The 56857-nt window shown below is 71.7% G+C and carries 50 protein-coding genes, 1 tRNA gene and 1 pseudogene; 27 read left to right on the top strand and 25 right to left on the bottom strand.

The window, feature by feature from the left end; all coding sequences use genetic code 11:
* Positions 1-166: 166 nt before the first annotated feature.
* Positions 167-1783, bottom strand: coding sequence for a CocE/NonD family hydrolase (locus tag CCN39_RS24975; protein WP_086845853.1), 1617 nt, complete (start codon positions 1781-1783; stop codon positions 167-169).
* Positions 1780-2388 (bottom strand): TetR/AcrR family transcriptional regulator, encoded by a 609-nt coding sequence (locus CCN39_RS24970; protein ID WP_086845851.1) that lies wholly within the window; start codon positions 2386-2388, stop codon positions 1780-1782. The genes CCN39_RS24975 and CCN39_RS24970 overlap by 4 nt, the downstream gene beginning before the upstream one ends.
* A gap of 81 nt (positions 2389-2469) precedes the next feature.
* Between CCN39_RS24970 and CCN39_RS24965 the strand changes: the two genes are divergently transcribed.
* Positions 2470-3483 (top strand): zinc-dependent alcohol dehydrogenase, encoded by a 1014-nt coding sequence (locus CCN39_RS24965; RefSeq protein ID WP_086845849.1) that lies wholly within the window; start codon positions 2470-2472, stop codon positions 3481-3483.
* A 4-nt stretch (positions 3484-3487) separates the two neighbouring features.
* On the opposite strand, the gene CCN39_RS24960 is transcribed toward CCN39_RS24965, so the two are convergent.
* Both CCN39_RS24960 and CCN39_RS24955 read right to left on the bottom strand, forming a co-directional pair.
* Complete coding sequence (locus CCN39_RS24960; RefSeq protein ID WP_086845847.1) at positions 3488-4408, bottom strand: alpha/beta fold hydrolase; 921 nt, start codon at positions 4406-4408, stop codon at positions 3488-3490.
* 43 nt (positions 4409-4451) lie between these two features.
* Positions 4452-6008 (bottom strand): adenylate/guanylate cyclase domain-containing protein, encoded by a 1557-nt coding sequence (locus tag CCN39_RS24955; RefSeq protein WP_086845863.1) that lies wholly within the window; start codon positions 6006-6008, stop codon positions 4452-4454.
* Between the two features lie 107 nt (positions 6009-6115).
* Here CCN39_RS24955 and CCN39_RS24950 point away from each other — a divergent pair, with 107 nt between their 5' ends.
* Both CCN39_RS24950 and CCN39_RS24945 read left to right on the top strand, forming a co-directional pair.
* The gene (locus CCN39_RS24950; RefSeq protein WP_086845846.1) at positions 6116-7018 is read left to right on the top strand and encodes an AurF N-oxygenase family protein; all 903 of its coding nucleotides are present in this window, start codon (positions 6116-6118) and stop codon (positions 7016-7018) included.
* A 1-nt stretch (position 7019) separates the two neighbouring features.
* Positions 7020-8486, top strand: coding sequence for an FAD-dependent oxidoreductase (locus CCN39_RS24945; RefSeq protein WP_086845844.1), 1467 nt, complete (start codon positions 7020-7022; stop codon positions 8484-8486).
* Between the two features lie 91 nt (positions 8487-8577).
* Here CCN39_RS24945 and CCN39_RS24940 read toward each other — a convergent pair whose 3' ends face one another.
* Both CCN39_RS24940 and CCN39_RS24935 read right to left on the bottom strand, forming a co-directional pair.
* Complete coding sequence (locus CCN39_RS24940; protein WP_086845842.1) at positions 8578-10821, bottom strand: hypothetical protein; 2244 nt, start codon at positions 10819-10821, stop codon at positions 8578-8580.
* A 24-nt stretch (positions 10822-10845) separates the two neighbouring features.
* A tRNA-Ser gene (locus CCN39_RS24935) sits at positions 10846-10918 on the bottom strand.
* 158 nt (positions 10919-11076) lie between these two features.
* Between CCN39_RS24935 and CCN39_RS24930 the strand changes: the two genes are divergently transcribed.
* Complete coding sequence (locus CCN39_RS24930; protein WP_086845840.1) at positions 11077-11706, top strand: TetR/AcrR family transcriptional regulator; 630 nt, start codon at positions 11077-11079, stop codon at positions 11704-11706.
* On the opposite strand, the gene CCN39_RS24925 is transcribed toward CCN39_RS24930, so the two are convergent.
* From CCN39_RS24925 to CCN39_RS24915, 3 genes are read right to left on the bottom strand one after another with little or no spacing between them, the layout of a single operon-like run.
* Positions 11660-12535, bottom strand: coding sequence for a class I SAM-dependent methyltransferase (locus tag CCN39_RS24925; protein ID WP_086845838.1), 876 nt, complete (start codon positions 12533-12535; stop codon positions 11660-11662). The genes CCN39_RS24930 and CCN39_RS24925 overlap by 47 nt on opposite strands.
* A 1-nt stretch (position 12536) precedes the next feature.
* The gene (locus CCN39_RS24920; protein WP_086845836.1) at positions 12537-12881 is read right to left on the bottom strand and encodes a VOC family protein; all 345 of its coding nucleotides are present in this window, start codon (positions 12879-12881) and stop codon (positions 12537-12539) included.
* A gap of 1 nt (position 12882) precedes the next feature.
* A complete protein-coding gene (locus CCN39_RS24915) occupies positions 12883-13041 on the bottom strand; it encodes a CopG family transcriptional regulator (protein WP_086845834.1) in 159 nt (52 codons plus the stop codon).
* Positions 13042-13179: 138 nt separating this feature from the next.
* On the opposite strand from CCN39_RS24915, the gene CCN39_RS24910 reads away from it, so the two are divergent.
* Positions 13180-15063 (top strand): alpha-galactosidase, encoded by a 1884-nt coding sequence (locus CCN39_RS24910; protein WP_086845832.1) that lies wholly within the window; start codon positions 13180-13182, stop codon positions 15061-15063.
* A gap of 1 nt (position 15064) precedes the next feature.
* Here CCN39_RS24910 and CCN39_RS24905 read toward each other — a convergent pair whose 3' ends face one another.
* A complete protein-coding gene (locus CCN39_RS24905) occupies positions 15065-16096 on the bottom strand; it encodes a LacI family DNA-binding transcriptional regulator (RefSeq protein ID WP_086845830.1) in 1032 nt (343 codons plus the stop codon).
* Between the two features lie 176 nt (positions 16097-16272).
* On the opposite strand from CCN39_RS24905, the gene CCN39_RS24900 reads away from it, so the two are divergent.
* The 7 genes from CCN39_RS24900 (at position 16273) to CCN39_RS24870 (ending at position 27391) form a co-directional block, all read left to right on the top strand.
* Positions 16273-17580, top strand: coding sequence for an ABC transporter substrate-binding protein (locus CCN39_RS24900; protein ID WP_086845829.1), 1308 nt, complete (start codon positions 16273-16275; stop codon positions 17578-17580).
* A gap of 2 nt (positions 17581-17582) precedes the next feature.
* Positions 17583-18509 carry a carbohydrate ABC transporter permease gene (locus tag CCN39_RS24895; protein ID WP_086845827.1) on the top strand — a complete coding sequence of 309 codons (927 nt, stop codon included), beginning with the start codon at positions 17583-17585 and terminating at the stop codon, positions 18507-18509.
* The gene (locus tag CCN39_RS24890; protein ID WP_086845826.1) at positions 18506-19309 is read left to right on the top strand and encodes a carbohydrate ABC transporter permease; all 804 of its coding nucleotides are present in this window, start codon (positions 18506-18508) and stop codon (positions 19307-19309) included. Before CCN39_RS24895 ends, CCN39_RS24890 begins: the two co-directional genes overlap by 4 nt.
* 13 nt (positions 19310-19322) lie before the next feature.
* On the top strand, positions 19323-21203 hold the full coding sequence (locus tag CCN39_RS24885; RefSeq protein ID WP_086845824.1) for a glycoside hydrolase family 127 protein: 1881 nt from the start codon (positions 19323-19325) through the stop codon (positions 21201-21203).
* A gap of 120 nt (positions 21204-21323) precedes the next feature.
* Positions 21324-22400, top strand: coding sequence for an RICIN domain-containing protein (locus tag CCN39_RS24880; RefSeq protein WP_086845822.1), 1077 nt, complete (start codon positions 21324-21326; stop codon positions 22398-22400).
* A gap of 31 nt (positions 22401-22431) precedes the next feature.
* Positions 22432-25113 carry an RICIN domain-containing protein gene (locus tag CCN39_RS24875; protein WP_244210988.1) on the top strand — a complete coding sequence of 894 codons (2682 nt, stop codon included), beginning with the start codon at positions 22432-22434 and terminating at the stop codon, positions 25111-25113.
* A gap of 58 nt (positions 25114-25171) precedes the next feature.
* Complete coding sequence (locus tag CCN39_RS24870; protein WP_086845818.1) at positions 25172-27391, top strand: beta-L-arabinofuranosidase domain-containing protein; 2220 nt, start codon at positions 25172-25174, stop codon at positions 27389-27391.
* A gap of 44 nt (positions 27392-27435) precedes the next feature.
* Here the strand turns inward: CCN39_RS24870 and CCN39_RS24865 are convergent, their stop codons facing one another.
* The 6 genes from CCN39_RS24865 to CCN39_RS24840 form a co-directional block, all read right to left on the bottom strand.
* Complete coding sequence (locus CCN39_RS24865; RefSeq protein WP_086845816.1) at positions 27436-28887, bottom strand: family 43 glycosylhydrolase; 1452 nt, start codon at positions 28885-28887, stop codon at positions 27436-27438.
* Positions 28888-29017: 130 nt separating this feature from the next.
* Entirely contained in the window at positions 29018-30133 is a 1116-nt protein-coding gene (locus CCN39_RS24860) for an alpha/beta hydrolase (protein WP_244210987.1), read from the bottom strand.
* A 99-nt stretch (positions 30134-30232) separates the two neighbouring features.
* Positions 30233-30787 carry a snapalysin family zinc-dependent metalloprotease gene (locus tag CCN39_RS24855; RefSeq protein ID WP_086845814.1) on the bottom strand — a complete coding sequence of 185 codons (555 nt, stop codon included), beginning with the start codon at positions 30785-30787 and terminating at the stop codon, positions 30233-30235.
* Positions 30788-30934: 147 nt separating this feature from the next.
* Positions 30935-31492, bottom strand: coding sequence for a TetR/AcrR family transcriptional regulator (locus tag CCN39_RS24850; protein ID WP_086845813.1), 558 nt, complete (start codon positions 31490-31492; stop codon positions 30935-30937).
* Between the two features lie 2 nt (positions 31493-31494).
* Positions 31495-32985, bottom strand: coding sequence for an MFS transporter (locus tag CCN39_RS24845; RefSeq protein WP_086845811.1), 1491 nt, complete (start codon positions 32983-32985; stop codon positions 31495-31497).
* A 60-nt stretch (positions 32986-33045) separates the two neighbouring features.
* Positions 33046-33774, bottom strand: a complete 729-nt coding sequence (locus tag CCN39_RS24840) for a class I SAM-dependent methyltransferase (protein ID WP_244210986.1) — start codon at positions 33772-33774, stop codon at positions 33046-33048.
* A 267-nt stretch (positions 33775-34041) separates the two neighbouring features.
* Between CCN39_RS24840 and CCN39_RS24835 the strand changes: the two genes are divergently transcribed.
* From CCN39_RS24835 to CCN39_RS24815, 5 genes are all read left to right on the top strand, one after another.
* The gene (locus tag CCN39_RS24835; RefSeq protein WP_208630365.1) at positions 34042-34272 is read left to right on the top strand and encodes a hypothetical protein; all 231 of its coding nucleotides are present in this window, start codon (positions 34042-34044) and stop codon (positions 34270-34272) included.
* Between the two features lie 112 nt (positions 34273-34384).
* Positions 34385-34567: a hypothetical protein gene (locus CCN39_RS49515; protein WP_143264137.1), complete on the top strand. Its 183-nt coding sequence runs from the start codon at positions 34385-34387 to the stop codon at positions 34565-34567.
* A gap of 85 nt (positions 34568-34652) precedes the next feature.
* A complete protein-coding gene (locus CCN39_RS24825) occupies positions 34653-36077 on the top strand; it encodes an APC family permease (protein ID WP_086845804.1) in 1425 nt (474 codons plus the stop codon).
* The gene (locus tag CCN39_RS24820; RefSeq protein ID WP_086845803.1) at positions 36074-38887 is read left to right on the top strand and encodes a glycosyl hydrolase 2 galactose-binding domain-containing protein; all 2814 of its coding nucleotides are present in this window, start codon (positions 36074-36076) and stop codon (positions 38885-38887) included. Before CCN39_RS24825 ends, CCN39_RS24820 begins: the two co-directional genes overlap by 4 nt.
* Positions 38884-39774, top strand: a complete 891-nt coding sequence (locus tag CCN39_RS24815) for an ROK family protein (protein WP_086845801.1) — start codon at positions 38884-38886, stop codon at positions 39772-39774. The genes CCN39_RS24820 and CCN39_RS24815 overlap by 4 nt, the downstream gene beginning before the upstream one ends.
* A 47-nt stretch (positions 39775-39821) precedes the next feature.
* On the opposite strand, the gene CCN39_RS24810 is transcribed toward CCN39_RS24815, so the two are convergent.
* On the bottom strand, positions 39822-41030 hold the full coding sequence (locus CCN39_RS24810) for an MFS transporter (protein WP_086845857.1): 1209 nt from the start codon (positions 41028-41030) through the stop codon (positions 39822-39824).
* Between the two features lie 161 nt (positions 41031-41191).
* Between CCN39_RS24810 and CCN39_RS24805 the strand changes: the two genes are divergently transcribed.
* A complete protein-coding gene (locus CCN39_RS24805; protein ID WP_143264136.1) occupies positions 41192-41809 on the top strand; it encodes a hypothetical protein in 618 nt (205 codons plus the stop codon).
* 10 nt (positions 41810-41819) lie between these two features.
* On the opposite strand, the gene CCN39_RS24800 is transcribed toward CCN39_RS24805, so the two are convergent.
* Entirely contained in the window at positions 41820-42815 is a 996-nt protein-coding gene (locus CCN39_RS24800) for a LacI family DNA-binding transcriptional regulator (RefSeq protein WP_086845797.1), read from the bottom strand.
* Between the two features lie 130 nt (positions 42816-42945).
* Between CCN39_RS24800 and CCN39_RS24795 the strand changes: the two genes are divergently transcribed.
* The 4 genes from CCN39_RS24795 to CCN39_RS24780 are packed head-to-tail and all read left to right on the top strand — an operon-like array spanning position 42946 to position 47194.
* Positions 42946-44604 (top strand): peptide-N4-asparagine amidase, encoded by a 1659-nt coding sequence (locus CCN39_RS24795; protein ID WP_086845796.1) that lies wholly within the window; start codon positions 42946-42948, stop codon positions 44602-44604.
* 9 nt (positions 44605-44613) lie between these two features.
* Positions 44614-45207, top strand: a complete 594-nt coding sequence (locus CCN39_RS24790) for a hypothetical protein (protein ID WP_086845794.1) — start codon at positions 44614-44616, stop codon at positions 45205-45207.
* Positions 45208-45218: 11 nt separating this feature from the next.
* On the top strand, positions 45219-45863 hold the full coding sequence (locus CCN39_RS24785) for a class I SAM-dependent DNA methyltransferase (RefSeq protein ID WP_167455169.1): 645 nt from the start codon (positions 45219-45221) through the stop codon (positions 45861-45863).
* A gap of 53 nt (positions 45864-45916) precedes the next feature.
* Entirely contained in the window at positions 45917-47194 is a 1278-nt protein-coding gene (locus tag CCN39_RS24780; RefSeq protein ID WP_167455168.1) for a cytochrome P450, read from the top strand.
* Between the two features lie 2 nt (positions 47195-47196).
* Here the strand turns inward: CCN39_RS24780 and CCN39_RS24775 are convergent, their stop codons facing one another.
* Positions 47197-47823 (bottom strand): alpha-ketoglutarate-dependent dioxygenase AlkB, encoded by a 627-nt coding sequence (locus CCN39_RS24775; protein ID WP_086845790.1) that lies wholly within the window; start codon positions 47821-47823, stop codon positions 47197-47199.
* Between the two features lie 75 nt (positions 47824-47898).
* Positions 47899-48474 (bottom strand): dihydrofolate reductase family protein, encoded by a 576-nt coding sequence (locus CCN39_RS24770; protein ID WP_086845788.1) that lies wholly within the window; start codon positions 48472-48474, stop codon positions 47899-47901.
* A gap of 239 nt (positions 48475-48713) precedes the next feature.
* Here CCN39_RS24770 and CCN39_RS24765 point away from each other — a divergent pair, with 239 nt between their 5' ends.
* Positions 48714-49292, top strand: coding sequence for a polysaccharide lyase family 7 protein (locus CCN39_RS24765; protein WP_167455170.1), 579 nt, complete (start codon positions 48714-48716; stop codon positions 49290-49292).
* An 18-nt stretch (positions 49293-49310) separates the two neighbouring features.
* On the opposite strand, the gene CCN39_RS24760 is transcribed toward CCN39_RS24765, so the two are convergent.
* Positions 49311-50246 carry an RluA family pseudouridine synthase gene (locus tag CCN39_RS24760; RefSeq protein WP_086845784.1) on the bottom strand — a complete coding sequence of 312 codons (936 nt, stop codon included), beginning with the start codon at positions 50244-50246 and terminating at the stop codon, positions 49311-49313.
* A 21-nt stretch (positions 50247-50267) separates the two neighbouring features.
* Entirely contained in the window at positions 50268-50645 is a 378-nt protein-coding gene (locus CCN39_RS24755) for a DUF5313 domain-containing protein (RefSeq protein ID WP_086845782.1), read from the bottom strand.
* Between the two features lie 85 nt (positions 50646-50730).
* Between CCN39_RS24755 and CCN39_RS24750 the strand changes: the two genes are divergently transcribed.
* Complete coding sequence (locus CCN39_RS24750) at positions 50731-51168, top strand: MarR family winged helix-turn-helix transcriptional regulator (RefSeq protein ID WP_086845780.1); 438 nt, start codon at positions 50731-50733, stop codon at positions 51166-51168.
* 53 nt (positions 51169-51221) lie between these two features.
* Positions 51222-52103, top strand: coding sequence for a TIGR03854 family LLM class F420-dependent oxidoreductase (locus CCN39_RS24745; protein ID WP_086845778.1), 882 nt, complete (start codon positions 51222-51224; stop codon positions 52101-52103).
* Positions 52104-52105: 2 nt separating this feature from the next.
* Here CCN39_RS24745 and CCN39_RS24740 read toward each other — a convergent pair whose 3' ends face one another.
* Positions 52106-53611, bottom strand: a complete 1506-nt coding sequence (locus tag CCN39_RS24740) for an MDR family MFS transporter (RefSeq protein ID WP_086845776.1) — start codon at positions 53609-53611, stop codon at positions 52106-52108.
* A gap of 121 nt (positions 53612-53732) precedes the next feature.
* Between CCN39_RS24740 and CCN39_RS24735 the strand changes: the two genes are divergently transcribed.
* Both CCN39_RS24735 and CCN39_RS24730 read left to right on the top strand, forming a co-directional pair.
* Positions 53733-54893, top strand: coding sequence for a DUF1015 family protein (locus CCN39_RS24735; RefSeq protein ID WP_086845774.1), 1161 nt, complete (start codon positions 53733-53735; stop codon positions 54891-54893).
* 198 nt (positions 54894-55091) lie between these two features.
* Positions 55092-55290 (top strand): annotated as a pseudogene (locus CCN39_RS24730) (integrase core domain-containing protein); the annotation flags it as partial.
* Here the strand turns inward: CCN39_RS24730 and CCN39_RS24725 are convergent.
* Positions 55288-56211, bottom strand: a complete 924-nt coding sequence (locus CCN39_RS24725) for a squalene cyclase (RefSeq protein WP_086845772.1) — start codon at positions 56209-56211, stop codon at positions 55288-55290. The pseudogene CCN39_RS24730 and the gene CCN39_RS24725 overlap by 3 nt on opposite strands.
* On the bottom strand, positions 56211-56717 hold the full coding sequence (locus tag CCN39_RS24720; protein WP_086845770.1) for a DinB family protein: 507 nt from the start codon (positions 56715-56717) through the stop codon (positions 56211-56213). The genes CCN39_RS24725 and CCN39_RS24720 overlap by 1 nt, the downstream gene beginning before the upstream one ends.
* Positions 56718-56857: the final 140 nt, after the last annotated feature.

Genomic DNA, 56857 nt, shown 5'->3' with positions numbered 1-56857 from the left:
TGCCCGGTGCGGTCGGCGGCCCGCGCGGCCGCGGCCTGATCCTGCTCGGACTGCCGGTCCGTCTTGACGTCCACGATGCCTCCCGCGAGCCGGAAACACCGCGTTAGTCGCGCGGCCGGAGGGCGCGTTACAGATTTCCGGCGCGTCGCCGGGACTTCTTTTTCACTCAGGCGCGCACGGGGAGCACGATCGCCGACGCGTGCGCGCCGTCGTGGTGGACCTCCTGGTCCGCGGCGCGCAGCGTGACGGCGGTGGCGTGGGGTTCGCCGGTGCCGGGATTCCGGGCGTAGCGCGGGAAAGCGCCGCTGGAGACCTGGACCCGGATGCGGTGCCCGCGCCGGAACCGGTGCGCGGTCGGCCACAACCGGACCGTGACGGCGGCCAGTTCGTCCGCATCGCGCAGGCTGGCGAGGCCGTCGCAGACGTTGACCGAGCGGCCGTCGGGGCCGACGTCGCAGAGCCGGACGAAGACGTCGGCGAACCGCAGGCTCGACCGGAACCAGATCTCCGCGTGCACGTCCCCGATCACTTCGACGTCTTCGCCGAGCACCGGCGTGGTGTAGGTGAGGACGTCGGCCCGGGCTTCGAGCGCCGCGTTGTCCACCCGGCCCGCGTCCGGGGCCATGCGCACGCCGCCGGCCGCGGGGGTCGGGTCCGCCGGGTCGTAGCGGTAGCGGTCCGGTGCGGACCCGCCGGGTGCGTCCGGAGTCAGCGTGCCGCCGGACTGCAGGTGGAACCGTTGCGGCACATAGCCTTCCGGTGGCCACGAAGCGAAGTCGCGCCAGGCTTCCTCGCCCATGACGAACAGCCGGACCGGCGCCCGCTCCGGCGGTTGCTCGCCGCGGGCGTGCGCGAGCCCGAACTCGAGGGCCTGCCGGAGCGTCTCGCCGGTGCTCTCGAGCAGCGAGGAGCGGCCGGCGTGGGTCCACGGCCCCACCGTGAGCCGCGGCCGCCGGCCCGCCTCCTGCAGCGTGCGGAAGTCACGCAGCTGGCCGGGCAGGAAGATGTCGTACCAGCCGGCGACCGAGCTGACCGGAACGGTCACGTCCGCGACGCGGTCCCGGTGGTCGACCTCCGCCCAGCGCGGGCTGGTTTCCGGGTGGGCGAGGACGTCCTGGATGTAGTCGGAGCGGTGGCCGATGGCGACGACGTCGGCCTGCGCGAGCGGCAGCGTGTTCAGCGCCTGCACCAGCTTCTTCGCCTGCCTCCGCTGCCGGAGCAGCGCGAAGCGGCGTTCCTGGACCGCGACCTGGACGCCCCACCCGAACGGCGTCTCCAGCGAAAGGCCGTCCTCGCGCAGGAACTCCAGCGTCAGCCCGGATTCGGTGACCTGCGGGACCATCGCCTTCACCTGCGGGGGCAGCCGGTCGGCCACCGCCCACTGCACGTACCCCAGGTAGCTGGCCCCGACGAGGACGACCGTGTCGCCGGACCACGGCTGCCGCAGCACCCAGTCCAGCGTCGCGAGGCCGTCCTCGCGCTCCTGCCGCAGCGGGTCGAAGGCGCCGCCGGAGCCGAAGCCGCCGCGGGTGCTCTGGATCAGCACCTGGAAGCCGCGTTCGGCCAGGGGACGCCCCAGGATCATCCCGAACGGGCCCCGGCGGCCGTACGGCGTGCGCACCAGGGCGATCGGCAGCCCGTCGCCGCCGTCGTGCGGAGCCCAGCGGTCGGCCAGCAGCTCGGCGCCGTCGGGCATCGGGACCCGCAGGTCCCGCTGGACGGTGAGGTGCCGGGTGGCCGGCGCGGACAGCTTCAGCAGGCGTTCGACAAGACGGCTGATCATCGGCCGGCCTCCTTCGTGATCATCGCGGTGACGACCGAGTGCATCCGCAGCAGCCGGCCGGCGAACTCCTCCGGGTCGAGCGGGTCGGGCCCGTCGACGACCCACGTGTTGACGACCGCCCCGGCCCCGCCGGTCAGGAAGGTGGCCAGGTCCTCGAGGCCGTCGGCGTCGAGGCGGCGGCCGAGGGCCCGGGCGAGGTTTTCCCGGTTGAACGGGAGGAACAGGCCGGTCAGCGCCTTGTTGAGGGCGAACGCGGACGCCCCGGTCAGCAGGGCCCGGTAGAAGCGCCGGTACCGGGCGAAGTGCCGGCCGAGGGCCAGCAGTGACCCGTGCTCGTCGGCGGCCGAGGCGAGGCCGCCGAGCTCGCTGAGCAGTTCCCGGCGGACGAGGTCGAGCGCGGCCTCCAGCAGCAGCGTGTCGCGGTCGCCGAACTGCTGGTACAGCACCTGGCGGCTGACGTCCGCCGCCTCGGCGATCTCGGACACCGGGACGGCGGTGGAGTCGCGTTCGGACACGAGCTCGACGGCGGCCCGCATCAGCGCCGCCCGCGACCGGCGCACCCGCCGGTCCTTGGCGGGGGCTTCGGTCGTCCAGTCGCCGGTCACAGCGTCGATAATGGACAGGTGTCAAAAAAATAGCAAGTGTTCGGTAACCGCCGCGCTCCCCGGGGATGCGAGGATGCGGGCATGTCTTCGACCATGCGGGCCTTCGTGCTCACCGGGCCGGGCGAGTGCTCGGTCCAGGAGGTCCCGGTGCCGCGGGCTGTCGCGGGTGAGGTCGTCGTCGACGTCGAACGGGCCGGGGTGTGCGGTACCGACGTCGAGTTCTTCACCGGCGCGATGACCTACCTCCACCAGGGGCACTCGGCGTACCCGATGCGGCTCGGCCACGAGTGGGCGGGCACCGTCAGCGCCGTGGGGGAGGGCGTGGACCCGGCCTGGCTCGGCCGCCGGGTCATGGGCGACACCATGCTCGGCGACCGCACGTGCCGCCGCTGCCGCAAGGGGCACCAGCACACCTGCGAGCGGCGCCAGGAGGTCGGCATCCGCGGCGGCCGGGCCGGCGCGCTGGCCGAACGGCTCGCCGTCCCCGCGTGGTCGCTGCACGCCCTGCCCGACACGGTGGACGCCGTGCTCGGGGCCCTGGTCGAACCGGGCGGCAACGCCCTGCGCGCGGCCCGCGCGGCCGACGTCGGCGCGGGCGACCGGGCGCTGGTGCTGGGCCCGGGAACGATCGGGCTCCTCACGGCGATGTTCCTGCGCGCGGCGGGCGCCGAAGTGCACCTGATGGGGGTCGGTTCTCTCGAGTTCGCCCGCAGCCTCGGCTTCACCGACACCTGGACCCGGGAAACCCTGCCGGACCTGCCGTTCGACGCGGTCGTCGACGCGACCGGCGCGGCTGGCTCACCCGCGCTGGCGGTGGCGCTGGTGGAGCCCGCGGGCCGCGTCGTCTACATCGGACTGTCCGGGCAGCCCAGCCACCTCGACACGCGCGAGCTCGTGCTGAACGACGTCACGGCGGTCGGGGTCCTGTCGGCCTCGCCGGGCCTGGCCGACACGATCGCCGCGTACGCGAGCGGCGCCGTCGACCCGCGCCCGCTCGTCGCGGCGACCGTCGGCCTCGGCGACGCCGGGGCCGTGCTCGCGGGCGAGCGCATCGGCGGCGCCGGGCCGAAAGTCCACATCGACCCGCGCCGCTGAGCGCTCAGAGCTGCTTGAAGAACTCCAGCAGCGCGGTGGTCACCTCGGCCGGGCGTTCCATCTGGACCCAATGCCCGGCGCCCGGGACGTCGACGACGCCGCGCAGGTCGGGCGCGGCCTCGGCGATGCGGCTGCTGTCGGTGAACGCGCGGGTGAGGTCGCCGTCGCCGCAGAGGTAGAACGCCGGGCGGGTGATCGGGGTGTCGCGCCAGGCCGCCAGGAGGTCCCAGTTGCGGTCGATGTTGCGGTACCAGTTGAGCCCGCCGGTGAACCCCGAGCGGCCGAACGACTCGACGGCGGCGTCGACGTCCTCCTCGCTCAGCCAGGCCGGGAGCGTGGCGGGTGCGGAGAAGCGATCGAGGAAGCCCTCGCCGTCCCGGACGACCGGTGCTTCCGCGGCCCCGCCGAGCAGCTTGCGGAACGTCGTGCGCAGGTCGGCGCCGAACTCGGCCTCGGCCACGCCGGGCTGCTGGAAGTAGATCTGGTAGAAGCCGTCGCCGAACCGCTCGCGCAGCAGGCTCAGCGGGGGCGCGGGCGCCCGGAGGGTGGGCGGCACGCTGAGGCCGGCGACGCCGCGGACGACGTCCGGGCGCAGCAGGGCGGTGTGCCACGCGACGGGGGCGCCCCAGTCGTGGCCCACCACGATCGCCTCCCGCTCGCCGAGCGCGTGGATCAGCCCGACGACGTCGCCGACGAGGTGCAGGAGCGTGTACCGGCTCGCGTCGGCGGGGGAGCCGGTGCCGCCGTAGCCGCGCTGGTCGGGCGCCACGACGTGGTAGCCGGCGTCGGCCAGCGGGGCCATCTGGTGCCGCCACGAGCGGGATGTCTCGGGCCAGCCGTGCAGCAGCAGCACGAGCGGGCCGGTGCCCTGCTCGGCGAGGTGCATGCGGAGTCCACCGACCTCGACGGTCCGGTGCGTGAGCATTCGTTTCCCCTGTTCGCCGTGGTCCACCCGGGACCGTACGGCATCAGCAGTCGCCGCCCGGAAGCGGCGAGGCGAGCGTCGTCGGCCGGGTGCGGCCGCGCAGGGTGACGTCTCCGGTCGCCGTCCACCGGGCGGCTTCGTCCGCGGACGCGGCCTCGACGGCGGTCCAGGAGGCGAGCAGGCGGCCGGGCGCGTTCTTGGCCAGCTCGGTCAGCCGCGCGGCTTCGTTGACCGGGTCGCCGATCACCGTGTACTCGAACCGGCGCGGGTCGCCGACGTTCCCGGCGACGGCGTCCCCGGTCGCCACGCCGATCCCGGCCGGGCCGTCCGGTACCTCGGCGGCCAGCCGGCGGGCGATCGCGCGGGCGGCGGCCAGCGCGCAGGTGGCGTGGTCGCCGAGCGGCGCGGGCGCCCCGAACACGGCCAGGGCGGCGTCGCCGACGAACTTGTTGACCAGCCCGTGGTGCCGGTCGACCTCGTCGACCACCACCGCGAAGAACCGGTTGAGCAGGCCGACGACCTCCTCGGGCGGGCGGCTGGCGGCCAGCGCGGTCGACCCGACGAGGTCGACGAACAGCACCGAAACCGTGCGGACCGTGCCGCCGAGCTCGGTCGAGGTCCGCATGGCCTCGACCGCGACCTCGTGGCCGACGTGCCTGCCGAACAGGTCGCGCAGCCGTTCGCGTTCGGCCAGCCCGGCCGTCATGTCGTTGAACCCGGCTTGCAGCAGGCCCAGCTCGGTGCCGTCGTAGACCGGGATTTCGACGGTGAAGTCCCCGGCCCGGACGCGGCCGAGCGCGTCGCGCACCGAGGAGAGGGGGTTGACCACCGAGCGGGCGGTGAACACGGTGACCAGCAGCCCGAAGCACAGCACGACCAGCCCGAGCGCGATCACCGACACGGCGAGCTTCGTGGTCGAGACGTCGCCGCGCACCCAGGCCAGCACCGCGGTGACCACCAGCCCGGCCACCGGCACCCCGGTCCCGAGGCACCAGAACAGCAGCATCCGCCGGTTGACGCCGCCGTTGACCGGGCGCGGCGGCGTGGTGCCCGTCAGCGCCAGTGCCGCGTACGGCCGCAGGGCGAACTCGCCGAAGAGGTAGGCGATCGCGCAGACGACGACCGCGGCGAACGCGACCACGAGGAACTCGGTGAGCGCGACCTCCGGCTGCACGAGCGCCGCCAGCCCGCCGAAGACCAGGGTCGCGATGCCCCAGAGCACCGCCTGCACGGCCGTCAGCCGCGACGGGACGCGCAGGCTCGCGGCGCGTTCGGCGTCGGTCGGACGTCGTCCGTCGGCCGCCCAGCGCAGCGTGCGAAGGGCGCCGCGCGTGCCCCACAGCGTGCCCGCGACGACCGCCGAAACGACGTACACGGGTACTGCGATCGCGGTGAGGCGCACGAGTTCGCCGGACATGCCCGGCGCCGGCATGAGCAGGGCGGCGAGCCCGACCACGACCAGCGCGCCGATCACGTTGGTGGCGATCAAAGCGGCCGTGAGCAGGCCTTGAACGCGTCGGCGCAGCGCGGTGGCGTGCTGGTCCAGCGGCCCGAGCAGGCCGGAGCCGAACGGCTCCGCGGGGGAGCGTCCTGGGGTCACCATCTGAGTGTACGGTTGTTCACTGAATTGGCGGGAGACGGGTGCCGGAAGTATGTGTTACGGTTGGTAACAGTGAACTTCGGTAACACCTGACGAGGAGGTCGGTCGTGACGAGCATCAGCGAATCGGGCGTGTCGGACCGGGAGACCGTGGCGCGGCGGCTGCTCGACTCGTCGGAGCAGCTGTCCTACGACCCGGTCAAGGAGGTCGACTGGGAGACGCCGCTGGACACGGACTACCACGGCGCGAGTCCGGAGTGGAGCACGCTCTACGGCACCTCCTACTGGGCTGACATGACTCCCGAGCAGCAGCGCGAGCTGACCCGCCAGGAGGCGGCGTCGGTGGCCAGCACCGGGATCTGGTTCGAGATGATCCTGCAGCAGATGGTCCTGCGCGACTTCTACGCCAAGGACCCCACCGACCCGGCGTTCCAGTGGGCGCTGACCGAGATCGCCGACGAGTGCCGGCACTCGATCATGTTCGCGCGTGGTGCGGCGAAGCTGCGGGCGCCCGCGTACCGGCCGCGCCGGTTCGTCGTCGAGCTGGGCCGCGTCTTCAAGGCCACCGCGACCGGCGAGGCCGCCTACGCGGCGATCCTCGTGGCCGAAGAGGTCCTCGACGTGATGCAGCGCGATTGGATGCGCGACGAGCGCGTGGTCCCGTTCGTGCGCACCATCAACAACATCCACGTCGTCGAGGAGTCGCGGCACATGAAGTTCGCCCGCGAGGAGACCCGCGAGCGGCTCGAGGGCGCCGGGTGGCTGCGGCGGCAGGTCAACGGCCTGGTCGTCGCGATCGCGTCGTACTTCATCGTGACCAGCATGGTGAACGGCAAGGTCTACGAGAACGCCGGGCTCGACGGCAAGCGGGCGCGGCGCGAGGCGAAGGCCAACGAGCACCACAAGTCGATGCTGCGCTCCAGCTGTTCCGGGCTGATGGAGTTCCTGCACTCGGCGGGGCTGCTCACCAAGCCGTCGCTGTGGTTCTACAAGCGAGCGAACCTGATCTGAGATGGCCTTCGCGATCACCCAGACCTGCTGCGCCGACGCGTCCTGCGTGTCGGTCTGCCCGGTCAACTGCATCCACCCGACGCCGGACGAACCCGACTTCGGGACCACGGACCTGCTCTACATCGACCCGGCCACCTGCATCGACTGCGGCGCCTGCGCGGACGCCTGCCCGGTCGACGCGATCTTCCCGGCCGGCGACCTGACCGGGCCGCTGCGCGCGTACGAGCAGATCAACGCGGAGTACTACGCGGGCCGGGACGTGCTGGCGGACGTTTCGGCGGCGCCGAACTTCCACCGGTGGGCGCCGCCGTCGTTCGGCCGGGTGCTGCCGAGCGACTTCGCGCCCCTGGACGTCGCGGTCGTCGGCACCGGCCCGGCCGGGATGTACGCGGTGGAGGACCTGCTGCTGCACACCAACGCCCGCGTGACGCTCGTCGACCGCCTGCCGGTGGCCGGCGGCCTGATCCGCTTCGGTGTCGCGCCCGACCACCCGTCGACGAAGAAGATCGGCGAGACGTTCGCGCGGTTCCACGACCACCCGCGGCTGCGCCTGCGGCTCGGCGTGCCGGCCGGTCCCGGCCTGGCGGATCGTCACGACGCGGTGATCTACGCGGTCGGGGCCACGGAGGCGCGGCGCCTCGGCGTCCCGGGCGAGGACCTGCCCGGGAGCCTGCCGGCGGCGACGGTGGTCGGCTGGTACAACGGCCACCCGGACGTCGAGCCGGACGCCGTCGACCTGTCGGCGGAACGGGTGGTCGTCGTGGGCACGGGCAACGTGGCCCTGGACATCGCCCGCATCCTCACGGCGGGCCCGGAGCTGCTGGCGGAGACGCCGATCGCGCCGGAAGCGCTGGCGCGGTTGCGGTCGTCGAAGGTCCGCGAGGTGGTGCTGCTGGCCCGCCGCGGCCCGGAGACGGCGGCGTACACGCGACCGGAGCTCCTGGCGTTGGCGGCCCGCGGCGGCTTGGTGGTGGACGAGCACGCGCGGGTGGCGGAGGCGATCGACGGCGCGGCGCCGGGGGACAAGGCGGCGTGGCTGCAGGGGGTGCCGCGGGAGCGGGTGGACTGGACGGTTCCGCCGCCGGAGGGACGGCGGATCGTGCTGCGGTTCCAGTCGGCACCGGTGGCCTTCGGTGGTGACACGGAGGTCCGCGCGGTGCTGGCGTCGGGGCCGGAGGGTGACGTCGAGATCCCGGCGGGCCGCGTGATCCGGGCGGCGGGGTTCCGCGGGGCGCCGGTGCCGGGACTGCCGTTCGACGACGAGGCGGGGATCGTGCCGAACGCGGCGGGCCGGGTTTCCGGGCGGCCGGGGGTGTACGTGGCGGGGTGGATCAAGCGCGGGCCCTCGGGCGGCATCGGTGCGAACAAGGCCTGCGCGAGGGAGACGGTGGGCGCGCTGCTGGAGGACGCGGTGGCCGGGCGGTTGCCGGTGCGGCGCAGGGGAGCGAGGGTGTTCGGCCGCGCCTGAGCCGGATGCGGTGCTGACTCGTTCCTGGCGCCGGCCGCCAGGAACGAGCCGTGCACTGCGCTCGGCGGGGGCGAGGGCGAGGGCGACCGCGCTACCGGCACCAGTGCGGGCCGGTCGTCCAGCCCAGCAACCGCCGTCCCGAACCGCCGGGGAGCGTGCCGTCCGCCGAACCGCCGGGGAGCGTGCCGTCCGGCGAAAACCGCGCGCCCTCCACCACCGCCGCCAAGCCGGTCACCGCCGGGCCGAACCGTCCGTCCAGGCCCGCCTGCGTCACCAGCTCACCCAGCCGCGCCACCGTCGCCCGCTGGTCTTCCTCCGCGCAGAAGCTCAAGAAGAAGATCGCCTGCCGCCACGCGTACGCGACGTTCTTGACCAGCTGCCGGCTCCACCAGCGCTGCCCGGACAGCTGCCGCACCACCCACGTGAACACCTGCTGCGCCCGCTCCGGACCCGCCAGGCGCGAGCCCAGGTCGAGCGTGTCCACCAGCACCGCCAGGTTGTGCGTCGTGAGGATCTGGCTCTGCTCGATCACCATCCCGTTGCCCGCCACCGACCTGCGCCGCCGGCCGGCGCGGGCCTCGCACACCGCCGCGAAGTCGTCCGCCGTGCGGCGCAGCAGCTTGCGTGGCGGTGCCGTCCACTCCTCCGGCAGGTCGTAGTACCTCGCGTACAGCGTGCCCGCCATGATGCGGCTGGTCGCCGCCGCCGCGGTGCGCCACTTGCCGGTGAACGTGCCCACGAAGATGTCCGCCGCGAGCTCCTCCAGCAGTGGCATCGGGAGCCCCGCCTGCTTGGCCAGTGCGCCGAGCTCGCGCAGCAGTGTGTTCGGCAGGATCGCCTGGGGGAACGAGCCGAGCGCCAGCAGCACGGTCTGGGTCAGCGTCTGCCGCGCCGCCCGGGCGACGTCGGGACGCCGGGCCCGGAACGGCTCCAGGGCGCGGATCCACGGCAGCTCTTCGAGCCGGACCTGCTGTTCGAGGTCGAGCAGCAGCAGCCCGCGGCGACGGCGGAAGGCCGCGTACGTCTGCGCGTACAACGCCGCCAGCCGCTCGTCCTCGACGTTCGCCGCCATCAGCTGTGCCGTGATCTGCGGCAGCACCACCGCCAGGACGTCGCCCGAGGTGATCACGCCGCGCGCGACCAGCTCCTCGACCGGTGCCTCCAGCGCGCGGGCCACCTTCGCGACCAGGTGCGGCGGGACGGCGTCGGCGACGACCGGGTCGAGCGCGGGGAGACCGCCGTCGCCGGGGTAGGCGTCGAGCCGGCCGGCCAGGACGGCCGCGAGCTCCGCGTGCGTCGGGCGCGCGGCCACCGCCGCCTGCACCGCCCGCAGCGCGGCCCGCCGCTCCGAGCCCGGCTCGCCGTGCTTGGTGATCGTGTTGGCCAGCGCGCGGCGGATCCAGCCGACGTCGCGGCCGGTGAGTTCCACACACGCGAACCGGCAACGCCGCAACGCCCGGCAGAGCCGCGCGAAGTTGCCCTTCGGGTGCGCGTGGGACGTCGAGGCCGTGTGCCGCGCGCACGCCGTCGCGTAGTCCGCGAGCCACTGCGCCCGGCGCGATCCCCAGCCTTCGGGCCACGTCCGGCACGGCCAGCCGCCGGTGACGCCGTCCTCGCCCAGCCGCGGCAGCTCGCCTTCGACCGTCTCCGCCCAGAGTGCGACCAGCCGGTCGTACAGCGGGTGCCACACCCGCAGCGTCTCCAGCATCGCCGCGATCGCCGGCTTGGTCGTCGCCGACCGCAGCGTTTCGCGGACCTCGCCGACCGTGGCCAGCCGCACCAGCGCGCCGGACGGCCGCGGGGCCGCGCCGGGCAGCGGGGTCAGGCGCAGCCGGTGCAGCACCGGACGCAGCTCGGCGACCAGGTCGAGGGCGGCTTCGGCGTGGCCGTGGCCGAGCAGCCAGGCGACCACGGGCAGCGCGGCGTCCTCCGGGAATTCGACGCGGTAGGCCTCGGTGGCGAGGGCCGCTCGGAGGGCGGCGAGCCCGGCGTCGGTGAGGTACCCGAGGTTGACGCGCTCGCGTTCGGTGCGGCCCGGCGCGCCGGCCGGCACGGCGGCGAGTTCCTCCGGGCGCACCGGAGTTTCCGCGAGGTACCGGCCGGTGGCGAACCCGCCGTGCGCGACCTCGAGGGTCACCCACGCCGGGGTGTCCGCCACCGGGGTCCGCGAGCCGACCGCCAGCGATCCGTCGGCCATGCCGGCGAGCACCGCGTGCCACCGCCCGGCCTTGGCGAGGGCGCGGCGGCGGACCTGTCCGTCCGTTGTGGACGACGCGGTGCGCAGCGCTCGTTCGAGCTGCCCGTAGGCGTAACCGGGTGACGCCTCCTGTGCCATGTGGACTCCCCCTGGTGAAACCGGACTTGGAGGCAGGATTCGAACCTGCGCCTTCCCGGATTCGAGCCGGGTGTTCTGCCTGCTGAACTACTCCAAGCTGCGGGAACCGCCGATCACGCCGGGCGATTTCCCGCGGCGCCAACGGTAACCGCAGCGGGTGGCTCGGCGCGACCGGCTTTTGCGCTCCGGCTGCGGAGAGCCGGCGGCCTGGTTAGAATAAATCCGAATCAAAGTCACGTTCAGGTTGGAGGCCGCATGACCGGCCCGGAGCCGATCGAAACGGGCGTCCGCCTGCGCCGGGTGCCACGCCAGGCGCGCTCGCGGCAGAAGCTGGCCCAGGTGCTGGCGGCCGCCGACCGGCTGCTCGCCGCGGACGGTGTCGAGGCGCTGACCACCACGCGGGTCGCCGCGGAGGCGGGCGTGTCGGTGGGGGCGCTCTACCAGTACCTGCCGGATCGCGACGCCATCGCCGAAGCCCTGGGTGAGGTCTACCTCGCCCGCCTGGAAGACCTCATGACGTCGTTCGCCGAGCGGGCGGCCGAAGAGACCTGGGAAGATCCCGTCGGCCTGCTCGTCGACGCCTTCGCCGGGCTCTACCGCGCGGAACCCGGGTTCCGCGCGCTGTGGTTCGGCCGCGGCCTCACCGACGGAACCCGGGAAGCCGACGTCGCGCACAAGCGCGTGATGGCCACCGGCGTGCACCGCATTCTCGTCGCGCAGGACCTCCTGCGCGACGACTACGAAGCCGCGGTCGCGTGCCGCACCGCGTTCCTCGCCGCCGACGCCGTGATCCAGGAGGCCTTCCGCGGCGACGGCGCCCCCGAACTCCTCGAACCGGTCAAGACGATGCTGCGGGCGTACCTCGGGCAGCAGCCCCGGCCGTAGCGACGAGGAACTCCTCGCCCCGGACGACCCGCAGCCCGTCGGTGCGGCCCGCGAAGTACCGCGCGTCCAGCTCGGTGCCCGACACGTGGACGACGTCGCGGAACCCGGCTTCGCGGGCCATCGCCAGCATTTCCGCGGGGGAGAAGGAACTGGCGAAGGGTGTCCCCGCCGCCTCCGCCCGGCGGGCGGTGGCCTGGTGGCGGGCGCGTTCGCCGTCGTCGAGCAGTTCGGCCGGCAGCATGAACGTCATCGCGAGCGTGGAGCCCGGGGCGAACCCGGCGATCCGGCGCAGCACGGCCGCGTTCGCCTCCTTCGTCAGGTACATGCTGACGCCGGTGGACGCGACGATCGCCGGTTCGCCCGCGGTGAAACCCGCGGCCGTGAGCCGGTCCCACCACGACGTCGTTTCGAAGTCGACCGGGACGAAGCGCAGCCACTCCGGTGCGTCCAGGCCGAGTTCGGCCAGCCGGTCGCGCTTCCAGGCCTGTGGTCCCGGCCGGTCCACTTCGAACACCCGCAACCGGGCCGCGATGTCCGGGCGCCGCTGGGCGAACGTGTCCAGCCCGGCGCCGAGGATCACGTACTGGCCGACACCCCGGCCGGCCTGCTCGGCGACCAGGTCTTCGACGAACCGGGCCCGGGCCACCATGCCCGCCCGGTACCGGCCGGCGGTCGCCGGGTCCATGTCGTCGCGGTGCCGCCAGCCGTCGCCCGGATCGGCCAGCCGCAGGCCCAGGTCGTCGGCGAACACGTGGGGCGGCAGATCGACGGCGACGTGCAGGGCCCGCCACAACGCGGTCCGCACCGCCGTGCTGTCCGGCGCGGCCACGTCAGGACGCGCCCGGCGCCGACAGCGTCCACGTGCGCCCGTCCGGATCGCGGACGGTCATTTCCCTGGTCCCGTAATGGGTTTCTTCGAACGGGGTGACCACCTCGACGATCTCGCCGGCCTCGAACTCGTCCGCGTCCGCGACCTTGAACACGATCTGCGTCCGCGGCGGCCGGCTTTCGGGCACCTCGGCGATGAACAGCCAGGGGCCGTCGCCGTTGCGCAGCTGCCCGGAGTTGTGGTCGGTCGCGAAGTCGATCTCGTACCCCAGCGCCTGGAAGAACTTGGCCGCCTTGCCCCAGTTGTGCGTCTCCAGGTACATCGCCTCGATGCCCTCGGTCGTCATGTCAGTGCTCCTCTGCGGGATCGGTCTCGAGGTAGGCGCGCAGCGCCGCGGCGACCAGCGCCGAGAGTGACTGCTCCGTCTCGACGGCCCGGTGCTTGACCTGCCGGATCAGGCCGATCGGCAGGTACACGTTGAACTGCTTGACGTCGTCATCGCCCACCCCACGAGGCTAGCATGCTAGCAAGCTAACCCCGCAAGTCCCGCCGTCCGGCCCCTTGACGCCGCGTCGTGCGAGGTCAACAATCCAGGCGTCTTTGTTAGCGCTAACAGTTTTCGACGACGAAGTCGGAGCCCTGCCATGAAGCTGCGCCACGGATTGTCCGCGCTCGCGCTGATCGCCGGAATCTTCCCGGGAACCGGAGCCGCCGCGGCGAGCACGACCGCCGCCGAGGTGGCCGTCCCGCCGCCGGCGATGGGCTGGGCGTCGTGGAACACCTTCGCCGCGAAGATCGACTACGCCACCATCAAGGCGCAGGCCGACGCGCTCGTCTCGGCCGGCCTGAAGGACGCCGGGTACAGCTACGTCAACATCGACGAAGGCTGGTGGCAGGGCACCCGCGACAGCGGCGGGAACATCACCGTGGACACCGCCGAGTGGCCGGGCGGGATGAAGGCGATCGCGGACTACCTGCACGGCAAGGGACTCAAGGCCGGGATCTACACCGACGCCGGCCGCGACGGCTGCGGCTACTACTACCCGACCGGGCGGCCCGCCGCGCCCGGGAGCGGCAGTGAAGGCCACTACCTCCAGGACATGCTGCAGTTCCAGCGCTGGGGCTTCGACTTCGTCAAGGTCGACTGGTGCGGCGGCGACGCCGAAGGCCTCGACCCGAAGAGCACCTACCGGGCGATCAGCGACGCCAACAAGGCCGCGACCGCGCAGACCGGGCGCACCCTCACGCTGTCGATCTGCAACTGGGGCAAGAAGAACCCGTGGAACTGGGGCGCCGGGACGGCCCCGATGTGGCGCACCAGCACGGACATCATCTACTACGGCCAGACGGCGAACCTGGGCCAGGTGCTGACCAACTTCGACCAGGCGCAGCACCCGGTGTCGCAGCACACCGGGTACGTCAACGACCCGGACATGCTGACCGTGGGCATGCCCGGCCTCACCGACGCGCAGGCGCGCACTGAGCTGAGCCTGTGGTCGATTTCGGGTGCGCCGCTGCTGGCGGGCAACAACCTGGCGACGATGAGCGCGGCCACGAAAGCGATCCTGACGAACCGGGAAGTCATCGCCGTCGACCAGGACCCGCGCGGCCTGCAGGGCGTCAAGGTCGCCGAGGACGCCGCCGGGCTGCAGGTCTACTCGAAGGTCCTCAGTGGCTCCGGCAAGCGTGCGGTGGTGCTGCTCAACCGGACGTCTTCGGCGGCGACGATGAACGTCCGGTGGGCCGACCTCGGCCTGACGCCGGCTTCGGCCGCCGTGCGCAACCTCTGGGCCGCCGCCGACAAAGGCAGCTTCGCCACCGGGTACAGCGTCACCGTCCCGGCCGACGACTCCGTGCTGCTGACCGTCCAGGGCACCGACGCCGCCGCCACGCACGGCACGACGATCACCGCGGCCGCCACGGGGTTGGCCATCGCCACCTTCACCTACAACGCGACCACCACGCAAACCCCGGCCCTCGCGGTGAACGGCCAGCAGCCGACCGTCGTCGCGTTCCCGGCCACCGGGGGCGTGGCGAAGACCGTCTCCGCGGTGGTGTCGCTGGGCAACGGAACGAACTCCCTGACGTTCTCCGGCACCCCACCGCAGGTCACCGACATCGCCGTCCTCCCCCTCCCGGGCACGGCCGGTGTCGAGGTGGTCGGCGCGCAGTCCGGCCGCTGTGCCGACGTGAACGACAACGGCATCGCCAACGGGATCCAGGCCCAGCTGTGGGACTGCGCCGCGGGCCCGAACCAGACCTGGGTGCCGGTGCGCGGGCAGCTCGTCGTCAACGGCACCAAGTGCCTCGACGCCTACAACAGCGGGACGGCGAACGGTACCGCGGTGGTCGTCTGGGACTGCAACGGCCAGCGCAACCAGCAGTGGACGACGAACGCGAACGGGACCATCACCAACGCGGTGTCCGGGCTGTGCCTGGACGCGAGCGGCGCCGCCACCGCGAACGGCACGAAGATCATCCTCTGGGGCTGCAGCGGTGGCGCCAACCAGCAGTGGACCCGGCGCTGAGTCAGGCCGTCGACTCCCGGATCACCAGCCGGCACGGCCGGGTGTGCCGGCCGGGGGAGGGCTCGCCGTTGATCGCCGCCAGCAGGAGGTCGGCGGCGGTCCGCCCGAGCGCCTCCAGCTCCATGTCGACGCTCGTCAGCGGCGGCTGGCAGCCCAGGGCCATGACGTCCCAGTTGTCGAAGCCGACCAGGGCGACGTCGCCGGGCACGCGGCGGCCGGCCGCCCGCAGCGCGTCCGCGGCCCCGCGGGCGATCTGGTCGCTGCCGCAGAAGACGGCGTCGAAGGCGGTGCCCGAGCCCAGCAGCATCCGGACCGCCTGCCGGCCCCACGCCTCGCTCCACTCGCCGAACATCGGGAGCCCGGCCGGCTCGAGCCCGGCCTCGGCGAGCCGTCCGGCGGCGGCCGCCGCGCGCACGGTGGCCGAGTGGTGCCGCTCGGGACCGGTGATGTGGGCGATGCGGCGCCGTCCGGTGGCCAGCAGGTGCTCGACGGCCTTGCGCGTCCCGCCGGCCTCGTCCGGCACGACCGAACAGTCGTGCGGATCGGTCGAGCTGATGAAGGCGTACACGACCGGGATCGGCAGGTCCGCGCCGATCGGCGGGCGGGCCTGGGTCCGGCGGCCGGTGACGATGATGCCGTCGACCCGGCGGGACAGCAGCGTGCGCAGGTAGTACTGCTCGCGGATCGGGTCGTCGCGGGCGTCGCAGAGGAAGACCGACATCTCGCCGGCGCCGAGGGCGTCCTCGGCCCCCATCATCAGCGGGATGCTGAACCGGCCGATGGTGTCGGTGGTGATCATGCCGACGGTGTAGGTGCGCCCGGAGTTGAGCGTCACGGCCGCCCGGTTGGGTTGGAACCCCAGCTGCTCGGCCGCCGAGAGCACCCGCTGCCGGGTCTCCGCGCGGAGCGACCCGCGGCCGTTGAGCGCCTTCGACGCGGTGCCGACCGAGACGCCGGCCAGGAGCGCGACCTCGCTGATCGTGGCCGGCTTCGCAACGGCGCCGGGAGTTTCCGAAAGTTTCCGCGGGGGCATGGTGGCACAGTACCTCCGTCGCCGTCCGCAACCCAGCGTAACCCGCTTGTCTACGGCAAACGGTCGCTTGACGCGCTGCTCGAACGGCCCTAGCTTGAGTCGGAAACCGGTTTCTGAAATTTTCCCGGTTGCTTCTTCGACACCGCAGGCGGCGGCCTCCCGATAGGAGAGAGTCGATGACTTCGCACATCCGAACCAGGGCGCGGTGGGGGCGTGCCGCGGCCGCCGTCGCCGGCGTACTCGTCCTCGCGGGCTGCCAGAGCGGCCCGTCCGGGGCGGCCGCGGGGGACACCTCGAGCGTGGACGACGGCACCACGATCACCATGTGGACCCGCTCGCCGACGGCGACCTTCAGCCAGACGTTGATCGACGCCTACAACGCGAGCCACAAGAACAAGGTGAAGCTGACCGTCTTCCCGGCCGACTCCTACCAGCAGAAGGTCGGCACGGCCGCGGGCGCGAAACAGCTGCCGGACCTCTTGGCGGCCGACGTCGTCTACGCGCCGAACTACGCGGCCAAAGGCCTGTTCCTCGACCTCACCGCCCGCGTGACGCAGCTGCCGTTCAAGGGCAGCCTGGCGGCGGCCCACATGAAGGCGGCCACCGCCGGCGGCAAGCACTACGCCGTGCCGCACGACATCGACCTGTCCGCGGTGTTCTACAACAAGGTCCTGTTCGCCAAGGCCGGTCTCGACCCGGAGAAGCCACCGTCCACGTTGGACGAAGTCACCGCCGACGCGCGCAAGATCGCCGCGCTCGGCGGGGACACCAAGGGCTACTTCTTCGGCGGTGCCTGCCCGGGCTGCCAGCTGTTCACCAGCTGGCCGATGATCTGGGCCTCCGGCGGCACGGTGCTCGACGAGCAGGGCACCGCGGCCACGCTCGACAGCCCCCAGGCCGCGCAGGTCTACTCCTGGCTCCGGCAGCTCTACACCGAGGGTGTCGTGCCGGCGTCGGCGAAGAACGAGTCCGGGCCCACCTGGACGCAGTCCTTCCTCGACGGCAAGATCGGCATCCAGCCGATGGGCGCCACCGCCCTGCAGGGCATGAAGGAGGGGCCGAACCTGCAGGTCGGCGTCGCCCCGATCCCCGGGTTGAAGGGCGGCAGCTCGTCGTTCGTCGGCGGGGACGTGCTCGGCATCGGCGGCAACAGCACGCACGCCGCGGCCGCGTGGGACTTCATCGCCTGGACGCTGTCGGACCAGGCCCAGGTCGACGTCGTCGCGAAGAGCAAGAACATCACCGTCCGGTCCGACCTCGCGGACAACACCTACGCCAAGCAGGATCCGCGGCTCGGGGTGTTCAACCGGCTCGCGAGCCAGGGCCAGACGCCGATCTCGGTCAACTTCGGCAAGACGTTCAACGACACGAACGGGCCCTGGACGGCGACGGTGATCGACGCGGTCTTCGGCGGCGGTGACGCCGGATCGATCCTGAAGCAGCACAACGCGGCCGTCACCGAGTCCCTCTCCGGCGGCAGCTGATCATGGTGTCGCTGCTTCCCCCGCGGGTGTCGGCGCCGGAGACCCCGGCGCCGGCACCCCGCCGCCGCGGCTCGATCGCCCGGGGCCGCCGCCGGCTGGGGATCGCCTACGCCGCCCCGATGGCCGTGCTGGTCGCCGTCTTCTTCGTCATCCCGCTCGGGCTGATGCTGTGGATGTCGGTCAGCCACTGGCCGCTGGTCGGCGCGTCCCACCCCAACGGCGTCCAGAACTACGACGCGCTCAGCGACCCGCTGTTCCTGCGCGCGGTCTGGTTCACGCTCAAGTACACGCTGGTCACCACCGTCGTGCTCAGCCTCGTGGCCTTCGGGCTGGCGTCGCTGGTCCAGCACGACCGGCGGGGCACCGGCTTCGCCCGCACGGTCTTCTTCCTGCCCAGCGCGGTCGGGCTCGCGTCGACCAGCCTGTTGTTCTACGGCCTGTTCAACACCGACTCGTCGGCGCTGAACCACCTGGTGGACTTCCTCGGTTTGGGCCGGGTGGACTGGCTCGGCTCCGGCGGCAGCGCGCTCGGCTCGGCGGTCGGGATGATCACCTGGCGGTTCGCCGGGTTCTACATGCTCATCCTGATGACCGGCCTGCAGGGCATCGACCCGGCGCTGTACGAGGCCGCGCGCATCGACGGCGCGAACCGGTGGCAGATCCTGTGGCGGGTGACGCTGCCGCTGCTGCGGCCGACTCTGGCGCTGGCGATGGTGCTGTCACTGACCGGCTCGCTGCTGGCGTTCGACCAGTTCTTCATCCTCACCGGCGGCCGCCACGACACGGCCACGGTCGTCATCGACATCTACCGCGAGGCGTTCCTGTCCCAGGACCTGGGGCGCGCGGCCGCGGTTTCGGTGGCCACGCTCGCCGTGCTCATCGTCCTCAACGTCGCCCAGCTGCGCCTGATCCGCCGGGAGGGGAGGTGAACCGGCTGCGGGCCGCGGGCCTGCACGTCACGAGCGCCGCCCTGGTGGTGCTGTTCCTGCTGCCGCTGCTGTGGACGCTGTATTCGTCGCTGACCGGGCGGGAGGCCGGGGACGCCGGGACGGACAACTACCGGCGGCTCGCCGACTACGGCAGCGGCCTCGGCACCTACCTGGTCAACACGACCGTCGTCGCGCTGGTCGCGGTGACCGTCACGGTGGTGGCGACCACGCTCGGCGGCTACGCGATGGCCCGGCTCGCCTTCCCCGGGCGCACCCTGCTGTTCCTGGTCACCCTGGCCATCCTGATGGTGCCCTACACGACGATCCTGGTCCCGCTCTACATCCTGCTCGGCTGGCTCGGCCTGCAGAACTCGCTGCTCGGCCTGGGCCTGGTGATGGCCGTGCTCCAGCTGCCGTTCGGCCTGTTCATGATGCGCAACTCCTTCGAGGCGCTGCCGGTGGAACTGGAGGAGGCGGCGCTGATCGACGGCTGCTCGATCGGTGGCGCGCTCCGGCGGGTGCTGCTGCGTGGCGTCCTGCCCGGCGTCGTCACCGTGGCGCTGTTCTCCTTCCTGGCCGCCTGGAACGAGTTCGTCGCCCCGCTGATCTTCCTCACCGACGGCGAGAAGTTCACCCTGCCGGTCGCGCTGTTCAACCTCCAGTCCGGCAGCCTCGGCTCGGTCGACTTCGGGGCCCTGCAAGCGGGAGTGGTGGTCTCCGCCTTGCCGTGCGTGGCGGTCTTCCTCGTCCTGCAGCGGTACTACGTCCGCGGCTTCACCTCGGGAGCCCTCAAGGGCTGAGAAGGAGCACTCGATGACCGAACGCATCCTCGGGCCCGTCCACCCCACCTCCACCGCGAGGGCGGCGCTGCGGCCGCTGTTCCTCGGCGCGGTCGCCTTCGCACCGGACAGCCTCCTGGGCGGCTGGCAGGCGCGCAACGCGAGCCGGACCCTGCCGCACTGCGTCGAGCAGCTGGACGCGGCGGGCGCGCTGGACAACCTCCGCCGCGTCACCGGCGAGGTCGACGCCGACCGCCGCAACATGTGGTTCTCCGACTCCGACGTCTACAAGACCCTCGAAGCCGCCGCCTGGCAGCTCGGCCGCGACCCGGGCGACGCCGAACTGCGCGCGTTCCTCGACTCCACCGCGGCGCTCGTGGCCAAGGCCCAGGAGGAGGACGGCTACCTGAACTCCTACTTCACCGTCGACAAGCCGGACCTGAAGTGGCGGGAGCTGCACTGGAGCCACGAACTGTACTGCGCGGGCCACCTGATCCAGGCCGCCGTCGCCGCCGCGCGGGCCGGGGTGGGTGCCCAGCTCGTCACGGTCGCCCGGCGGTTCGCGGACCTGATCGTGGAGCGGTTCAGCACGGTCGACGACGTGGACGGGCACCCGGAGATCGAGACCGCACTGGTGGAGCTGTACCGGGTGACCGGCCACCGGCCGTACCTCGACCTGGCGCTGCGGTTCCTCGACCTGCGGGGCCGCGGCCTGCTCGACGGCGAGCGGTTCGGCTCGCGGTACCTGCAGGACCACGTCCCGGTCCGCGAGGCGGACGAAGTCGCCGGCCACGTCGTGCGCCAGCTCTACCTGCTGGCCGGCGTCGTGGACGTCGCCGTCGAGACCCGGGACGACGCGCTGCTGGAGGCGGCCCGCCGGCTGTGGGCCGACGCGTTCGGCGCCAAGACCTACCTGACCGGCGCCCAGGGCTCCCGCCACCGCGACGAAGCGTTCGGCGACCCGTACGAGCTGCCGCCGGACCGGGCGTACGGCGAGACCTGCGCCGCGATCGCGAGCTTCCAGTGGAACTGGCGGCTGCTGCTGGCCACCGGCGAAGGCCAGTACGCCGACGAGATGGAACGCGCGCTGTACAACGCGATCGCCGGGTCGACCGCCCTCGACGGCACGCACTTCTTCTACGCCAACCCGCTGCACCTGCGGACCGGCCACGACGGCTCGCACGAAGACGCGCCGTCGCAGCGCCTGCCGTGGTACTCGTGCGCCTGCTGCCCGCCCAACCTCGCCCGGCTGGTCGCCTCGCTGTCCGGCTACGTGGCCACCACCGACCCCGGCGGGCTGCAGGTGCACCTGTACACCGCCGGGACGATCCAGACCACTGTGGACGGTGTCGACGTCCGCGTCGAAACCCGCACCCGGTACCCGTGGGACGGCCGCGTCGAGCTGACCGTGACCACCGCGACCCCGCTCATGCTGTCCCTGCGCGTCCCCGGCTGGGCCGAGGGCGCCCTGCTCGACGGTGTGCCCGCCGAGGTCCGCGACGGCTACGCGGAGGTGCGGCGGGACTGGACGGGCGGCACCACGGTGACGCTCGACCTGCCGATGCCCGCCCGTGTCGTCCGGCCGCACCCGCGGATCGACGCCGTGCGCGGCTGCGTCGCCGTGACGCGCGGGCCGCTCGTGTACTGCGTGGAGCAAGCCGACCTGCCGGACGGCGTGGTCCTCGAGGACGTGCGGATCGACCCGGCGGCACCGTTCTCCGACGTGTCCTTGCCTGACGTGCCGGTGGCCCTCACCGCCGTCGGCCGGGTCGAGGTCCCGACGTCGGACGAGCTGTACGGCGTCGGGGACACTGCGCCCGGCGAGCCGGTCGAGCTGACCGCCGTGCCGTACTTCCTGTGGGGCAACCGGGCACCCGGCCCGATGCGGGTCTGGCTCCCGGTCGCCGTCGAGTAGGCCCTGCTCACCCTGGTCGGCATTCGGGAGCGCACCCAGCCGTGACCTGTTAACGCTAACAAAACCGAAGATTGCGAGGACCCGATGACGCGTCCTTTGGTATTTCGGCACAACCGTGGCGTGCTCAGGCTGGCTGCTGCCGTGGTGCTGTGCCTGGTGGCCGGTCTGCTCCCGGTGGCCACCGCACAGGCTGCGACCGCGTTCACCAGCACGGTGGTCGACGCCGCGAGCGGCCAGTGCGCCACCGTCCCCGACGGCACCAGTGCGGTGCAGCTGACCCGGGCGGGCTGCAATTCCGGCGCCGGGCAGTCGTTCCGGTTCACCCCGGTGTCCGGTGACGTCTACACCGTCGGCACCTTCACCTCGGGCAGCTGTATGGACATCTACGGCGCGTCCACCGCGGACAACGCCGCGGTGATCCAGTACGCCTGTCATTCCGGGACGAACCAGCAGTTCCGCCTGCAGGCTACGGGAAGCGCTTTCACGCTGGTCGCGGTCGGCTCGGGCAAGTGCGTCACGGCGGTGAACGCCCTGCTCGTCCAGCTGGCCTGCGGCACGGCCGCCGCGTGGCGGCTGCCCGGCTACCAGTCCGGTGGGGATCCGCAGAACCCGCCGGAGAAGACCGTACGGGTGTGGCTCCTGCGGCCGTCCGACGTGCCCTACGACCAGCGCTACCCGGACGGCATCGCGAACGTGGTGCGGGAAGCGCAGCGGTACTACCGGCAGGAGCTGGGCAAGACGTTCCGGCTCACCGAACCGGTCGTCCAGGTCGTCACCGGCGAGCACGTGAAGAGCTGGTACGAGAACACGCCCAACGGCGGCGAGCGCTACTGGTGGGCCGTGTTCAACATGCAGCAGGAGCTGGTGCGCCGGTTCGGTGTCCGGGACGGCGACAGCCGGTGGATCAACGTCGGCGAGGTCATCGCCGAGGGCGAGGGTGCGGGCGGCGGCGGAGGCAACGGCTGGGTGATCCTCTGCCAGCACGACGCCGACGGCGCGGCCGGGATCAACGGTCCGATGAACCGGTGGTACGGCGGCATGGTGCACGAGCTGGGCCACGCCTTCGGCCTGCCGGACTCCACCTCGACCGACGGGACGCCGATGTCGGCGTCGTTCTACGACTACCCGAACACGCACTTCAGCCAGAGCCAGAAGAACGGAATCCTCACCGGCCCGTACGGCTCGTTCCTCTTCTGAGCCCGCTGAACCTTCCGAATCGGAGACCCCGATGAAACGTCCGGTAGTGCTCGCCGCTGCCCTCCTGGCGGCCGGCTTCGCAGTGGTGGTCCCGGCGAACGCCGCGGCCACGTTCACCAGCACGATGGTCAACTCCTCGAGCGGCCAGTGCGCCACCGTGCCCAACGGCGACAGCGCCGTCCAGCTGACCCAGACCGCCTGCACCTCCGGTGCCGGCCAGTCGTACACGTTCACCCCGGCGTCCGGGGACACCTACACCATCGGCACCTTCACCTCGGGCAGCTGCGTCGACATCTACGGCGCGTCCACCGCGGACAACGCCGCGGTGATCCAGTACGCCTGCCACGGGGAGACCAACCAGCAGTTCCGGCTGCAATCCGCCGGGACGAACACGTTGAACGTCGTCGCCGTCAGCTCGGGCAAGTGCATCACCCCGGCGAACGGCGCGCTCGTCCAGCTGCCGTGTTCGAGCGCGAGCGCCTGGCGCGTGCCGGGTTACGTCCCCGGCACGTCCGACGCCTACCAGGGCATCCCGAACCTGGCGCCGAACGCGTGCAAGAACTCCGGGCTGCCGCGGTCGTACGGCACGAACTTCCAGACGCCCAACGACCCGTACGGCCAGGGCTTCCAGAACACCACGGCGATCGGCTGGGACGGCAACTACTGGCCGGTCTTCAGCTACCTGTCCGGGTCGTTCTTCGCCCGCGGCGTGAACACGACGTACAACGGCCTGTGCGGCGGGATGTACTCGTTCAGCGCCTACACCTACGGCGGCAACCCGGGTGCGCAGTCGGTGCAGTGGACCGAGGACAACGGCTACCTGCCGGCGATGACGACGTCCCGGACCTCCGGCAACGTCGGGATCACCATCAAGAACTTCGCCGACAAGGTCACCATCAACGGCTCCGCGGTCATGCTCGTCTACACGCGCGTGTCCATCAAGAACAACGGCTCCGGCTCGGTGACCGTCCCGCCGGGTGGCTCCGGCCCGGGGCTCGTCCGGCTGACTTCGTCCACACTGGACACCGTCGCGGCCGGACAGACCAGCAACCACGACTTCGTGGTGGCGGTCGACAACTTCGGCAGCGGCGTCGCCCTGCCGACCGGTTCCACGCTGTCGTCGAACGCGCCGAACTACGACACCGCGTACGGCCAGATGACGTCGTACTGGAACTCGCGGCTGGCCGAGACGAACACCTTCAGCCTGCCGAACACGACCCTGCCCAACACCGGGAACCTGGCGAACCCGGGCACCGCGATGACGAACGCCTACAAGGCGGGCACCATCTACAACCTGATCATGCAGGTGGGCAAGGCGCAGTTCTCCGGCGCCAACAACTACAACTGGATCCTCAACCACGACGTCCCCGGCGAGCTGACCGCCAAGTTCCAGACCGGCGACTTCCGGGACGCGCGCAACCTGCTGCTCACCGCCCGGATCTCCCAGCAGGACGGCTGGGACGAGGTCGGCGCCAACTGGTACTGGGACGGCGTCTGGAAGACGATGGGCTCCTGGGCGACGTACCTGGCGAAGACGAACGACACCGCGTTCGTCAGCCAGTACTTCAACGACACCGGCGCGTGGGGACCCAGCCTCCGCACCATCGCCCGGGTGAAGTACCCCGCCCAGCTCGCCTCGGACGGGACGCTGCAGGCCAACTTCGACAACGACTCCACCGGGCGGTGGCTGTTCAGCAACTTCTCGGCGTTGCAGATGCTGGCGTCCTACAAGTACATCGCGACCAAGATCGGCCAGACCGCCGAAGCGACGTGGGCGAACACCGCCTACACCGCGCTGCTGAACGCGTTGAACACCGTCGTGGGCCGCAACCAGGCCGCGAACGGTTTCACCTACCTGCCCTGTGAGGTCGACAAGCCCAACAGCGCCAACCGCTGCAACACCTTCAACGACGCCAACTGGGCCTCGCCCGGGTGGGTCGGGCAGAACCAGTGGTCGACGATGCTCTCCGGCGGCACGCTGACCGGCATCATGGGCGACCCGGGCCAGATCGACCGGATGTACCAGTGGGGCTTCAACCGGCTGTCGGCCAACGGCTACCCGTTCCCGACCTTCGGGGCGTTCAACGGGTACTCGACGGCGTACAACACGTCGTACTCGTCCGACGGGCTGTACTCCAACAACTACCGCGACCTGCCGATCACCAGCTACGCCTGGCAGCTGAAGACCACCACCGGCGGCCCGAACGCCTGGTGGGAGGCCAACGGCAGCGGGCCGAGCTCGGCCAACCCGTGGATCGGCAGCCACGCCGGCCCGCAGTTCGGCGCGTGCCCGTACGCGTGGCCGATCGCCGGGCAGCAGCAGGGCCTGCTGGAGTCGCTGGTGGCCGAAGGCCTGGCGTCGAGCGGTTCGGGGCCGTACACCTTCACCCGGCCGCTCTACATCGGCCGCGGTGTGCCCAACTCCTGGATCGCGCCCGGCCAGACCATCTCGGTGGGCAACCTGACCAACACCTACGACGTGGCTTCGGGCAGCCGGTCCACCTACGGGGTCTCCCTCGCGGTGAGCGGCTCGAGCGGAGCACGGGTCGTCACGGTGTCGTTGTCGGGCAGCCTGCCGGGCGGCGCGGTCGCCATCCAGCTGCCGGTGTTCTTCTCCACCGGCGTCACCTCGGTCAGCGGCGGCAGCTACGACGCGGCCACGCACACGGTCACCGCGAGCGCGAACACGGTGACCATCACCCTCGCGAGCTGAACCTCCCCGGGGTGCGCCGCGGCCGCGGCGCACCCCGCCCCCAGCGAAAGGCGCGACGATGCGCGAACCCACCTTCGACCGCCGCCTGCTGCTCAAAGCCGTGGGCGCCCTCTCCGCGAGCGCCGCACTGGCCCCGGCCTTCGCCGGTACCGCCGCGGCGGCCTCCCGTCCCGACATCGGCGTCTCGGTGTTCCCGTTCCCGCTGGGCGCGGTGCGGTTGCAGGCCGGGCCGTTCCTCGACAACATGAACCGGCAGCTGGCGTACTTCCGGTTCGTCGACGCCGACCGCCTGCTGCACACCTTCCGGACCAACGCCGGCCTGGCCAGCTCGGCCCAGCCCTGCGGCGGCTGGGAAAGCCCCGGCACGGAACTGCGCGGTCATTCGACCGGCCACCTGCTGTCCGGGCTGGCCCAGGCGTACGCCAACACCGGCGACACCGCGTACAAGACCAAGGGCGACTACCTGGTCAACGCGCTGGCCGCGTGCCAGGCGGCCGCGCCGGGACGCGGCTTCCACACCGGCTACCTCTCGGCGTTCCCGGAGACCTTCTTCGACCGGCTGGAGAGCGGCCAGTCGGTCTGGGCGCCCTACTACACGCTGCACAAGATCATGGCGGGGCTGCTCGACCAGTACCTCCTGGCCGGCAACCAGCAGGCCCTCGACGTCCTGCTGCGCAAGGCGGCCTGGACGAAGACCCGCACCGATCCGCTGTCGACCTCGCAGATGCAGGCCGCGCTGCGCACGGAGTTCGGCGGGATGCCGGAGGTGCTGACGAACCTGTACCAGGTGACGGGCGACGCGAACCACCTCGCCACGGCCCAGCGGTTCGACCACGCCCAGATCCTCGACCCCCTGGCGGCGAACCAGGACCGGCTTTCCGGGTTCCACGCCAACACCCAGATTCCGAAGATCATCGGCGCGATCCGCGAGTACCACGCCACCGGGACGACCCGCTACCGCGACATCGCGGTCAACTTCTGGCGGATCGTGCTCGACCACCACTCGTACGTGATCGGCGGCAACTCCGACGGCGAGTACTTCCAGACGCCGGACGCGATCGCGAGCCGGCTCTCGGACAGCACGTGCGAAGTCTGCAACACCTACAACATGCTCAAGCTGACCCGGCAGCTGTTCTTCACCGATCCGGCGCCCGAGTACATGGACTACTACGAGCTCGCGCTGTTCAACCAGATCCTCGGCGAGCAGGACCCGAACTCGAGCCACGGGTTCGTCACCTACTACACGCCGTTGCGCGCGGGCGGGATCAAGACCTACGCCAACGACTACGACGACTTCACCTGCGACCACGGCACGGGCATGGAATCGCAGACGAAGTTCGCCGACAGCGTCTACTTCTTCACCGGCGAGACGCTGTACGTCAACCTGTTCATCGCCTCGGTGCTGACCTGGCCGGGCCGCGGGATCACCGTCCGGCAGGACACGACGTTCCCCACCTCGCCGAGCACGAAGCTGACGATCGGCGGGGCGGGGCACATCGCGCTGAAGATCCGCATTCCGAAGTGGACGACGGGTGCGGTGGTGAAGGTCAACGGCGTCGCCCAGGGCAGCCCGGCACCGGGGTCGTACTTCACGATCGACCGGACGTGGGCGGCCGGGGACGTGGTCGACGTGTCGGTCCCGGCGTCGCTGACGTTCCCGCGGGCCAACGACGACGGCGGCGTCGGAGCGGCGAAGTACGGCCCGATCGTCCTCGCGGGCCAGTACGGGTCGACGAACCTCAGTGCGCTGCCGACGTTGCAGACGGGGACGGTGAAGCAGGACCCCGCGAACCCGCTGCGCTTCACCGGGACCGCGAGCACGGGCGCGGTCACCCTGCTGCCGTTCTACGCGACGCACCACCAGCGGTACACGGTGTACTGGCGGCTGACCGGCTCGCCGCCGACCGGGACGTCCTACGAGGCCGAGGCGGGCACCCTGGCCGGGCAGGCCGCGGTGCGGAGTTCGTCCGGTGCTTCGGGCGGTGCCCTGGTGGGTTACGTCGGTGGCGGGTCGGCGAACTACCTGCAGTTCAACGGCGTGAACGCAACCGCGGGTGCGCACCCGGTGACGATCTTCTACGCCTCGGGTGAGGCCCGTTCGCTGACGGTCAGCGTCAACGGTGGTGCCGCGGTCTCGGTCGCCACACCCGGCACGGGTGGCTGGGACACGGTGGGATCGGTGCAGGTGACGCTGACGCTGGCCGCGGGAGCGAACACGATCCGGCTCGGCAACGGCTCGGGCTGGGCGCCGGACATCGACCGGATCGTCGTCGGCTGAAGGCCGGGAGGCCACCCCGGGTGCTCCGGGTTGGCCTCCCGGATTCACTGCGCGGTTTCGCCGGACGGGACCGGGAGCCGGGTGCCCAGCGCCACCGGGGTGCCGAAGTTCGGCGTGCCGTCGGCGTTCCAGGTGAACTTCTGGGCGCGGGTGGTGCGGTTCATGTCGCATCCGCCGTTCACGGAGTTGTTGGCGTGGTAGACGATCCAGTCCTCGGTGCCGTCCGGGGACTTGAAGAACCCGTTGTGGCCGGGCCCGAACACCGAGTTCGCGTTGCTGCGCTGGAAGACCGGCTGCGCGGACTTGACCCACGACGACTGCTGCAGCGGGTCACCGCCGTTGTAGGTCAGGATGCCGAGCTTGTAGTCGGGAGTGGAGCAGTGGCTGGCGGAGAACACGATGAACGTCTTCCCGTTGCGCTGCAGGACTTCGGCGCCTTCGTTGACCGCGCCGCCCACGGTTTCCCAGCTGTAATTCGGGCTGGACAGCAGGTGCCGCGTCCCGCTCGCCGTCCACGGGTTGGCCAGCGGCCGGATGAAGTTGGGCTGGGAGCCGTTGTAGAACGTGCCGAGCAGGTAGAGCTGCCCGTTGAGCTGCAGGATGCTCGGGTCCAGCTCCCAGGTGTTGTCCTGGGTCGGATCGAGCAGGTCGGCCTTGAAGCCGTAGGGCCCCATCGGGTCGGTGCCGGCGCTCTCCAGCACGTGGATGCGCTGGGTCCCGAGGTCGTAGGGTTCGCGACCGGCGACGTAGTAGAGGTACCAGCGCGGCCCGTTCGGCCCGGTGAGCAGGTGGAATTCGGGCGCCCACATCGTCCCGGCGCCGTTGGGCCGGGTGAGCGTGAAGACGACCGTGTCCGGCGCGGCGGCCAGCCCGCCGAGCGTGCGGGACTTCCGCATGGTGATTGTCGAGTTCCACGTCGTGGTGGCGAGGTAGTAGTAGCCGTTGTAGTACTGCAGCCACGGGTCCGGGCCGTGCTGGCTCAGCGGGTTGGTGAAGGTGGCCGCGCTCGTCCCGGCGGCGATCCGCCAGACGCCGCTCGCCGCCGTCGTGCACGGCAGCTGCACGAGCCCGGCCCCGCTCGCCGCCGGGGCGACGCACTTGCCGGAACCGACGGAGACGACGGTGAACGTGTTCGTGCCCACGGCCTGCAGGCGGAATTGCTGGTTCGTGCCGGAATGGCAGGCGTATTGGATGACGGCCGCGTTGTCGGCGGTGGACGCGCCGTAGATGTCGACGCAGCTGCCCGCGGTCATCGTCGCGATCGTGTAGACGTCGGTGCTGTTCTGGTAAGGGGTGAAGGTGAAACTCTGGTTCGCCGCGGCCGAACAACCGCGCTGGACGAGCTGCACCGCGCTCGAACCGTCGGGCACCTCGGCGCAGTTCCCGGTGCCCTGGTTCACCATCGTGCTGCTGAACGTGGTCGCCGCCCGCGCGGGTGCCGCCACGAAGAGGCCGGCCAGCAGAATTGCCGCCGCCGGCCAGGGTGATCGCCGCATCGTGCCCTCACATCGACGAGAAGGAGAGAAACCGGAGTCTGCGACTTTACGCCGGAAATGCGAGCGTGAACAGGGAAGACAGCCGATTCCCGGTTTCGGGAATCGGCTATCCGGTGCTGCTTGGAATGGATTATCCCCGTGCGAGGAATCGGCCGAAGAAAGCGCTCAGTGCCGCCCGTTGGCCGGCGACGCTCCGCTCCGGGTCGACGGTCCCGACGAAGGGCGCGATCGACGCCGGGGCGAGGCCGAGGCGGGGGAGGAGCGCCTGGTAGTCGGTGTAGCTGAAGTGTTCGCCGTCCGGGAGGTGCCGGGTCCGGACCGGGCCGCGCTGGTGGGCGAGGAACTCCTGCCACGAAGGGTCGGAGGCCGCGCTGTGGTTGCCCGCGCTCAGCAGCAGGAAGGGCTGGTCGAGGCCTTCGTCGGCGACGCGGCCGTACTCGCGGTTCGACTGGGAGTACGCCATGCTGCCGTCGAGGTCGGCCCCGGCGTCGAGCCGGGTGTCCGACACCATCGTCTCGCCGGTGGTGAAGCCGCCCGCGGAGTGGCCGAACATGCCGGCGCGGGAGACGTCCGGTGCCAGCCCGGCCGGGAGTGCGCGGTGCTCGGCGTCCGGATTCCCGCCCCGCGCCAGGGTTTCCAGCGCGTCGAGGACGAATCGGGTGTCCGCCACGCGCGTGGCGATGAGCTGCCGCCCGGCGTCGGGGCCGGAGGGCAGCACCCGCCGTTCGACGCGGCCGCCGGGGAACTCCACCGCCGCGGGCTCGTGGGTGTGGTCGATCGCCACCGTCACGTAGCCCTCGCTCGCGAGCTGTTCCAGCTGCGCCGTGCCGACCGACCGCGGGTACTTGGCACTGGGGGAGTAGAGGATGACCGGCCGCCGCCCACCGGCCGCGGGCACGCCGGTGCGGGCGTGCGTGGCGAAGGTGTAGTCGAGCCGGTCGGCGGCGATGCCGAGCGTCCGCGCGTCTTCCTCGGCGAGCAGATTGGCGGCTTCCGGTGCCTGGTAGGGAGTTTCCGCGCCGCCGCCCGCCCGGGCGGGGTACCGGACGGTCACCATGAGTTCGCGGGTCGTCCCGGCGACCCAGGGATCGGCTCGTGCGGGGTCGACGAGGTGCAGATCGACGCTGCCGACGGCATACGGCCCGGTGGGAGCGGGCAACGCGAGGCGGGTGGCCGCGGCCGCGGAGGCGGGGAGCGCGGTCAGGAGCAGGACACCGGCGAGCCCGGCGACGAGTGGTTTTCGCATGGTTTGACCGTATTGACGGTCTGGGTGCGGCACATCGGGATGATCACCGAGAACGACCCGGTCAGGGTGGTGGCCCGGGCGGGCCACCACCCTGGGGGCTCAGAAGCCGTAGACGGTCTCGTAGACCCGCTGCTCGGCGTTGGTCGCGGCGAGCCCGTTGGCCCACAGCTGGTTCACCCGGCTGCGCTCGGCGCTGTTCGGCACCGCGTTGGTGCAGGACGGGCCGGGGCCGCCACCCGACATCAGCTCGGAGCACGGGCCCGAGTAGTGGTCGGGCAGCCCGAGGGCGTGCCCGGTCTCGTGCGCCGCGATGCGGGTCGGGTTGTACTGGCGGGCCTGGGTGTAGTCGATGAAGATGGTGCCGCTGCCGTGCCCGTTGGTCGAGGCGTAGGACCCGCGGGGGTCGTTGCCCTCGGTGTAGCGCAGGCTCGCGCCGGAGTTGCGCTCGACGAGCCGGACGTTGGTGACGCTGCGGTTCCAGTTGGCGGCACCGGCGTTGATCACCGACCGGAACGTCGGTGCGCTGGCGGTGCTGTAGTAGACCGTGGTGACGGCGGCTTCCTGCGCGGTGGCGGCCGAAGCGGTCCCCGCGGCGAGCGGGGTCACGGTCAGGGCAAGCGCAACGGCGCCGGCCAGGGCGAACTTCCTCGACATCGGAAGACTCCTCGTGGGGGACGGGGATTTGCCGGAATTGCGCGCGCTGTCGAGAATTTACCGCCAAGACACCTTCGCCGGAGCCGACTAACGTAGGGGGCGGAAAGTGGTGATTTCCCAATACCGAAGTCTGTTGACAGCGGCCGGTCAGGGCGTCCGGGTCAGGGCGAGCAGCTGCTGTTCCAGCCTCCGCGCGGCCGCCACGTCGATGCCCACGCCCCACAGCGGCGCCGTGCTCGCGCCGTCGGCGGCCGCGACCACCAGGGTGACCACGTCGGGCGGGAGGCCGTCATCCCGGAGTTCGCGCTCCCACCTCTGCGCGTCCGCGCGGGCCAGCTCCGCGATCTCCGGAATCGAGATCAGCAGCGCGATCAGGGCGATGGTCTCGCGGACCGCGACCTCGTCGTGGGAGGTGTCCAGCGACGCCCGGACGTACGCGCGCGTCAGCCGGCCGGGCGCGGTGTCGGCCGGGTCGAGCGCGGCCTGGACCTCGCTGCGGAACTCGTCCAGCAGGTCCTGGGCCAGCGTGCGCACCAGGGCGTCCTTGGCGGGGAAGTGGTACAGCAGCCCGCCTTTGGACACGCCGGCCGCCCGGGCGATGTCGTCCAGCGAGGCCGACACGCCGCGGGTGCGAATGACCGTCGCGGCGGCGTCGAGCAGGGCGCGGCGCGTCTCCTCCGGGCTGCGCCCGGCTTTGCGAGGCATGGTCAGTCCTTTCCGGACGGAATGGTACGCCAGGCGATCACCGCGGCCACGGCGGTGACAGCGGCCGCCGCGAGCGACGTCACCTGCATGGCGCCGGTGAACGCTTCGCGGGCGGCGTGGGCGAGTTCCGAGCCCGGGGCCAGCACGCTCGCGGCGCCGGCGAGGGAGTCGCGGGCTTCGGCCGGGACCGGGCCCGCGGGCAGGAACGCGCGGTAGACCAGGTTCACCACCGAGCCGAGGATCGCGATGCCCAGCGCCGCCCCGAGTTCGTAGGCGGTCTCGGAGATCGCCGACGCCGAGCCGGCCTTGTCCCGGGGGACGGCGGACAGCACCGAATCGACGGTCAGCGTCAGCGCCAGCCCGACGCCGAGCCCGACCGGGACGAGTGTCAGGCCCAGCCACCAGTACTGCGGTGCCCGCTCGGCGACCGACACCAGCGCGAGGCCGAGCGCGGCCACGGCGAGCCCCGCCGCGACGGCCCGGCCCCGCCCGAGCCGGCCGGCGACCACGCCGACCGCGGCCACGACGGCGATCGAAGCGAGCGTCGCCGGCATCTCCGCGAACCCCGCCTGCAGCGGGGAGAACCCGCGGACGAGCTGCAGGTACTGCGAGAAGAAGAACAGCAGGCCCATCAGCGCGAAGACGGCGATGAAGTTCGCCAGGACCGCGCCGCTGAAGGCGCCGTTGCGGAACAGCGTGACGTCGATCAGGGGCGCCTCGGCCCGCCGCTGGCGGCGGAGGAACAGCATCCCGGACACCAGCCCCAGCGCGGCCGCGACCCCCACCTGGACGTCGGGGCCCGAACCGACGGCGTGCTTGACCGCGTAGACCAGCGGGACGATCGCGGCCAGCGACAGCCCGGCCGACAGCAGGTCGAACCGCCCCGGGTTCGGGTCGCGCGATTCCGGCAGCAGCCACGCGCCCGCGATCAGGAAGACGACGACGATCGGCACGTTGATCAGGAACACCGAGCCCCACCAGTAGTGCTCCAGCAGCACCCCGCCGACCAGCGGGCCCAGCGCGATGCCGCCGCCGGACCCGGCCGACCAGACGGCGATGGCGCGGGTGCGCTCGCGCGGGTCGGTGAACAGGGTCCGGATCAGCGACAACGTCGACGGCATGATCGTCGCGCCGGCGATCCCGAGCAGCAGCCGCGCGACGACGAGCACGCCGGCGGTGGGGGAGAAGGCGGCCAGCGCCGAGGCGAGCCCGAACGCCGCCGTACCGATGAGCAGCACCTTCTTGCGCCCGAAGCGGTCGGCGAGGTTCCCGGCCGTGACCAGCAGCCCGGCCAGGGCGAGGGAGTAGACGTCGCCGATCCACAGGATCTCGGTGGCGGTCGGCGCGAGTTCGCGGGTGAGCGACGGCACGGCCAGGTACAGCACGGTGCCGTCGACGGCGAGCAGGAGCACGGCGCCGACGAGGACGCCCAGCGCGGCCCAGCGACGCCGGGGGCTCAACGGCCGGACGGAGGACGGCAGGGTGCTGGTCATGAAGGTTACTATACCGTCTGGACGGTACAGTAACCCTCGTGAGACCGGCCACTCCCCGCTTCAGTCCTTCGTCAGGAAGAAGTAGGCGTAGTGCTTGTCGAGTTCGTTGCGGGGCACGAGCTGGACGGCGGCGGGCGTCAGGCCGCAGCGCGACGCGAGCTCCCAGAACGCCGCGATCGGGTAGGTCGTCATCTCGGCGAGCCCGGACCGGTAGCCGCGGCGGCGCGGCCGGGTCCACCAGCTGCCCGTGTCGTACTTGATCTGGATCAGGGCCAGCCCGCCCGGGGCGAGCAGCCGCGAGGCGATCCGGAGCAGGCGCTCGCCGTACTCGGGGGTCGGGATCAGCTCGAAGACGTAGAAGCTGAGGAAGACGTCGCAGGGCTCACCGATCTGCGTCAATGCCGCTTCCGGTGCCTCGACGTCGATCGGGACCGGCGTGAAGGCCGCGTCGCACACGGCGGCCACCTCCCGCTCGCACTCGCGCAAGGTGGCGGGGGAGATGTCGACGCCGAAGTACTCCCGCGCGTGCGGGGCGAACTCCACGGCGTTCGCGCCGCCGCCGCAGCCCCAGTCGACGATCCGGTCCCACGGCCGGGTGAAGCCGGCCATCCGGGCGCCGCGTTCGAACAGCTCGAGGTGCTCCCGGCCGATGCGGGACCACAGGTCGTTGTCCCGGAACACCGACGCGTCCCGCCAGTGGGAGTTCGCGAGCCACCGGTCGCCGGCGGGTTCGCGCCAGTACGCCTGGGCATCGGTCGAGATCCGGCGTTCGGACTGCCGGGCACCCACACCGGTCAACGTCCGCTGAACGAGCTCCTCGGCTCGCCGGGCGAGCCGTTTCGCCTGCCGGGTCGCGGTTGACGTACTCGGCGCCAAGCTGAACATTCCAGTCACCGTCCGGGGGTGGGAGGGGATTGCCGACATCGGGAATTGTCGTCCTCGCCGCGGTTGTTGTGTCGGGGCGAAGGTCCTCACCGGTCCCGGGGAAGTCGGGACCGGAACCGGGCCGGACGGCCCTGTTCGCCGGTAGGCTGGGGGAAGCGGAAGGAGGCGGACGTGACGGCCGAAGAACTGATCATCGAGTTCGCCCTGACGCGCATGGACCACCCGGAGCTCGACTTCGAGGAGATCGCGGAGCTCGTCGTCCGGCGGGGCGGGCCGGAGCGGGAGCTGGAGTTCGCCGCCCGCAACCTGGCCGATCGGGGCGAGCTGCGCGGTGCCGCGTTCCCGACGGCGGTGGAGTACGTGCTGCGGGTGGTGCTCACCCTGCGGGGGCCGTCCGACTAAGTCCACTGTGGACGCCGGGCTGCGGCGGCGCCCGGAGTGGGAAAGGGTCGGGGACCTCGGGCGCGCCGACCGCCGTCGACAGACCTCGTCCGGGTCCGGTCCGGCCGAGGACATGGCACGTTCGACGGATTCGCTCACCGTGCGCGCCGGCGCACTCGCCGACCGGCGCCGGATCGGCGACGGCGATCCGGGCCGCGTCGCTTCGCCGTGCTCGCGCAGCCGGTCCGGGACCAGGCGCTGGTTCAACGCCCGTGCGCCGGCGTCCCGGCCCGTTTCGTCCCAGGCGTCCTCCTGAGTTGCCGCAAGTTTATCCGCGAACCCTTCCGGCCCGGGGCGTTCTATGTTAAGAAACTTTACTAACTACTAGTCGGAGGCACGCCGTGAGTTCACCCACTCGGTCCGGGGAACCGCCCGCCCTGGAGCGCCGGATCGGGCCGCTGCAGGCCACCGCGATCAACATGACCCAGATGTGCGGGATCGGCCCGTTCGTCACGATCCCCGCCATGGTCGCCACCATGGGCGGCCCGCAGGCGATGTTCGGCTGGATCATCGGGGCGATCGTCGCGCTGGCCGACGGGCTGATCTGGGCCGAACTCGGCGCCGCCATGCCCGGCGCCGGAGGCACCTACCTGTACCTGCGCGAAGCCTTCCAGTACCGCACCGGACGGCTGATGCCGTTCCTGTTCGTGTGGAGCGCGGTGCTGTTCATCCCGCTGATCATGTCGACCGGCATCATCGGGCTCGTCCAGTACCTCGGCTACCTGATCCCCGGCGTCACCGACGACGCGGGCACGACCCCGCTGGGCAAGATCATCGGCATCGGCATCACCCTGGTGATCGTCCTGGCGCTGTTCCGCAAGATCGGCCAGATCTCCCAGCTCACCACGGTCCTGTTCGTGATCATGCTCGTCGCGGTGCTGGCGACGATCGTCGCAGCGTTCTCGCACTTCAGCGCGGCGCAGGCGTTCGCCTTCACCCCGGGCGCGTTCAGCTCCTTCGGCGGCGGCACGTTCTGGGGCGGCCTCGGTGCCGGCCTGATCATCGCCATCTACGACTACCTCGGCTACAACACCTCCGCCTACCTCGGCGGCGAGGTGCGGACGCCGGGCCGCACGCTGCCCCGCTCGATCATCTTCTCGATCCTCGGCATCATGGGCCTGTACTTCCTGCTGCAGGTCGGCGTGCTCGGCTCGATCCCGCTGGACCAGCTGAAGGAGGCGAAGTCGGTCGCGTCGTCGGTGCTGGAACAGGTGTGGGGCACCGGGACCGCGAAGGCCATCACCGTGCTGATCGTGATCGCCGCCATCGGGTCGGTGTTCGCCGGGCTGCTCGGCGGGTCCCGGGTGCCGTTCGAGGCCGCGCGCGACAAGGTGTTCCTGCCGGTGTTCGGCAAGCTGCACCCGAAGCTCAACCTGCCGACCGCCGGAGTGCTCACCATGGGCGCGATCACGATCATCGGCTCGCTGTTCACTCTGACCACGGTGATCAACGCGGCGGTCGCGACGCTCGTCATCATCCAGTCGCTGGCCCAGGTCGCCGCGATCGTCGTGCTCCGCCGCCGGCAGCCGAACCTGAGGCGGCCCTACCGGCAGTGGCTCTACCCGGTGCCGACGATCATCGCGCTCATCGGCTGGGTGTACATCTACAAGTCGGCCGAATGGCTGTCCATCGGGCTGTCCCTGGGCTGGATCGCCATCGGCGCGGTCGCCTACCTCGTTTACGCCAAGGCCGAGAACACGTGGCCGTTCGGGCCCAAGGAAATCAAGGAAGCCTTCGCCACCGAACCGGAAGGGGCTCAGGCATGACCCGGAAGCTCGCGGTCCTCGCCGCGCTGCTCCTCGTGCCCGGCGTGCTGAGCGTGGCCGCGCCGGCGTCCGCGCAGCAGGACTTCGCGAAGCCGCACGGCCTCACGACGATCGGCCTGCAGGGCTGGCAGGTCCTGACCACGGCGAGCGTCGAGGACGGCGGCGACAAGGTCTCCACCCCCGGGTACGCCACCCGCGGCTGGCTGCCCGTCAAGCCGGACGACGCGGGCGCGCCGGGCACCGAGATCAACGCCTTGGTGCAGAACGGCAAGTGCCCGGACGTCTTCTACTCCGACACCATGCGCAAGTGCTTCGGGTACGTCGACAAGCTCGGCCCCGTGGTCACGAAGCCGTTCTCCGACCCGTGGTGGTACCGCACCGACTTCACCCCCGGCATCCGGCCGGGGCAGCACGCGAAGCTGACCGTCCCGGGCATCGTCGGCGAGGGCGACGTCTGGGTGAACGGCACGCTCGTCGCCACGAAGGACGTCGTGAGCGGCGCGTTCGCCGGCCACACCTTCGACGTCACGAAACTGGTGAAGCCGGGCCGCAACACGCTGGCGATCAAGGTCTACCCGAACGACCCGCTGAAGATGTACACCCTCGACCAGGTCGACTGGGGCCAGATCCCGCCCGACAACAACACGGGCATCCAGTTCCCGCCGACGCTGCAGGTCTCCGACGCGCTGACCGGCGACAACGCCCACGTCGTGCAGGACAACGCGCCCGACCTGTCCAGCTCGAAGCTGACGGTGAAGCTGGACGTCACCAACAACGCGGCCACCCCGCAGACCGGCGACGTCGCCGCGACGGTCACCCCGCCCGCGGGCGCGCCGATCGTCGTCGAGCAGCGTGTCACGATCCCGGCGAACACCAAGCGGACCGTGGCCTTCGCACCGGTGAAGATCGCGCACCCGCGGATCTGGTGGCCGTATTCGATGGGCGACCAGCCGCTGTACACGCTGACCACCGCGGTCTCGCAGGACGGCGTGCTGTCGACGTCGTCGAAGAGCACCTTCGGCATCCGCACGGTGACCTCGCGGCTGGTCGGCAAGTCCGCGCCGCTGCCCGAAGGCGCGCGGCAGTTCACCATCAACGGCAAGGACTTCGTGTTCCGCGGCGGCGGGTTCGCGCCGGACCTGTTCCTGCGCTACGACAAGGCCGACACCGCGCACCAGATCGCGCTGATCAAGAACCTGGGCCTGTCCGGCGTCCGGCTCGAAGGCCACGACATGCCGCCGGACTTCTACGACCAGGCCGACCGCGCCGGGCTGCTGGTGATCGGGGGGTTCCTGTGCTGTGACGCCTGGCAGCCCGAGGACGCCTCGACGCTGACCGAGCGCGACTACCGGATCATGCACGACTCGGCGTACACGATCGCGCAGCTGGAGCGGAACCACCCGAGCGTCTTCAACTACGGCTGGAGCGACAACGAGCCGGTGCCGCGCCAGGAGTCCGAGACGCTCAAGGCGTTCGCCGAAGCCGACTTCCAGGTACCGGTGATCGCCTCCGCGGAGTACAAGAGCACGCCGACGCTCGGCCAGTCCGGGGAGAAGGAAGGCCCGTACGACTGGGTCCCGCCGTCCTACTGGTACGACAGCTCGCACTTCGACGCCGAGGACTCCTCCCGCACGAACGCGGGTGGCGCCTGGGGCTTCGCGAGCGAGCAGAGCGCCGGGCACACCGTGCCGACGCTCGATTCGATCAAGCGGTTCCTCTCGCCGGCCGAGCAGGCGAAGCTGTGGCAGGACCCGGCGTACAACCAGTACCACGCGAACTTCGAGCCGGGCCACGGCGGCTACGCGTTCGGCACGCTGTACACGCTCGACCAGTCGATCGCGCGGCGGTACGGGAAGTGGACCTCGCTCAAGTCCTATGTGGACCTGGCGAACATCGCGAACTACGAGAACACGCGCTCGCAGTTCGAGGCGTTCCTGCACCACTCGACGGACAAGGCCAACCCCTCGACCGGCGTCGTCTACTGGCAGCTCAACAAGGGCTGGCCGACGCTGCTGTGGTCGCTCTACAACGACGACGGCGACCAGGCCGGCGCGTACTTCGGCGCCCAGAAGGCCAACAAGCCGCTGCACGCGATCTACGGCTACGACAACGGGTCCGTCACCCTCGACAACCTCGGTGCGGCCACGCAGTCCGGGCTTTCGGTGCAGGCCCGCGTGCTCGACACCGCTGGCAAGGTTCTCGACGACCAGACCGCTTCCGGCCTTTCGCTGGGTAGCCAGGGGGTCAAGACCGGCGTGCTGAAGCCGAAGGTGCCCGCCGAGACGAAGGCACCGGCGCCCGCGCAGGTCTACTTCGTCGAGCTGCAGGTGAAGCAGGGCGGGAAGGTCGTCGACCGGAACGTCTACTGGCTCTCGACGCAGAAGGACGTCGTCGACTGGGCCAAGACCCTGGGCAACCCGCAGGCGACGCTCTCGCAGTACGGCAACCTGCAGGCCTTGCAGAACCAGCCGAAGTCGCAGGTCAGTGCGGTGGCGGCGACGCGCCCGAGCGGTTCGGGCCTCGTCACCACGGTGACGGTCACCAACACCTCGACGACGCCGGGCGCGGCGTTCTTCCTGCGGGCCGACGTCCGCCGCGGCACGCCGGACGGCCGGGAAGCGCCGGGGGACAACCAGCTCGCGAACGCGACCTGGGACGACAACGACATCACGCTGTGGCCGGGCCAGTCGCAGACGCTGACCGTCACCTACCGGGCCGCGGACCTGCGCGGCGCGGCGCCGGTGATCAGCGTCGACGGGTTCAACACCGGCCGGATCGTGGTGCGGGGGACGGGAGGGGCGCACGCGTGAGCGAGGATCGGATTCTCGGGATCGACTTCGGCGGCACGAAGGTGGCGCTGGGGCTCGCCGATCGCGACGGCACCCTGCTGGCGACGCGCCGGCTGGACACCGACGCGCATGCGGGAGCCGAGCAGGTGGTGGTGCGCGCGCTCGCCGCGGCCAGGGCGCTCCTGGCCGACGAGGGGGCGGTGCCCGCCTGCATCGGCGTCGTCAGCCCGGGGATCGTGCTGCCGGATCGCATCCTGCTCGCGCCGAACGTGCCGGGGTGGGAACAGCTGCGGCTGGCGGAGCAGGTGGCCGCCGAGTTCCCCGCCGTGCCGATCTCGGTGGGCACGGACGCGAAGGCGGCGGCGCTGGCCGAGTGGCGCTGGGGCGCGCTGGCCGGGGCCGATCCCGCCGTGTTCCTGTCCCTGGGCACCGGCATCGCGGCGGCGGTGCTGATCGGCGGCCGGCTGCTGACCGGCGCCAACGGAGCTGCCGGCGAGATCGGGTACAACCTGCTCTCGCCGCAGGACACCGAGGGTTTCGCGAGCGGAGCGGCGCCGCTCGAGGAAGCCGTCGGTGGGCGTGGACTGGGCGGCCGGGCGAGCGAACTGCTCGGCCGCCCGGTCACCGCCGGGGAACTGTTCGCGCTGGCCAAGGAGAACGTCGAGGCCAAGGAGCTGGTGACGGCCGCGCTCGACGAGCTGTCGATGCACGTGGCGAACCTGGCGATCGTCCTGGACCCGCAACGCATCGCGGTCGGCGGCGGGCTCGTCCGCTCGGCGGACGTGCTGCTGCCGGCGCTGGCGGACCGGCTGGCGCACGCGGTGCCGTTCCCGCCCCAGCTGGTGGCCGCCCGCTTCGACCAGGACGCCGCGCTGCTGGGCGCGGTGGCGCTGGCCCTGGGCGGTTAGGCGTCCGGGTGGTGTGCCGGTGCCCCGACCCGGCGCACCACCCGGTTTCAGGCTTGGGCGGCGGCCAGCTCTTCGGTCCGCCGGAACGCGGCGGGGGAGAGCTGGAACCACACGAGAACCGCGCTGACGGCCTGGACGCCGGCGCCCATCACCCAGACGGCGCGCAGGCCCCAGTGCGCCGCGACCAGACCGCCGGCCAGTGCGCCCAGTGGCGTCAGGCCCCAGGCCAGCGCCCGATGGCTGGTGAGCACCCGGCCCAGCAGCGGCGCGGGCGTGAAGCGCTGGCGGCTGGACTGCGAGCAGACGTTCCAGATCAGCACGGACGCCGTCAGGGACACCAGCACGACGCCCACCAAGGGCGGCCACGGCGGGACGAGGGCGATCAGCAGCGTCACCACGGCGCCCGAGCTCTGCGAGAGTCGCATCGACCACGAGTAGCCGAGCCGGTCCACCACCTTCTGCACCACGAACGACGACGCGACCCAGCCGACGGCGAGGCAGGCGAGCAGCAGGCCGTAGCCGACCGGCCCGACGTGCAGCACCTGCGTCGCGTAGAGCACGAACATGGAGTTGCCGGCGCTCGCGGCGAACGAGCCGAGGGCGACGTTGATCGTGATCGACCGCAGCAGCGGCGTCCGCACCAGGTGCCGCAGCCCGCCGGAGAGGTCCCGCAGCGGGTGCGTCGTCGCGGCCACCACGGACTGGGACGGGATCCGGCGGGCCAGCACCAGCGCGAGCAACGCACAGGCCGCAGCCAGCCACGCGGGCGCACCGGCGCCGACCGCGATCAGGAAGCCGGTCAACGGCGGCACGACGAACTGCACGACACCCCGGTCGATCACCGTGAGCCGGGCGTTGGCGTGGGCGAGCCGGTCGGGGCCGACGAGTTCCGGTACCAGCGCGCCGCTGGCGCCGTCCCCGAGCACCTGCGCCGAGGTGACGAAGAAGGCGACCACCAGCAGCACCGGCAGGCTGAGCAGGCCGAGGGAGACGACCGCGGCGAGCACGACCGCGGCCGCGATCTGCACGGCGTAGGCCCACGCCAGGACGGTCGTCCGGCGCACCCGGTCGATGAGCACCCCGGCGAACAGGGAGAGCAGCAGCCACGGCGCCTGCCCGGCGATGTTGACCAGCGACACCTCGCGCGGATCGGTGGTGACGGAGACGGCGAGCAACGGGATGGCGGCCAGCATCAGGCCTTCGGCGGACGAACCGGACACCGCGACGGCCTGCAGCCGCACCCACCTGGACGCCATGACCCCGAGCTTGCCGAACCGCTCGGTGAATCCCAACCGATTTAGCGGCCGGTGCCGGGAGAAAGGTTCCTCAACCGCTTCGTCGTAACGATATGGCGCGAATCCGAGATTCCTCTCCCGTGGCGCGTGCCGGTGCGCGTCCGCACCCGAAGGGGACCGAGTTGGCCAGGCGAAGTGAACGCGAGCAGGTCGACCCGGCGGTCCAGGCGGCGCGCATCAACCGCCGCGGCACGCTGGTCACCGCCATGGCCACGGTCATCGCCGCGCTGATCGGCGGCCTGTTCGCGGCCTACAAGGTCGGCAGCGACCAGGGCGCGGCCGCGGTCCCGCCCCGGACGGTCACGGTCACCACCACGGCGCCCGGCCACGGGGCCCCGCCCGCCTCGACCGGCGCGGCGCAGGCGAGCGACGTGTCCACCCAGGTGCGGCTCGCCTCCGGGACCGGCGTCGACCTCGACGCGGCCGACCCCCGCGCCGTCGAAACCAGCGGCCCGAACGGGGACGTCGACCTGTCCTTCGGCGACTCGGGGCTGATGGTCGGCCGGTCGGCGATGTACTACTACAACGGCGGCGAGAACGCGGCGAGCACCGCTTGTCCCAAAGCGGTGGCCAACGACAAGCCGGCCCCGGGCGGACCGGCCGTGTTGTTCCCCGGGAGCCAGTTCTGCATGCGGACCTCCGAAGGCAAGGTCGGCTGGGTCGGTTGCAACGACGTGAAGGTGTCCAGTGACCACACCGGGTACATCGTCCTGAACTACCGGCTGTTCGCCGCGACCTGAGCCGCGGGGTTCAGCGGCGCACCCGGGTCGATTCGCGGACGACCAGCTCCGGGGTGAAGACCACGGCCTGCCGTTCCGGTTTCGTGTCCGACGTCTCCGCCAGCAGCAGTTCCGCGGCCGTGCGGCCGAGCCGGCGGGCGGGCTGGCGGACCGACGTCAGCGGGACCGCCGCCGCGCCCGCGAACTCGATGTCGTCGTAGCCGACGATCGCCATCTCGTCCGGGACGCGGACGCCCGCGCCGACCATCGCCTGCAGCACGCCCAGGGCGAGCAGGTCGTTCGCGCAGAACACCGCCGTCGGCCGCGGGCTCGTCCCGAGCAGGCGCGCGCCGGCGTCGCGGCCGGAAGAGACGTCGAGGCCGATCGCCTCCAGCACGGTCAGCTCGGCGCCGGAGCCGCTCAGCGCGGTGCGGAGGCCCTGCTCGCGGTCGCGGCACTGGGTGAGGATGGCGGGGCCGTTGACGAAGGCGATCCGCCGGTGCCCGGTCTCCAGCAGGTGCCGTCCGCCGAGGGCGCCGCCGGCGACGTCGTCGACCGAGACGGAACTCGCCTCCGAAGCCGGGGCCTTGCGGTCGACGAAGACGTACGGCGTGCCGGTGCGCCGGAAGGTCCGCAGGGCCTCGCCGGAGGTTGCGACCGGGCTCAGCAGCACCCCGCGCACCCGCTGCTCGGCGAACATCGCCAGGTAGGACGCTTCCAGTTCGGACCGCTGCCCGCTGTTGCAGGTGATGATGTTGAGGCCCTCGGCGTGCGCGGCCTGCTCGGCCCCGCGCGCGACGTCGACGAAGAAGGGGTTCCCGAGATCGAGCACGAGCAGCCCCATGACGCGGCTGCGCCCGGCCCGCAGCTGCCGCGCGGACTCGTCCCGCACGTAGCCGAGCTCCTCGATCACCGAAAGCACCCGGCTCCGCGTCGCGGCCGCGACCACGTGCGGCCGGTTGACCACATTGGACACCGTGCCGATCGAGACGCCCGCCCGCTTCGCGACGTCCTTGATGCCGACCACCGGACCCCCTCGCTGAAGAAGGGTGAGCCTAGCACGATCTGAAACGTTTCAGAAGCCGATTACCGACCTTGGTCGGATGATCGCGCCGCTAGGCTCCAGCCGGGTGTGCCTGCCACTGGGAGGAGTCCGGGTGCGGATCTTCACGATCGTCCTGTCGCTGGTGCTGATGGGGGTGTTCTCCGGGGCGGTCGCCGCGGCTTCGCCCATTGTGGAAGGTGATACCGACAATCCCGTCACCGCCGCGCCGGCGGTCACCCGGCCCGGTACCCCGCACTGCACCGTCACGCTCGCCGACGCCTTCCGCTCCAACGCCGCCGACGGCAGCCCGCAGTACTACGAAGGCACCCTCGCGCCGCCGAAGGCGTGCCCCGGGCCGTGGGCGAAGGTCGTCATGGATCAGACCGTCACCGTGAGCGGGCGGCAGTACGACCGGATCGGCGACCTGCGGATCGGCGGCACCGAAGTCTGGTGGGGGACGACCGAGGAGCCCAGCGGCGAGGGCCGCCGCGCGATCACCTACCACTTCGACAAGGACCTGACCCCCTACAGCGCGCTCCTGCGGACGCCGCAGCCCTTCCACGGCGGCGTCGAGAACTACACCTCGCCGATCTACACCGGCGTCTACGCCCAGACCGTGACGCTCACCTACTACCAGGCCGACGGCAAGCACCCCGCGCCCGAGACACCCGGCCACGTCGCCGGGTTCGGGCACGCCGACGCGACGCCCGCCGCGCCCACCGTGCACTTCACCGCCCAGGGCCTGCCGCGCAACATCACCCGCGCCTACCTCGAGGTCACACTCGAAGGCCACGCCTGCGACGAGCAGTGGTTCGACGACGTCCCCGACACCGTCGCCGCGAAGTACCCGGCGGCCGGCCTCTGCGGGAAGGGGCCGTACCGCGAGGCGAACTTCGCGATCGACGGGATCGCCGCGGGGAGCGCGTTCACCTTCCCGCACATCTACTCCGGCGGGATCGTGCCGCAGCTGTGGCGGCCGATCGTCGCGATCGACACCTTCAGCCTGCACGCCGAGACCTACGACGTCACGCCGTTCGCGGGACGTCTCGTCGACGGCGGCACCCACGACCTCTCGTTCTCCTTCCCGGACATCGGCGGCGAATTCACCGTCGTCCCGACGCTCCTGCTCTACACCGACCAGAACGCCGCGCGGACGTCCGGTGCCCTCACGCAGCACGACGTCGCCGCCGCGCCGGTGCGGCAGACCACGGTCAAGGACATCTCCGGCGGCGTGAACGTCACGGTCACCGCCCAGCGCCACGACGTCACGGCCGGCTACGTCGACACCTCCGCCGGCCGCGTGTACACCCGGGTCGAGCGGACTCGCGACTACCGCAACAGCGACGACGTCACCGGCGGCGGCTTCGCCCAGCACGTCGTGCAAGGCGATTCGGGACAGCAGACGTCGGTGTCCACGGTGGCCGGGCGAGTGCGGTCGGCGGCCCGGCACACGTGGTCGTACCCGCTGACGACCGACGCGACCGCGAACATCACCGACGACCAGAACCTGCGGATCTCGGGTTCGGTGGACATGACGAAGATCCTCGGCGACTTCACCGGTGACGGCCGGAACTGGCGCCCGGCGCGCGCGTCGCGGGAGTGGCTGGCCTCCTCCGGCGTGCTGGCCCGGACGAACGGCGTGAACACCGAGGCCGACGGCCGCTCGAAGACGCTCTTCACCGGCGCGGACGACCTTGGCCGGCCGTACTTCCACTACGTGGCCAGTGAGCACGGGCTGATCACCGAGAACCGGGAGCTGCCGCCGCACTAGTCTTCCGGCATGCCTTCCGGTCAGGTTTCGGTCTGGGTACCGATCGTCGTGGGGATCATCGGCTTGCTCGGGGTCGTGACCGGCCAGCTGATCAACAGCCGCCGGGAAGACCGGCGGTGGGAGCGCGAAGCGGCGCGGGAGGAGCTGCGGCACCGGCGGGAGAATGAACGGCTGGCCGCCGAGCGGGCTCACGCGATCACGCTGCACTGGTCGCAGGAGCGCAAGGACGCTTATGCGGGTCTGCTCAAGGAAGCCGACGATTACCTTAGAACTCTGCTGAAGTATGTGGAGGCGCTGGAGCACAAGGGACCGACTGGCGAGTTTCTGACCCTCATGAGCAAGCACGCGCAGGCCGCCGGGTCCTTCCACGCGGTCGTCGACATCCTCGCTTCACCCCTTATCCGGGCGGCGGCCGACGAGTTGGCGCGGGCGACAGTCGGCGCGCGGATCACCGTCACCTCCGACGGTGTTGACGGCCACTCCCGAGGAGTTGCCTTGCGCGAGGCCGAGCGCGCCAGGGACGCGTTCCTCGGCGAAGTCCGCGCGGAACTGGGCGTGGACACTCCGGCGGAACGTCCGGGGCCGGCCGATGCGGACCGATAGGGTCCCGGCTCGTGACCGAACCCGCCTTCGTGACCGAGACCCGGATCGCCTACGACACCGTCGCCGACTCGTACGCCGAGCAGTTGCGGGACCTGCTGGACGAAAGCCCGTGGGACCGGGCGATGCTGGGGACCTTCGCCGAACTCGTCAAGGGAAGCGGCCCGGTCGGTGATCTCGGCTGCGGCCCGGGCCGGCTGACCGGGTACCTGGCCTCGCTCGGGCTGGACGTGTTCGGCGTGGACCTCTCGCCCGGCATGGTCGACGCGGCCCGGCGGGCGCACCCCGGCCTGCGCTTCGAGGTCGGGTCGATGGCCGCCCTCGACCTCGGCGACGGCGACCTGGCCGGGGCGGTGGCGTGGTATTCGCTGATCCACACCCCGCCGGAGGAGCTGCCGGCGGTGGTGGCGGAGCTGGCGCGGGTGCTCGCGCCGGGCGGCCGGCTGCTGACCGGCTTCCAGGTCGGCGACGAGCGCCGGCACATCACGCACGGCTACGGCCACGACGTCTCCTTCGACGCGTACCGGTTGCAGCCGGACTTCGTGGCCGACCTGTGCGTCGCCGCGGGGCTGACCGTCGAAGCGCGGCTGGTCCGTGCGCCGCAGGGGCCGTACGAGAAGACGCCGCAGGCTTGCCTGCTGGCCCGCAAGCCGGGGTGAACCCCGTCTCGCTTCCCGTCACCCGATCGGGCTAGTACGGTACTGTCGGTCCCATGGGGAGTCTCCGCTCACGGGTCCTGGGCTGGGTCGGCCGGCGCTACCTCGCCCGGCAGTCGAAAAAGGGCTTCGACCTCGAAAAGATGTCGTCCCTGCTGCCTGATTCGGCGCTGCTGCCGCTGAAGCGGGACGGCCTCGACCCGGTCCCCGCGATGGCCGCGCAGCGGAGCGAGGCGCCGATCGGCAAGCTCGACCTGCCGTTCGGGATGAACGCCTGGCTCGTCACCGGCTACGACGAAGCGAAGGCCGTTCTCGGGAAGGCCACCGGCTTCTCCAGCGACTTCGCCAACCTCGTCGGCAACGCCGGGGTGACCGCCGACCAGAACCCGGGCGGGCTCGGCTTCGCGGACCCGCCGGTGCACACGCGGCTGCGGAAGCTGCTGACGCCGGAGTTCACCATGCGCCGCTTGAACCGGCTGGCGCCCCGCATCGACGAGATCGTCGCCGAGCAGCTCGACGCGATGGCCGCCACCGACGGCCCGGTCGACCTGTGGCAGGCGTTCGCGCTGCCGATCCCGTCGCTGACCATCTGCGAGCTGCTCGGCGTGTCCTATGAGGACCGCGAAGACTTCCAGCGGCTGAGCACCGCGCGCTTCGACCTCTTCGGCGGCGCGGGCGCCTCGCTGGGCGCGATGTCGGAGTCGCTGACCTACCTGCTCGACATCGTCAAGAAGCAGCGCGAACAGCCCGGTGACGGCCTGCTCGGCATGCTGATCAAGGAGCACGGCGACGAGATCGACGACCGCGAGCTGGCCGGCCTGGCCGACGGCGTGCTCACCGGCGGCCTGGAGACCACGGCGAGCATGCTGGCGCTCGGCGCGTTGGTGCTGCTGCGCGACGAGAAGGCGATGGACGCCGTCCGCGGCGACGACGAGTCCGTCCACCGCTTCGTCGAGGAGCTCCTGCGCTACCTGACCGTGGTGCAGATGGCGTTCCCCCGGTTCGCCAAGGAGGACATGGAGATCGGCGGCGTGCACATCGCCGAGGGCGACATCGTGCTGGTGTCGCTGTCGGCGGCCGACCGCGATCCGAAGCTGGGCCAGGACATGGAGACGTTCGACGCGACCCGCGACCCGACGTCGCACCTGGCGTTCAGCTACGGCATCCACCGCTGCATCGGCGCGGAGCTGGCCCGGATGGAGCTGCGCACGGCGTACCCGGCGCTCGTCCGCCGCTTCCCGAACCTGCGGCTGGCGGTGCCGGAGGAGCAGCTGTCGTTCCGCAAGGTGTCCATTGTGTACGGTCTGGACGAGCTTCCGGTCCTGGTGGACTGAGCTCAGCGGACCCCGCGGGGCCGGAACTGGATGCTGATCCGCGGCCCGGCCGCCCGGGTCGTCTTCGGGACGGCGTGTTCCCACGTGCGCTGGCACGAGCCGCCCATCACGATCAGGTCGCCGTGGCCGAGGGCGTACCGGTGGGACTCGCCGCCACCGCGGGGGCGCAGGGCCAGCTGGCGTGCGGTGCCGACCGAGAGGATCGCGACCATCGTGTCCTCGGTGCTGCCGCGGCCGATCGTGTCGCCGTGCCACGCGACGCTGTCACGGCCGTCGCGGTAGTAGCACAGGCCCGCCGTGCGGAACGGCTCGCCGAGTTCGCTCGCGTAGTGCTCGCTCAGCGCGGCGCGGGCCTCCGCCAGCACCGGGTGGGGGAGCGGCTCCGATTCGCCGTAGAAGCACAGCAGCCGGGGGACGTCGACGACGCGGTCGTACATCTTCCGCCGCTCCGCCTGCCACGGGACGCCGGTGGCGAGGTCGGCGAACACCTCGTCGGCGCCGGCGAGCCAGCCCGGCTGCACGTCGACCCACGCGCCGGAGCCGAGTCCGGTCCGGCGGGGCGCCAGGGCGTGCAGCGTGACGGGGCCGGACTCGCCGAACAGCGATGCCTGCAGGGCCGGGGTCGTCATGGGTCCGACCGTACACGATGTTCGAACAGGTGTTCTACGTGAATCATCGCGAAACCGGCCGGACCCCGGCCGCGATCAGTGCGTGACGTCGTAGACCAGCTTCTGGATCCCGTTGCCGTAGGTCTCGCTCTCGACGAGCTTCAGGCTCTGCTTGTCCTTGTCGGTCTCGCTGAACAGCCGCTTGCCCGCGCCGAGCAGGACCGGGAAGACCAGCAGGTGGTAGCGGTCGATCAGGCCCGCGTCGGCCAGGGCGCGGTTCAGGGTGGCGCTGCCGTTGACGATGATCGGGCCGCCCTCGGTCTCCTTCAGGGCCGCGACCTCGTCCAGGGATCGCAGGATCGTCGTCTCGCCCCAGTTGTCCACCAGGTCCGCCTCGGTGAGGGTGGTCGACACGACGTACTTCGGCATCGCGTTGTACCCGGCGAACTCCACGGTCACGCCCGGCCAGACCGGCGCGAACGCCTGGTAGCTGACCCGGCCGAGCAGCAGTGCCGTGGCTTCTTCCTGCTCGCTGCCCTTGATCGCGTAGGCGGCGGGGTCGAACTCGATGTCCTTGAACGTCCAGCCCGCGTTGCGGTAGCCCGGCTCCCCGCCGGGGGCCTCGACGACGCCGTCGAGCGAAACGAACGAGGTGGAGATCAGGGTGCGCATGTGGTGCTCCTCGGTGGTCGATCCTGCTTCCGCAAGTCTGTCGAACGGGCCGGGCCGGATTCGACACGGCACGCGCGGAAAACTTCCGACACACCGCGGCGGCGGAAAGTGGGTCTTGTTCGCCGAGGCGCGGGCTCGTACAGTCACTGACACGCCGGATAAAGGTCTGGACCTTACCGGGCGACCGCCGCCTCGAGTGACACAGGAGGTTGACGGTGCGCAGACTTCACGGTGCGGGCGTGCTCGCGGCGGCGGCGCTGGGGCTCACGGTGCTGACCCCGGTGGCGGACGCCCAGGTCGGGACGGGTCCGTGGATCGCGGACTCGCCGGGCTACTCCGAGCAGGAGCGGGGGTGCGGCGACATCTCCGGGCTGACCTTCAAGCTCACCTGCTCGACCGGCAGCGGCGACCAGCGCGCGGAACGCCGCTACACCACCTACACCGGCGGCACCCACCAGTTCGAAGGCTCCTTCAAGATCACCAGCATGGGTGGGAGCCGGATCAGCCTGAAGCAGACCTTCCGGGACGGCTCCGACGCCGGCCCGTTCTTCATGCTGGCGGTGGAAAAGGGCGGCCGGCTCTACGCCGTGCACGGCGGGAACACCATCGCCACCGGGGCGACCGTGGGCACGAGCGTCCGGGTGAACACGATCAACCAGGTCGGCAGCACCCACAAGGTGTACATCAACGGCTCGCAGAAGGACTCGGTCTCGAGCCCGGCCGGCAGCTACTACGACAAGTTCGGCAGCTACCGCACGGCGAGCGGCGCGGGGCCGATCACGGTGCAGTGGAGCGGCATCAAGTTCTGGCACAAGTGAGGCAGCGGCGTCCCCGGTTCACGCCGGGGGCGCCGCCCAGGCCTCGGGGTCGTCCCAGGCGGACAGCCGCCGCCGGCTGGTGAACCGGCGGTGCGCGCCGGTCAGCGGGTCGTCGAAGTCGAGGACCTTGGCCAGCAGCTGCAGCGGTTTCGTGAAGTCGCCCAGGGGTTTCTCGCGCAGCTCCGGGTAGAAGTCGTCGCCGAGGATCGGGAGGCCGAGGCCGCTCAGGTGCACGCGCAGCTGGTGGGTCCGGCCGGTCGACGGGACCAGCCGGTACCGGGCCAGGCCGTCACGGTGTTCGAGCAGGTCGACGTACGTCTCGGCGTTCGGTTCGCCCGGCACCTCCTGGGCGGCCAGCACCCCGCGGTCCTTCACGATCCGGCTGCGGACGGTCCGGGGGAGCGGCAAAGCCGGGTCGTACCGCGCGATCGCCTCGTACTCCTTGTGCACCCGGCGGTCGCGGAACAGCGTCTGGTACTTGCCGCGCAGCTCGGGCGTGATCACGAACATCACCAGCCCCGCGGTGACGCGGTCCAGCCGGTGCGCGGGGGACAGGTGCGGCAGGTCGAGCTCGCGGCGCAGCCGCACCAGTGCCGTCTCCAGGATGTGCTGCCCACGCGGGATCGTCGCCAGGAAGTGCGGCTTGTCGACGACGAGCAGGTGCTCGTCGCGGTGCACGACGTCGATCGCGAACGGCACCGGCACCTCGTCGGGGAGGTCGCGGTGGAACCAGATGAACGAGCCGGGCGCGTACGGCGTGTCGATGCCGAGCGGGCCGTCGGTACCGTGGATGCGCTCTTCGCGCAGCATCTGCTCGATGCGATCGGGCGCGACGCGCGGCAGCCGGTCGACGAGGTGCGCCAGCAGTGTCGGCCACTCGCCGTCGGGCAGTTTCAGCCGGGCGGGCTCCAGCCCGTGGCGGGGCGGGATCGGCGGGCGGAGCTTGCGTCTCATCGTCCCCGACTGTAACCGTGCCTAACCCTCCGGCGACGTCCGGTAGCGCGCGAGGTAGCGGGCGGTCACCTCGGCGTTCTTCGCTTCGGCGGCCTCGGCGCGGATGCGGCGCCCGGTGTTGTGCGGGAAGCCCTGCCGGCCGAGCCGGTGCTCGACGCTCTCCTCCATGTACGCGCACGAGTAGAAGTACGCGACCAGGGCGGCCATCAGGACCAGCGAGAGCCGCAGCCAGATCGAGCCGGGCAGCAGCAGCCAGACGGCGCACAGCGGGGCGATGCCGATCGACCGCTGGAGCACGAACCGGGCGCGCCAGTGCTTCGACGTCGCGTCGTGCAGCACCCAGTCGTTGTAGCGCTCGGGGAGCCGCACGCCCACGGCGTACCCGAACCAGCGGAGCACACTCGGTCGTTCCATAGGATTGATAGTACACTAATGCTTAGTGCGCTAATCATTAGCGCGATCGACGACACAGTAGGATCGGGCCATGATCGACCTGGGTGGGGACCCCCTGAAGCTGGACCGGCAAGTGTGCTTCGCGCTGTCGGTGGCTTCGCGCAGCGTGATCGCGATCTACCGGCCGCTGCTCGAGCCGTACGGCCTGACCCATCCGCAGTACCTGGTGATGCTCGCGTTGTGGGAGCGGTCGCCGCGCTCGGTGAAGGACCTCGGCGCGGCCCTGCGCCACGAACCCGCGACGCTGTCGCCGCTGCTCAAGCGGCTGGAGGCCCTCGGGTACGTCACGCGCGGCCGCAACCGTTCGGACGAGCGGCAGCTGACGGTCGAGATGACCGAGGCCGGCCGGGCGTTGCGGGCGGAGGCGGAGAAGATCCCGTACAAGGTGGTCGAGACGCTCGGGATGGACGTCTCCGAGCTGGAAGCCCTGCACGGCGTGCTGACCCGCGTGATCGACGCGACCGCCTGAGGAATTCCCGGCCGCCCGGCGCGTTGCTCCCGGAGAGCCTTCCGGGAGGAATCTTGCTGAAGATCAGGCTGGGCGTCGCGCCCGCGGCCGGGACCGGGCCGGCGGAGTTCGCCGGGCTGGCGGCCCGGCTGGAGGACGCGGGCATCGACTCGCTGTGGCTGTCCGAGCTGGTCCACTCGCCCGAAGTCGACCCGATGATCGGCATGGCGCACGCGCTGGCGCGGACGTCGAAGCTGAAGGTCGGCACCGGCGTCGCGATCCTGCCCGGCCGGCACCCGGTGCTGGTGGCCAAGCAGCTGCTCACCCTGGCCGGGCTCGCGCCCAAGCGGGTGCTGCCGGTGTTCGGCCTCCGTCCGGCCCGCGCGGCCGAAGCCGGCCTCTTCCCGGTGCCGCCGGGCCGCCGCGCCGCGGTGTTCGACGAGTCGCTGGTGCTGCTCCGCCGGCTGCTGGAGGAGGACGAGGTCTCCTTCCACGGCGAGTTCTTCCAGGTGGACGGCGTCCGCCTCGGCCCGCGCCCGGCGAAGCGCCTCGACGTCTGGCTGGGCGGATCGGCCCCGGCGGCCCTGCGCCGCACGGGCCGCCTCGCGGACGGCTGGCTCGGCAGTTTCCACACGCCGTCGCAGGCGCGCGACGCCCGGATCGCGATCCAGCGGGCGGCGGCGGAGGCGGGCCGCGAGATCGAGGAGGACCACTTCGGGCTCAGCCTGGCCGTCGCGGACCGGGGCATCCCGGACGAACTCGCGGCGGTGGCGGCCCGCCGCAGCCCCGGCGTCCCGCTGACGGACCTGGTGGCGACGAGCTGGCCGGAGGCCCGCCGGCTGGTGGAGCAGCACATCGAAGCCGGCCTGTCGAAGTTCGTGATCCGGCCCGCGCACGGCGATTTCGACGGCTTCCTGGAGAAGTTTCAGGCGGAACTGGTGCCACTGCAGAACTGAGCTCAGAACTCCAGCTGCTCGGTCTTCCGCGGCATCAGCAACAGCGCCCCCACCGAGAGCACGGCCACGGCCAGCAGCCCCAAGAACACGTAGTGCGTCGCCTCGGCCAGCGCCCCGCGCACGTACACCGCCGCCGGCGAGTCCGCGTGGCCGCCCAGTACCAGGCTCGTCGCGTCCACCGAAGGCGGCAGCGGACCCACTCCCGGCGGCGGCGAAGCGAACCGCGAAGCCAGCGTCGCGTTGGCGATCGCCCCGAACACCGCCGCTCCCACCGCGCTGCCCAGTGACCGGCTGAACAGGTTCGTCGCCGTCACGACGCCCCGGCGGTCCCAGCCCACCACCGACTGGATCGCCACCAGCGTCGGGCTCGCCGCCAACCCCAGCCCGATCCCGAGCACGAACGCCGCGAAAGCCGCTGCCCACAGCGAAGAACCGGCGCCCAGCAACGCCACCAGGACACCCCCGGCGATGATGAACACGCTGCCGATCAACGCCGTGTCGCGGAAACCGATGCGCAGGTAGATCTTGCCGGCCAGGGACGCGGAGATCGGCCAGCCGACCGTCAGCGCCGCCACCGCGAACCCCGCCACCAGCGCGCCCGCGCCGAGCACGCCCTGCGCGTACGTCGGCAGGTACGACGTCAGGCCCATCAGGACCGCGCCGACCACCAGCGCCACCAGGTTGCCGCCCACCAGGACCCGGCGCGTGAACACCCACAGCGGCAGCACCGGCTCCGCCGCGCGCTTCTCCACCAGCACGAACACCACCAGCAGCACCGCGCCCGCGACGAAGATCGCCACGCTCGGCAGCGAACCCCACGCCCACGCGACGCCGCCCTCGAGCAGGCCGAGGATGATCAGGGAGCAGCCGAGGGTGAGCAGGCTCGCGCCCAGGTAGTCGACCTTGTGCGGCTTGCGCTCCACGCGCTCGCTGAAGCCGCGGAACAGCATGAACGCCGCGATCGCGCCCAGCGGCAGGTTGATGAAGAAGATCCAGCGCCAGTCCAGGTACTCGGCGAACAGGCCGCCGAGTGTCGGGCCGACCACCGAAGCCGCGCCCCAGACGCTGGCCACGTAGCCCTGCACCCGCGCGCGTTCCTCCACCGTGTACAGGTCGCCGATGATCGTCATCGACATCGGCTGGATCGCGCCGGCGCCGATGCCCTGGACCGCGCGGGCGGCGATCAGCACCGGCATGCTCCAGGCGGCGCCGCACAGCACCGAGCCGACCAGGAACGCCGCGATCCCGAAGAACATCACCGGACGGCGGCCGAGCACGTCGGCGAACTTGCCGTAGAGCGGCACCGTCACGGCCTGGGTGAGCAGGTAGATCGAGAACAGCCACGGGAACTGCGCGAACCCGCCGAGGTCCTTGACCACCGACGGCACCGCGGTCGCGATGATCGTGCTGTCCAGCGCGACCAGCGCCGTGCTGAGCATGACCGCGATCAGGACCGGGCCGCGTTCGGACCGGAAGCCGACCCCCGTGGTGGCGGCGGATGTCGTCATCGGCGGGGTGCTCCTCGGAACGGTCATGACCGGGGTCAACTACTTTGCAGTCCTAAGCATTCCATCCCGGTGGCACCGGCCCCAGCGAATTTCCGGACGCCCGTGGCGCAAGATGGTCAGGATGAGCGACTGGATCCGGCCGATCGGGCGGGGCTGGGTGGTCCGCGAGGCGGTCCCCGGCCCCGACGTCGACGAGTTCGCCGAGCCCGAGCGCGTGATCGCCGCGCTGGCCGCGCCCGGCGCCGCGGACAGCCTGCTGGCCGTGCAGCACCCCGCCCGGACACCCGCGGCGCTGGCCCGTGGTCTCGACCTGACGGCCGCCGTGCCGGTCGCCCGCGCCGTGCTCGAACGGCTCCGCAAGCGGTTCTACCGGCCGGTGCGCGACATCGTCGCCCCGTACCGCGTGGAAGGGCCGGACGGGGTGGCGCTGGGCCTGCTCTGCCTGGTCGACCCGGCGGCGGTGACCGACGACGGCGCCGCGCGCGTCCGCCACACCGAGGACGTCTACCCCGACGTCGTCGCCGAACGGGCCGCGGTGCTCGCCGGCCTGGGCTGCGCGACGAGCGCCGCGCTGCTCGTCCCGGCCGCCGGGGGCCCGGAGCTGACCGAGCAGGTCGAGCAGGCCTGCGCCGGCCTCGGCCTGCCCGATCTGTCCACTTCGGACGCCGCCGGCCGTCGGCACGACCTCTGGGTGGTGCCCGAAGGACCGCTGCAGAGCCGCCTGCTGGCCGCGGTGGCCGGCACGGACCTGCTGGTCGCCGACGGCAACCACCGCGTGGCCGCCGCGGCGGCGGCCGGCCACGGCGCCCTGCTCGCCCTGGTCACCGCGGGACCGGCCCTGAAGATCGGCGCGATCCACCGCGTCCTCACCGGCACCGGCCTCGGCCCGGAGGACCTGGTGACGCGCTGGTGCGCGGCCGGCCTGGACGTCCGCTACGACGAGCACGCGGTGCCGGTCACCGGCGAGGCGGTCGTGCGCGCCGGCGCGGCCGTGCTGCGGGTGCCGCTCCCGGCCCCGGACGGCCCCCGGCCGGTGATCGACCACGAGATCGTCGAGCAGGTCCTGTTCGCCCGCGCGCTCGGCATCGACCCGGACGGGCCGTGCGTCCGCCCGCTCCCGGCCGGGCGCCCGCTGCCCCCGGACGCGGACGCGGTGGTGCTGCTGGCCCCGGTGGGGTACGCCGACGTCCTCGCCGTGCACGCGGCCGGCCGCCGGATGCCGCGGAAGGCCACCTACTTCACGCCGAAGCCGCGCAGCGGGCTCGTGCTGGCGGAGCTTTAGCTGTGCTGTCCAGGGACACCCTGACCCCACGCCCCCGGCTGCGGCTGGCCCGGCTGATCGTCGAGCAAGGCTGGACCCCCGCCACAGCAGCGAAGATGTTCATGGTCGCATCCAAGACCGCCGCGAAGTGGGCGCAGCGCTACCGCACCGAGGGCCTGGCCGGGATGGCGGACCTGCGCCGATCTGGGGAGCACCCCGAAACGGACCCGGCCCTACCGGCCGCAGACCAACGGCAAGATCGAACGGTTCCACCGCACCCCGGCCGAGGGGCTGGGCCTACGCCCGCTTCTACCCGTCTGAGCCCCAGCGCCAGGCTGCGCTACCAGGCCGGCTGCACTTCTACAATCATCACCGACCCCACACCTCAACCGGCGGCAAGCCGCCGGTCACCCGGCTAACGGGCGTCCCACCAGTTCAGGACCCGGGTCGCGAACAGCGTCAGCCACTTCGACGGCTGCCCGGCGGGGACGTCCACGGCGAACCACACCCGGCCGGCGTCCGTCCGCTGCTGCAGCCACGTCCCGTCCGGCTGCCGGGCCGCGCGGATCAGCGCGATCGCCTCGGCCAGCCGCTCGTCCGGGCGGCCGGCGTCGCGGAAGTAGGATGCGGCGTTGAGCACGTCGTAGCGCCAGCGGAACGGGTAGCCGAACTCCGTCACCCACGGTCCGATCGGCGCACCCGTGGAAAGCCGGCGGAACAGCCCGCGTTCCAGCAGGTACTCCTCTCCGGCCAGCCGCGCTTCCCGGGAGGCCGAGGTGCCGCCCGTCGCCGTCTCGTACGCCAGCAGACCCTTGAGCGCGTTGAGCGTCGAGTGGACCGACGAACGCGCCGAGCCTTCGACCCACTCGCAGTTCCAGCCGCCGTCGGGCAGCCGGTGCTCGACGAACCACTCGGCGATCCCGGCGACGTCCGCGCCGAGCCACACCCCGTTGGCGAGGGTCCAGGCGTTGATGCAGCAGTCGACTTCCCCGCCCCAGTACGGCAGGTCGTCGTACTCCCAGCGGCAGTGCCGGTCGAGCAGCTCGGCCGTGCCGCGCAGGACGGCGGCGTCGAGGCCCCATTCCCGGAGGGCGTTCAACGTCCACGTCGTCGCCGTCCACGGCTGGTCCTCGGCACCGTGGTAGTCGGCGGGGAAGAACGCGCCGCCCGCCCACCGGCCGTCGGGGTCCTGCGCCGCCAGCAGGCGGGCACCGAACCCCTCCGACGCGATCCGCGCCCGCGTCGCTTCCCAGACGGACGGCGGCTCGCCCGCCAGGTCGCGCTCCACCTGCCAGCGCAGGGCCGGATCGGAGTCGCGCAACCAGGCGAGCACGTCCATCAGGCTCCCGTGACGCCGTCGATCGCCTCGCGCAGGAAGTCCGCGTGGCCGTTGTGCCGGGCGTACTCGTGGATCATGTGCAGCATCACCAGCCGCAGCGAGACGTCCTCGCCCCAGCGCGGCTGGTGGGCGGTGACGTCGAGGGACTCCGCCGCCTCTTCGATCTTGCGCGACTGCTCTACCTCGGCCTGCCAGGCCTCGAAGGCTTCGGCGCGCGTCGACGAACTCGCGTCGTAGGCGGCCTGGAAGTCGCCTTCGTCCGACCAGCGCAGCGGGATGTCCTCGGCGTTGATCACCCGGCGGAACCAGGTGCGCTCGACCTCGGCCATGTGCCGGACCAGGCCGAGCAGCGACAGCGTGGACGGCGGGCTCGACGCGCGGCGGAGGTCCTCGTCGGACAGTCCGTCGCACTTCATCGCGAGGGTGGCGCGGTGGAAGTCGAGGAAGGTGCGCAGCATTTCGCGCTCGCCCCCGGTCAGGGGCGGGGCGGGCCGTTCGGTGGTCACGAAGGAGTGTGTATCACGCCCGGCCCCGTCGTTCGCCGGGAATTGTCGTACCCGTGTCTTAAGCTCGCGCCGTGGACTTGCCCGTCATGCCGCCCGTGCGGCCGATGCTCGCGAAAGCGGTGCACGAGGTACCTCGTGCA

The sequence above is a fragment of the Amycolatopsis kentuckyensis genome, from assembly GCF_002155975.1.
In the GTDB taxonomy this organism is placed as follows: Bacteria; Actinomycetota; Actinomycetes; order Mycobacteriales; family Pseudonocardiaceae; genus Amycolatopsis; species Amycolatopsis kentuckyensis.
This window is presented reverse-complemented; position numbering and strand designations above follow the sequence as displayed.

What these genes read in the sequence shown, in the direction of transcription:
- CCN39_RS24870 (WP_086845818.1), top strand. Translation starts at nt 25,172, where the DNA reads ATGCGCGAACCCACCTTCGACCGCCGCCTGCTGCTCAAAGCCGTGGGC.
- CCN39_RS24885 (WP_086845824.1), top strand. Translation starts at nt 19,323, where the DNA reads ATGACCGAACGCATCCTCGGGCCCGTCCACCCCACCTCCACCGCGAGG.
- CCN39_RS24770 (WP_086845788.1), bottom strand. Translation starts at nt 48,474, where the DNA reads ATGCGCACCCTGATCTCCACCTCGTTCGTTTCGCTCGACGGCGTCGTC.
- CCN39_RS24910 (WP_086845832.1), top strand. Translation starts at nt 13,180, where the DNA reads ATGAAGCTGCGCCACGGATTGTCCGCGCTCGCGCTGATCGCCGGAATC.
- CCN39_RS24780 (WP_167455168.1), top strand. Translation starts at nt 45,917, where the DNA reads ATGGGGAGTCTCCGCTCACGGGTCCTGGGCTGGGTCGGCCGGCGCTAC.
- CCN39_RS24860 (WP_244210987.1), bottom strand. Translation starts at nt 30,133, where the DNA reads ATGCGAAAACCACTCGTCGCCGGGCTCGCCGGTGTCCTGCTCCTGACC.
- CCN39_RS24790 (WP_086845794.1), top strand. Translation starts at nt 44,614, where the DNA reads ATGCCTTCCGGTCAGGTTTCGGTCTGGGTACCGATCGTCGTGGGGATC.
- CCN39_RS24930 (WP_086845840.1), top strand. Translation starts at nt 11,077, where the DNA reads ATGACCGGCCCGGAGCCGATCGAAACGGGCGTCCGCCTGCGCCGGGTG.
- CCN39_RS24855 (WP_086845814.1), bottom strand. Translation starts at nt 30,787, where the DNA reads ATGTCGAGGAAGTTCGCCCTGGCCGGCGCCGTTGCGCTTGCCCTGACC.
- CCN39_RS24760 (WP_086845784.1), bottom strand. Translation starts at nt 50,246, where the DNA reads ATGAGACGCAAGCTCCGCCCGCCGATCCCGCCCCGCCACGGGCTGGAG.
- CCN39_RS24740 (WP_086845776.1), bottom strand. Translation starts at nt 53,611, where the DNA reads ATGACGACATCCGCCGCCACCACGGGGGTCGGCTTCCGGTCCGAACGC.
- CCN39_RS24810 (WP_086845857.1), bottom strand. Translation starts at nt 41,030, where the DNA reads ATGGCGTCCAGGTGGGTGCGGCTGCAGGCCGTCGCGGTGTCCGGTTCG.
- CCN39_RS24845 (WP_086845811.1), bottom strand. Translation starts at nt 32,985, where the DNA reads ATGACCAGCACCCTGCCGTCCTCCGTCCGGCCGTTGAGCCCCCGGCGT.
- CCN39_RS24895 (WP_086845827.1), top strand. Translation starts at nt 17,583, where the DNA reads ATGGTGTCGCTGCTTCCCCCGCGGGTGTCGGCGCCGGAGACCCCGGCG.
- CCN39_RS24975 (WP_086845853.1), bottom strand. Translation starts at nt 1,783, where the DNA reads ATGATCAGCCGTCTTGTCGAACGCCTGCTGAAGCTGTCCGCGCCGGCC.
- CCN39_RS24850 (WP_086845813.1), bottom strand. Translation starts at nt 31,492, where the DNA reads ATGCCTCGCAAAGCCGGGCGCAGCCCGGAGGAGACGCGCCGCGCCCTG.
- CCN39_RS24750 (WP_086845780.1), top strand. Translation starts at nt 50,731, where the DNA reads ATGATCGACCTGGGTGGGGACCCCCTGAAGCTGGACCGGCAAGTGTGC.
- CCN39_RS49515 (WP_143264137.1), top strand. Translation starts at nt 34,385, where the DNA reads ATGGCACGTTCGACGGATTCGCTCACCGTGCGCGCCGGCGCACTCGCC.
- CCN39_RS24920 (WP_086845836.1), bottom strand. Translation starts at nt 12,881, where the DNA reads ATGACGACCGAGGGCATCGAGGCGATGTACCTGGAGACGCACAACTGG.
- CCN39_RS24735 (WP_086845774.1), top strand. Translation starts at nt 53,733, where the DNA reads ATGAGCGACTGGATCCGGCCGATCGGGCGGGGCTGGGTGGTCCGCGAG.
- CCN39_RS24960 (WP_086845847.1), bottom strand. Translation starts at nt 4,408, where the DNA reads ATGCTCACGCACCGGACCGTCGAGGTCGGTGGACTCCGCATGCACCTC.
- CCN39_RS24945 (WP_086845844.1), top strand. Translation starts at nt 7,020, where the DNA reads ATGGCCTTCGCGATCACCCAGACCTGCTGCGCCGACGCGTCCTGCGTG.
- CCN39_RS24725 (WP_086845772.1), bottom strand. Translation starts at nt 56,211, where the DNA reads ATGGACGTGCTCGCCTGGTTGCGCGACTCCGATCCGGCCCTGCGCTGG.
- CCN39_RS24775 (WP_086845790.1), bottom strand. Translation starts at nt 47,823, where the DNA reads ATGACGACCCCGGCCCTGCAGGCATCGCTGTTCGGCGAGTCCGGCCCC.
- CCN39_RS24820 (WP_086845803.1), top strand. Translation starts at nt 36,074, where the DNA reads ATGACCCGGAAGCTCGCGGTCCTCGCCGCGCTGCTCCTCGTGCCCGGC.
- CCN39_RS24940 (WP_086845842.1), bottom strand. Translation starts at nt 10,821, where the DNA reads ATGGCACAGGAGGCGTCACCCGGTTACGCCTACGGGCAGCTCGAACGA.
- CCN39_RS24900 (WP_086845829.1), top strand. Translation starts at nt 16,273, where the DNA reads ATGACTTCGCACATCCGAACCAGGGCGCGGTGGGGGCGTGCCGCGGCC.
- CCN39_RS24875 (WP_244210988.1), top strand. Translation starts at nt 22,432, where the DNA reads ATGAAACGTCCGGTAGTGCTCGCCGCTGCCCTCCTGGCGGCCGGCTTC.
- CCN39_RS24865 (WP_086845816.1), bottom strand. Translation starts at nt 28,887, where the DNA reads ATGCGGCGATCACCCTGGCCGGCGGCGGCAATTCTGCTGGCCGGCCTC.
- CCN39_RS24965 (WP_086845849.1), top strand. Translation starts at nt 2,470, where the DNA reads ATGTCTTCGACCATGCGGGCCTTCGTGCTCACCGGGCCGGGCGAGTGC.
- CCN39_RS24905 (WP_086845830.1), bottom strand. Translation starts at nt 16,096, where the DNA reads ATGCCCCCGCGGAAACTTTCGGAAACTCCCGGCGCCGTTGCGAAGCCG.